General features: G+C 70.4%; 34 protein-coding genes (1 of these 34 running past the window's edge). 15 read left to right on the forward strand and 19 right to left on the reverse strand.

The window, feature by feature from the left end:
- The 3 genes from F8M74_RS12295 to F8M74_RS12305 all read right to left on the reverse strand — a co-directional run.
- Positions 1–5,479 (reverse strand): non-ribosomal peptide synthetase (locus tag F8M74_RS12295; RefSeq protein WP_163884404.1); only part of this gene is annotated, 5,479 nt, incomplete at its 3' end.
- Positions 5,476–16,812 (reverse strand): non-ribosomal peptide synthetase/type I polyketide synthase, encoded by an 11,337-nt coding sequence (locus F8M74_RS12300; RefSeq protein ID WP_141254337.1) that lies wholly within the window; start codon positions 16,810–16,812, stop codon positions 5,476–5,478. The genes F8M74_RS12300 and F8M74_RS12295, both read right to left, overlap by 4 nt.
- A gap of 10 nt (positions 16,813–16,822) precedes the next feature.
- Positions 16,823–22,159, reverse strand: coding sequence for a non-ribosomal peptide synthetase (locus tag F8M74_RS12305; RefSeq protein WP_141254336.1), 5,337 nt, complete (start codon positions 22,157–22,159; stop codon positions 16,823–16,825).
- 256 nt (positions 22,160–22,415) lie between these two features.
- On the opposite strand from F8M74_RS12305, the gene F8M74_RS12310 reads away from it, so the two are divergent.
- Entirely contained in the window at positions 22,416–23,396 is a 981-nt protein-coding gene (locus F8M74_RS12310) for an aldo/keto reductase (RefSeq protein WP_141254335.1), read from the forward strand.
- Positions 23,397–23,418: 22 nt separating this feature from the next.
- Here F8M74_RS12310 and F8M74_RS12315 read toward each other — a convergent pair whose 3' ends face one another.
- From F8M74_RS12315 to F8M74_RS12325, 3 genes are all read right to left on the reverse strand, one after another.
- Positions 23,419–24,669, reverse strand: a complete 1,251-nt coding sequence (locus F8M74_RS12315) for a DUF4130 domain-containing protein (RefSeq protein ID WP_141254334.1) — start codon at positions 24,667–24,669, stop codon at positions 23,419–23,421.
- A 70-nt stretch (positions 24,670–24,739) separates the two neighbouring features.
- Positions 24,740–25,708, reverse strand: coding sequence for an FHA domain-containing protein (locus tag F8M74_RS12320; RefSeq protein ID WP_141254333.1), 969 nt, complete (start codon positions 25,706–25,708; stop codon positions 24,740–24,742).
- A complete protein-coding gene (locus tag F8M74_RS12325) occupies positions 25,696–27,018 on the reverse strand; it encodes a S1C family serine protease (protein WP_141254332.1) in 1,323 nt (440 codons plus the stop codon). Before F8M74_RS12325 ends, F8M74_RS12320 begins: the two co-directional genes overlap by 13 nt.
- 173 nt (positions 27,019–27,191) lie before the next feature.
- Here F8M74_RS12325 and F8M74_RS12330 point away from each other — a divergent pair, with 173 nt between their 5' ends.
- Positions 27,192–28,592 carry a DUF3943 domain-containing protein gene (locus F8M74_RS12330; protein WP_141254331.1) on the forward strand — a complete coding sequence of 467 codons (1,401 nt, stop codon included), beginning with the start codon at positions 27,192–27,194 and terminating at the stop codon, positions 28,590–28,592.
- A gap of 56 nt (positions 28,593–28,648) precedes the next feature.
- On the opposite strand, the gene F8M74_RS12335 is transcribed toward F8M74_RS12330, so the two are convergent.
- Entirely contained in the window at positions 28,649–29,326 is a 678-nt protein-coding gene (locus F8M74_RS12335; RefSeq protein WP_141254330.1) for a hypothetical protein, read from the reverse strand.
- A gap of 444 nt (positions 29,327–29,770) precedes the next feature.
- Entirely contained in the window at positions 29,771–29,980 is a 210-nt protein-coding gene (locus F8M74_RS12340; protein ID WP_141341480.1) for a hypothetical protein, read from the reverse strand.
- 481 nt (positions 29,981–30,461) lie between these two features.
- Between F8M74_RS12340 and F8M74_RS12345 the strand changes: the two genes are divergently transcribed.
- Positions 30,462–30,986 carry a GNAT family N-acetyltransferase gene (locus F8M74_RS12345; protein WP_163884406.1) on the forward strand — a complete coding sequence of 175 codons (525 nt, stop codon included), beginning with the start codon at positions 30,462–30,464 and terminating at the stop codon, positions 30,984–30,986.
- A 107-nt stretch (positions 30,987–31,093) separates the two neighbouring features.
- Here F8M74_RS12345 and F8M74_RS12350 read toward each other — a convergent pair whose 3' ends face one another.
- From F8M74_RS12350 to F8M74_RS12360, 3 genes are read right to left on the reverse strand one after another with little or no spacing between them, the layout of a single operon-like run.
- Complete coding sequence (locus F8M74_RS12350) at positions 31,094–31,696, reverse strand: hypothetical protein (protein WP_171410391.1); 603 nt, start codon at positions 31,694–31,696, stop codon at positions 31,094–31,096.
- Between the two features lie 40 nt (positions 31,697–31,736).
- Complete coding sequence (locus F8M74_RS12355) at positions 31,737–32,078, reverse strand: protealysin inhibitor emfourin (protein WP_141254324.1); 342 nt, start codon at positions 32,076–32,078, stop codon at positions 31,737–31,739.
- A 19-nt stretch (positions 32,079–32,097) separates the two neighbouring features.
- Entirely contained in the window at positions 32,098–33,252 is a 1,155-nt protein-coding gene (locus tag F8M74_RS12360) for a M4 family metallopeptidase (RefSeq protein WP_141254322.1), read from the reverse strand.
- Between the two features lie 270 nt (positions 33,253–33,522).
- On the opposite strand from F8M74_RS12360, the gene F8M74_RS12365 reads away from it, so the two are divergent.
- Entirely contained in the window at positions 33,523–34,842 is a 1,320-nt protein-coding gene (locus tag F8M74_RS12365) for a sialidase family protein (protein WP_228559377.1), read from the forward strand.
- An 18-nt stretch (positions 34,843–34,860) separates the two neighbouring features.
- Here the strand turns inward: F8M74_RS12365 and F8M74_RS12370 are convergent, their stop codons facing one another.
- Positions 34,861–36,576, reverse strand: coding sequence for a phosphatidylinositol-specific phospholipase C domain-containing protein (locus F8M74_RS12370; protein ID WP_228559379.1), 1,716 nt, complete (start codon positions 36,574–36,576; stop codon positions 34,861–34,863).
- 275 nt (positions 36,577–36,851) lie between these two features.
- Here F8M74_RS12370 and F8M74_RS12375 point away from each other — a divergent pair, with 275 nt between their 5' ends.
- The 7 genes from F8M74_RS12375 (at position 36,852) to F8M74_RS12405 (ending at position 45,647) form a co-directional block, all read left to right on the forward strand.
- Positions 36,852–37,334, forward strand: a complete 483-nt coding sequence (locus F8M74_RS12375) for a tetratricopeptide repeat protein (protein WP_141254319.1) — start codon at positions 36,852–36,854, stop codon at positions 37,332–37,334.
- A 152-nt stretch (positions 37,335–37,486) separates the two neighbouring features.
- Positions 37,487–38,572, forward strand: a complete 1,086-nt coding sequence (locus F8M74_RS12380) for a 6-phosphofructokinase (RefSeq protein ID WP_171410392.1) — start codon at positions 37,487–37,489, stop codon at positions 38,570–38,572.
- An 18-nt stretch (positions 38,573–38,590) separates the two neighbouring features.
- Complete coding sequence (locus F8M74_RS12385; RefSeq protein ID WP_141254315.1) at positions 38,591–40,522, forward strand: serine/threonine-protein kinase; 1,932 nt, start codon at positions 38,591–38,593, stop codon at positions 40,520–40,522.
- Complete coding sequence (locus tag F8M74_RS12390) at positions 40,519–41,526, forward strand: hypothetical protein (protein ID WP_141254313.1); 1,008 nt, start codon at positions 40,519–40,521, stop codon at positions 41,524–41,526. The genes F8M74_RS12385 and F8M74_RS12390 overlap by 4 nt, the downstream gene beginning before the upstream one ends.
- A gap of 28 nt (positions 41,527–41,554) precedes the next feature.
- A complete protein-coding gene (locus F8M74_RS12395) occupies positions 41,555–43,447 on the forward strand; it encodes a sigma 54-interacting transcriptional regulator (RefSeq protein ID WP_141254311.1) in 1,893 nt (630 codons plus the stop codon).
- A 17-nt stretch (positions 43,448–43,464) separates the two neighbouring features.
- On the forward strand, positions 43,465–44,037 hold the full coding sequence (locus F8M74_RS12400) for a hypothetical protein (protein ID WP_141254309.1): 573 nt from the start codon (positions 43,465–43,467) through the stop codon (positions 44,035–44,037).
- Entirely contained in the window at positions 44,034–45,647 is a 1,614-nt protein-coding gene (locus F8M74_RS12405) for a carboxypeptidase regulatory-like domain-containing protein (protein ID WP_228559381.1), read from the forward strand. Before F8M74_RS12400 ends, F8M74_RS12405 begins: the two co-directional genes overlap by 4 nt.
- A 1-nt stretch (position 45,648) precedes the next feature.
- Here the strand turns inward: F8M74_RS12405 and F8M74_RS12410 are convergent, their stop codons facing one another.
- The 5 genes from F8M74_RS12410 to mutL all read right to left on the reverse strand — a co-directional run bounded on the left by F8M74_RS12410 (position 45,649) and on the right by mutL (position 50,195).
- Positions 45,649–46,161, reverse strand: coding sequence for a hypothetical protein (locus F8M74_RS12410; protein WP_171410393.1), 513 nt, complete (start codon positions 46,159–46,161; stop codon positions 45,649–45,651).
- 91 nt (positions 46,162–46,252) lie between these two features.
- The gene (locus F8M74_RS12415; protein WP_141254303.1) at positions 46,253–47,239 is read right to left on the reverse strand and encodes a tol-pal system YbgF family protein; all 987 of its coding nucleotides are present in this window, start codon (positions 47,237–47,239) and stop codon (positions 46,253–46,255) included.
- A 117-nt stretch (positions 47,240–47,356) separates the two neighbouring features.
- Positions 47,357–48,079: a hypothetical protein gene (locus tag F8M74_RS12420; protein WP_171410394.1), complete on the reverse strand. Its 723-nt coding sequence runs from the start codon at positions 48,077–48,079 to the stop codon at positions 47,357–47,359.
- 17 nt (positions 48,080–48,096) lie between these two features.
- Positions 48,097–48,252: a hypothetical protein gene (locus F8M74_RS12425; RefSeq protein WP_163884409.1), complete on the reverse strand. Its 156-nt coding sequence runs from the start codon at positions 48,250–48,252 to the stop codon at positions 48,097–48,099.
- A gap of 95 nt (positions 48,253–48,347) precedes the next feature.
- On the reverse strand, positions 48,348–50,195 hold the full coding sequence (gene mutL, locus F8M74_RS12430) for a DNA mismatch repair endonuclease MutL (protein ID WP_141254299.1): 1,848 nt from the start codon (positions 50,193–50,195) through the stop codon (positions 48,348–48,350).
- A 102-nt stretch (positions 50,196–50,297) separates the two neighbouring features.
- Here mutL and F8M74_RS12435 point away from each other — a divergent pair, with 102 nt between their 5' ends.
- Positions 50,298–51,260 (forward strand): SDR family oxidoreductase, encoded by a 963-nt coding sequence (locus F8M74_RS12435; protein WP_141254297.1) that lies wholly within the window; start codon positions 50,298–50,300, stop codon positions 51,258–51,260.
- A 2-nt stretch (positions 51,261–51,262) separates the two neighbouring features.
- The gene (locus F8M74_RS12440; protein ID WP_141254295.1) at positions 51,263–53,227 is read left to right on the forward strand and encodes a lysophospholipid acyltransferase family protein; all 1,965 of its coding nucleotides are present in this window, start codon (positions 51,263–51,265) and stop codon (positions 53,225–53,227) included.
- A 39-nt stretch (positions 53,228–53,266) separates the two neighbouring features.
- On the opposite strand, the gene F8M74_RS12445 is transcribed toward F8M74_RS12440, so the two are convergent.
- Positions 53,267–54,142, reverse strand: a complete 876-nt coding sequence (locus tag F8M74_RS12445) for a GGDEF domain-containing protein (RefSeq protein WP_141254293.1) — start codon at positions 54,140–54,142, stop codon at positions 53,267–53,269.
- A 92-nt stretch (positions 54,143–54,234) separates the two neighbouring features.
- The gene (locus F8M74_RS12450; protein WP_141254291.1) at positions 54,235–56,844 is read right to left on the reverse strand and encodes a carboxypeptidase-like regulatory domain-containing protein; all 2,610 of its coding nucleotides are present in this window, start codon (positions 56,842–56,844) and stop codon (positions 54,235–54,237) included.
- A gap of 179 nt (positions 56,845–57,023) precedes the next feature.
- Between F8M74_RS12450 and F8M74_RS12455 the strand changes: the two genes are divergently transcribed.
- A complete protein-coding gene (locus F8M74_RS12455; RefSeq protein WP_141254289.1) occupies positions 57,024–57,329 on the forward strand; it encodes a DUF721 domain-containing protein in 306 nt (101 codons plus the stop codon).
- A protein-coding gene (locus F8M74_RS12460) for a CAP domain-containing protein (RefSeq protein ID WP_141254287.1) crosses the window boundary here: on the forward strand, positions 57,326–57,671 show its beginning. Its footprint extends 1,169 nt past the window's final position; only the first 346 of its 1,515 coding nucleotides appear in the window; its start codon is at positions 57,326–57,328; its stop codon lies off the right edge, out of view. Before F8M74_RS12455 ends, F8M74_RS12460 begins: the two co-directional genes overlap by 4 nt.

Here is a 57,671-nt window from a genome sequence, read left to right on the forward strand (position 1 = left end):
AGATGTGTATAAGATACAGCCCCACCGACAGCACGTCTCCTCCCGCCAACACCTGCCTCACTCCACCCAGCGCCTCCGGCTGGTACGCCTGCATCTGCTCGAAGAGCGCCGCCGTCAGCCACAACGACGTCACCCCCGCCTCCTTCAGCCTCCGCCCCAGTGCCTCCAACTCCAGCGGCCCCTCCGGGTACACCACCAGCTTCCCCCCGTGCAGCAGCGCGCCCCATACCTCCAGCGTCGACGCGTCGAAGCCCGTCGGCGCCATTTGCAGCCACACCTCCTCCGGCCCGAAGTCCGCCACACCCCCTCCCAACACCAGCCGCGTCACCGCTCGCTGCGGCACCGCCACCCCCTTCGGCTTCCCCGTGCTTCCCGACGTAAACATCACGTACGCCAGGTTGCCTCCTCCTACTCGCGACACCGGGTTTATCTCCGGCTGCGTGGCAATCTGCGTGTCCCACTCCGTGTCCACGCACACCACCAACTCGCCACCCGACGCCACCTCGTCAGCCAGCCGCTCCTGCGCCACCAGCAGCGCCACCCCCGCCTCTCGCTTCATCCACCCCAGCCGCTCCAGCGGGTAGCTCGCGTCCAGCGGCACGTACACGCCCCCCGCTTTCAGAATCCCCAGCGCGCTCACCACCCACTCCAACGAGCGCTCCACGCACAAACCCACTCGTACCTCGGCGCCCACTCCCATCCCCCTCAGGTGGTGCGCCAACTGGTTTGCTCGGCGATTCAACACCTCGTAACTCACCTGCTGCCCTGCCCACTCCACTGCCACTGCGCCCGGTGTCCTCTCCACCTGCGCTTCAAACAGCTCCGCCAGCGAAGCGTCCCTCGGGTACTCCTCTCGCCGCCCGCTCCACTCCTCCACCAGGACGCGTCGCTCCTCGCCCGACATCAACGACAGCTCCGACAAGGTCCGGCGCTCCGAACGACACAGCTCGCGCAGGAGCTGGCGGGCCTGCTCGACCATCCGCTTCGCCGCCGACGCATCAAAGCGCCTGGCGTCGTAGGTCAGGCGCAGCTGCCATTCACGCCCCGGGACGGCCATCATCGTCACCGGATGGGAGTCCACCTCGACGATGTACGGGTCGCGAACCACCAGCTCGTCCGACATCGTGGTGAGGCCCGCATCCCGGGGGTAGTTCTCGAAGACGACCAGGCTCTCGAACAACGCGGGGCCAGGAGGAACCTCGCTCCAGCGGCGCACCTCCACTAAGGGCGACGTCTCGTACTGCCTCGCCTCCTGGAGCCAGGCTTGCAGCCCCTTCAGCCAGGGCCCCGCGGGGCTCGACGCGGGCAGGCGCACTCGCACGGGGATGGCGTTGATGAACAAGCCCACCATCGCCTCGATGCCAGCAAGCTCCGGGGGCCTGCCGGAGACGGTCAACCCGAACAAGACGTCGTCCTCTCCGGTATAGCGCCACAGCAACAGCGCCCAGGCCGCTTGCAACAGCGTGCCTCCCGTGACGCCCTGCTGGCGCGAGAAGGCCTCCAGTGCCGCCGTCTCCTCCGCGCTCATCCGGAGCAGCACTTCCCCCAGGAGCGTCACATCACGCGGCGCCCCTCCGAGTTCCAAGCGGGTGGGCTCCGTGAAGCCCGCCAGCGCGGCGCGCCAGAAGTCCCGCGCGGCGCCCAGGTCTTGACGCCCCAGCCACGCGATGTAGTCGCGGTACGGCCGCACGGCGCTTCGTGCCAGCGTCACGCCTCGCCGCAGCGCCTCATACCGCATGAGGACCTCCCGCAGCACCACCTGTGTGGACCACCCGTCCAGCAACAGGTGCGTCAGGCTGAACACCACGCGCCACACACGAGCTCCCGTGCGAAGCATCGTCAGCCGGAAGCCGGGCGCGCGGGTGAGCACCAGCCCCCTTCGGCGATCTTCCTCGAAGAACGCGGCCAGTCGGGCCTTCTGGTCGGCCTCGGACAGGTGGCGCAAATCCTCGACGTCGACGGGAGGCTGCACCTCACGCATCACCACCTGGAGCGGCGTGTCCAGTCCCTCCCAGAAGAACGCGGTCCGGAGGATGGCGTACTGCTCGGCGGCCTGCCGCCACGCTTCCACGAAGGCGCGCTCATCCAGTGGGCCTTCGAGCTCGAAGGAGATCTGATTGAAGTACGGCTGGGTCTCGCTCTCCTGGAGATGGGAGATCAAGATTCCATGCTGGAGCGGTGACAGCGGATAAAGGTCCTCGATGTCCTCCAGGTGGTAACCGTGCGCGGCCAGCCTCTTGGAGAACGCCTCCAAGCCCTCCGGGGAGAGGCCCGACAACGGAAAGCCGGAAACGGGCCCGGACGGAGGCTCCTCCATGAGCTGGGGATCGACCGTGGGGGCATCCCCCGCCACCGCCGCCAGCCCCGCCACGGTCGGGTGGTCGAAGAGCTGCTTCATCCGGAGGTGCAGCCCCGCCTGCTCGGCTCGCGAGACGACCTGGATGGCGATGATGGAGTCGCCACCCAGCTCGAAGAAGTTCTCGTGGATGTCCACCCGCGGCCGGTCGAGCACCTGCGCCCAGATGGCCGTGAGTGTCTCTTCCTTCGCGTTGCGCGGCCCCTCGAAGACTCGCGCTGCTTCTTCGGGCAGCGCTGGCGGCGGCAGCGCGCGCCAGTCCACCTTGCCATTGGGTGTCAGCGGCAGGGCGTCCAGCACCACCAGCGCCGACGGCACCATGTGCCCAGGAAGCCGCTGCTGGAGGAACGCGCGCAGCGCCGCCGTGTCAGGCACTGGCTGCGAGGCGGGCGTGGCATACGCCACCAGTCGCTTGTTTCCGGGCACGTCTTCGCGCGCCACCACTACCGCGTCCCGAACCTCGGGATGCCCTCTGAGCACCGTCGCCACTTCCCCAGGCTCCACCCGGAAGCCTCGCACCTTCACCTGGAAGTCGACCCGGCCGATGAACTCCAAACGCCCGTCCGCCAGCCACCGCACCTTGTCTCCCGTGCGGTACATCCTCGCTCCAGGCTCCCCGCCGTACGGGTCCGGCACGTACCGCTCCGCCGTCAGCTCCGGATGCCCCAGGTATCCTCGCGTCACCTGGGCGCCTCCCGCGTACAGCTCCCCCGCCACTCCCACCGGCACGGGACGCAGGCTCCCATCCAGCACGTACACCCGCGTGTTGCCCATCGGCCGCCCCAGCGGCACCACCGCCGGCGACGTCGGCCGACGCGGCAGCTCCACGCGCCCCGCCAACACGCCCACCGTCGCCTCCGTCGGGCCGTAGTGGTTGTACACCTCGCACCCGGGCGCCAGCGCATGCACCTGCTCCAGCAGGCTCCACGACGCCGCCTCCCCGCCCACCACCAGCCGCTTCCTCGGCAGCACCTGCCTCGGCTCCGCACCGCTCATCAGTGCCGCGAGGTGCGAGGGCACCAGCTTCACGCAGTCCACCCCATGCCGGGCGAAGTACTCCGCCACGCCCGTCGGACTGCTCGCTCGCTCCTGCGTCAACACATGCAGCAGCCCCCCGGTGCACAGCGCCGGGAACAGCACCGTGTTTCCCAGGTCCGCCGCCACCGTCGACACCAGCGCGAAACTGGCGCAGTCGGCCAACCCCAACTTCTCAATGGCCGCTTGCACATAATTCGCCAGCTGCCCGTGTGTGACCGCCACTCCCTTGGGCCGCCCGGTACTGCCTGACGTGAACAGCACGTACGCCAGCTGCTCCGGGTGCACCGCCACGAGCGGCGGTGCCGCTGAAGGCCACCGCTCCAGCAGCGCGGCGTCTCCATCCACCACCACCCGGCGCGCGCGAGTCCCTTCGAAGATCGCGGCGTATCGCGCCTGCGTCACCACCGGCGCGCCGACTTCTTCCACCAGCATCCGCAGCCGGGACTCTGGCTGCGAGGGGTCCAGCGGCACGTAGGCGCCCCCTGCCATCAGGATGCCGAGCATCCCCACCACCCACTCCACACCTCGCTCCAGGCACAGCGCCACGGGCACGTCCGCCCCCACGCCCTGCTCTCTCAGCTGGAGTGCGAGCTGATGGGCCCGCGCTTCCAGCGCCCCGTACGTCACCTCCATCTCCTCGCACCGGACCGCTGGCGCATCCGCGTTGCGCGCGACCTGCGCCAGGAAGCGCTCCTGCACGCTGGCCCAGGCCGCGAAGCCGGTGCGCGTGTCGTTCCACGCCACGAGCACCTGGTGACGCTCGGGCTCGGAGAGCAGAGACAGCGTCCCCAGAGCGCCGTCCGGCCTTGCCGCCATCGACTCCAGCACGAGGCGAATTCGTTCGAGCTGTACATCCGCGAAGGCCGCGGAGAAGCGCGCCCGGTCGTACCGCAAGCACAGCGGAAGCCGAGAGCCGTTCGTCGAGATGAGCGTCAGTGGGAAGTGGTCCGCCTCGACCGCGCGAATATCCCGCACCGCCAAGGCCCTGGCGGAGGACGTGAGCTCGGCATCCAGCGGATAGTTCTCGAAGACGACCAGCGTCTCGAAGAGCGAGGTGCCAGCGGGCACGCCGCTCCAGCGCTGGACCTTCACCAGCGGCGCGTGCTCGTGCTGCCGCGCCTCCACCTGCATCTCCTGGATTTGCCGCAGCCAGGGCCCGAACGATGCCCCCGGAGGCAGCCGCACTCGCACGGGCTGGGTGTTGATGAACAGCCCGACCATGTCCTCCACGCCCGCAAGTCCCGGGGGACGTCCGGAGACAGTGGTGCCGAAGACGACATCTTCCGCCCCGCACAGGTGCCCAAGCACCAAGGCCCAGGCCCCCTGCACCAGGGTGTGCAACGTGAGCCCCTGCCTCCGCGCGAAGCGGCTCAACTCCGACGTGAGCGCCTCCGACAGGAACAGCTCCCGCGAGGCCTTGCCCTTCCCTTCCCCGCCACCGGGCTCGACGCGAGGACTCGTGGGCGCGTCGAAGCCTTCGAGCGCCTGCCGCCAGAACGACTCGGACACCGCCAAGTCCTGCTCACCCAACCACCCGATGTAGTCCCGATACGGCCGAGGCGCCGCGATGCGAGGCTGCTTCCCCGCACACGAGCCCTCGTACAGGGCGAGGACGTCGCGGATCACCAGCGGCACGGACCAGCCGTCCAGCAACAGGTGGGAATGGCTGAAGACGAAGCGATGCGCGTCTTCGCCGACGCGCAGCAGCGCCAGGCGCACCAACGGCGCCCAGGACAGGTCGAAGCCCTCGCGACGGTCCTGTGCCAGCAAGGCTTCCAGCCGGGACTCGCGTGCTTCGGGCGACAGGTCGCGCCAGTCCTCGATGCGGACCGGCAGGTCCACCTCACGCAGAACGACCTGCATCGGCTCGTCCACGTCATCCCAGACGAACGCCGTGCGCAGCACCGGGTGCGCCGCGACGACCGTGTTCCACGCCTGGGTGAAGAGCTCCACGTCCAGGTGGCCGCGCAGCTCGCAGACGAGCTGGTTGAAGTACAGCCCCCGGCCGGGCTCCGCGATGGCATGGAACAGCATGCCGCCCTGCAACGGCGACAGGGGGTACAGGTCCTCGATGTTGTCGCTCATCGCGTCTTCTTTCCAAACCGTGCGGCCAGCTTGTCGAGCTGCGCCTGTTTCACCTTCGCGAGCGGAAAGTCAGAGGGCGAGTGCCCTCCCGCATCCGGCGCGCGCGATGCGTGCACCAGCGCCTGGAGGCGCGCGAGGAAGTCCTCGGCGACACGCATCACCGTCTCACGGCGGTGCACCGCCTCGCTGAACGTCCAGAGGACCACCAGCCGCCCGTCACGCACCATGCCCGTCACATCGAGCAGGTATGGCCGCCGCGCGCTCGGGGCTCGCTGCCGCAGGGCCGCCGCCTCGGGTGCGAGCACGAAGGGAGCCCCCTCGCCCACGACGCCGTCGAGCTGCCCCAGGTGGTTGAAGCCCACCTCCGCCAACGGCAAGGCCGCCAGCGCCGCGTCCCTCGACACGTAGCGGAGCAGCCCCCACCCCATGCCTCGTGACGGCACGGCGCGCAGCCCCTCCTTCACGGCGCGAAGTGCCTCGCCCGGCCCCGTCGTCCCCCGCAGGTCGAGCAGCGCGGGAAACACCCGGGTGAACCAGCCCACCGTGCGAGAGACATCCACGCCCGGAAGCACCTCTTCCCGTCCGTGTCCCTCCACGTCCACCAGCGCGACGGCCCCTCCCGCCCACGCGGTCAGTGCCTGCGCCAGCGCCGTCAGCAGGGGATCCTGAGGCTGCGTGTGCCAGGCCTTCGGGACATCCTGCAGCAGCGTGCGCGTCTGCTCTGGCTCCAGCGTCACCTGCACCGTGCTCGCGGTGGCCTCCGTGTTGAGGCCCCCCGTGAAGTCCACGGGCAGGCGGGAGGCTTCGCGCCAGGGCCGCTCCAGCCACCAGGCCCGCTCCGCCGTCAGCGCCTGCGAGCGCGCCAGCGCCTCCAGGCCACGGGCCCACGCCTGGAACGACGTCGTCTTCGGAGGCAGCACCACGGCGTCCCCCGCCGCGAGCCGCGTGTACGCCGTCGCCAGGTCCTCCAGGAGGATGCGCCATGACACCGCGTCCACCACGAGGTGATGCACCGCCAGCATCAGCCGCGTGGGGTGGCCCGCGCCCCACTCCAGCAACACCGCCTGGACGAGTGGCCCTTCCAGCCGCAGCGCGCGTTGCGCCGCCTCCGCGTGCCGCGACAGCGCCGAGGGGCGCTCCGCCTCCGGCACGGCGGACAGGTCCACGCGCGCCACCGTGACGCGCGCTCCTGGCTCGCAGATGGCCTGGTGCCAGCCGTCCTCCCCGCCCGCGAAGCCCAGCCGGAGCGCGTCATGATGCGCCAGCAGGTGCGTCAGCGCGCGCTCCAGCAAGGCGGCGTCCAGGGAGGCTCTCGCCTCCAGCAGCAGGGACATGTTCCAGTGGTGTGGCGCCTCCAGTCCCAGTTCGAAGAACCAGTGCTGGATGGGCGTCAGCGCCACCGGCCCCACGACGGGGCCTTGCTCGGCCTGCACCGCCAGGCGCGTTCCCGCGACCGAGGCGAGCCGCGCCACCGTCGGGTTCTGGAAGAGCTGTTTCGGGGACAGCTCTATGCCCTGCGCGCGCGCGCGGGTGACGATCTGCAGTCCCAGGATGGAGTCGCCCCCCAGCTCGAAGAAGTCGTCGTGGATGCCCACGCGTTCGACGCCCAGCACCTCCCGCCAGAGCGACACCAGCGTGGCTTCCACCTCTGAATGAGGCGCGGCCGGCTCCGCCGCGGAGGCCGGGTCCGGCGTGGGCAACGCCCGGCGATCCACCTTGCCGTGCCGAGTACGCGGCAGCGCGTCCATTGCGACGAAGGCCGCGGGAACCATGTACGGCGGCAGGCGCGAACGCACCCACTCCTTCAGGGCCTGTGCGTCTGGTTTCTCACCCGGCCCCTCCGTCGCGAGCACCCCGTAGGCGACCAGGCGCTTGGGCCCCTTCCCATCCTCACGCGCGACGACGACGGCCTCCTTCACCGCCGGATGCGCGAGCAACGCGGCTTCGACCTCACCCGGCTCGATGCGGAAGCCCCGCACCTTCACCTGATGGTCCACGCGGCCGATGAACTCCAGCGTCCCGTCCGCCCGCCAGCGCGCCACGTCGCCCGTGCGGTACATGCGCGCGCCCAAGCGGCCGTCGAAGGGGTCCGTCACGAAGCGCTCGGACGTGAGCCCAGGCTGGCCCAGATAGCCTCGCGCCACGCCCGCGCCGCCCACGTACAGCTCGCCCGGTGCGCCCCGCGGCACCAGCCTGCGGTGCGCGTCCAGCAGGTACACGCGGGCCCCAGGCACCGCGCGCCCGATAGGCACGCGCCCCTCTTCGTCCACGCGAACCCGGTGCACCGTGCTCCAGATGGTGGCTTCCGTGGGGCCGTACTCGTTGAACAGGGACACTGCGGGCAGCGCGTCATGATGCGCCTGCGTCAACTCCACGGGACACGGCTCGCCTCCCACACTCACCGCGCGCAGGCCCCTCAGCCCTCCCACCGGCGCCGCCGCCAGGATCTGCCCGTAGAGCGAGGGCACGGAGACGAGGTGCGTAACGTGAGAGCGCGCGATCCGCTCGGCGAGCCGGCGCGGGTCCCCATGTTCCTCGGCGTCCGGGTAGCGCAGCGTGCCGCCTCCGAGCACGGACCACAGCAGCCCCGCGAGCGAGGCGTCGAAGGTGAAAGGTGCCAGGGACATCACCACCCCCGGCTCGCCGTACACGTCGGCGCGGGCCTGGGTCGCGGCCACCAGGTGCCGGTGCTCCAGCACCACGCCACGCGGCCGACCGGTGGACCCGGAGGTATAGACGACACACGCCGCATCCGTTCCCTCCGGAAGGCCGCGCATGTCCTCGGGCGCCTCGGGCAGGGAATCCAGGGCGATGACCGTCAGCCCCTCGCGCGAGGGAACCCGGGCACGGCACGACTCGGAGGCGACCAGCGCCTGGGCCCGTGTGTCCGCGAGGATGTCGGCCAGACGCTCCGTCGGGTGGTCCACGTCGAGCACCACCACGGCCGCCCCCGCCCGGGTCACGCCCATCAGCCCCACGACCACGTCCGCCGGCTGCGACACCGCGAGCGCGACGATGTCTCCCCGCTTCACGCCTCGCGACACGAGGTGCCGGGCCAGCCGCCCCGACAGCACCTCCACCTCGCGATACGTGAGTGTCCGGACACCATCCTCCACCGCCACCCGGTCCGGCGTCCGTGACACCTGGGCCAGAAACCGCGAAGGCAACGTGTCCGCCGGGAGGTGCCCTGCCTTGGGCGCGGGATTCCACTCCACGAGCAACCGGTTTCGATCCGCGCGGTCCAGCAGATCGAGCTGGGACAGCCGGACTTCCGGTCTGCCGGCAGCGGCCTCCAGCAACCGGAGGAGCGAGCCCGACAGCCGGGCAATGGTCTCCGCGTCGAAGAGCCCGGTGTTGTACTCGATGCTGCCTCGCAGCCCCTCGGGCGTCTCGGTGACTTCCAGCGCCAAGTCCAGCTTGGTCGCCCCCGCATGCACGGGACGGCTGCGGAGCTGGAGCCCGACGAGCGACAACGCCGCGGCGGGCGTGTTGTGCAGAATCAGCATCGTCTGGAAGACGGGCGTATGGCTGAGGTCGCGCGGCGCGTGCAGCACCTCCAGCAGCTTCTCGAAGGGCACCTCCTGGTGCGCGAACGCGTCCAGCGCCGTTCTTCGCACCCGCCCCAGGACCTCCGCGAACGAGGGGTCGCCGGACAGGTCGGCGCGCAGGGCCATGGAGTTGATGAAGCAGCCAATCAGCGGTTCGACTTCGGGCCGGTCGCGGCCCGCCACCGGCGTGCCCACCGCGAAGTCATCCTGCCCGGTGTACGCATGCAGCAGGACCTGCCACGCGGCCATCAGCACCATGAAGGGGGTGGCGCCCTCCTTCCGCCCCACCGCCACCAGGGCGTCGGTGAGGGACTTCGGAACGGCGAAGGGCAGTTGCTCGCCCTCGTGCGTCTGCAACGGAGGACGCGGACGGTCCACGGGCAGTTGGAGCACGGGGACATCCGTCAGCACGTCGCGCCACCACGCCTGTTCGGCCTTCAGGGCGGAGCCTCGCATCTGCTCCAGTTGCCAGAGCGCGTAGTCCGCGTACTGCACCGGCAGGGCGGGCAAGGAGGCAGGCCGGCCCGTCAGCTCGGCCTCGTACAGCCGAGCCATCTCGTGCACCATCACGCCCGCGGACCAGCCATCCGAGATGATGTGGTGCAGCGTGATCAGCAGGACGTGCTCGGTGCTTCCCAACCGCAGCAAGGTCGCGCGGAGCAGCGGTCCCCGCTCCAGGTCGAAGGGACGGCGCGCCTCTTCACGTGTCCAGCGGGCGACGTCCGCTGCACTGGCGCCCTCCGCCGCCGCTAGAGAGATGGAGACCTCCAGAGCCGGCGCGATGGTCTGCACCGCCTCGGTGCCCTCCATGGAGAACGTGGTCCGCAGGGCCTCATGCCGGCGCACCACCGCGTTCAACGCTCGCTCCAGGGCCGCGGCATCCAGGGCACCGCTCACGGTGAACGCGACGGCGTTGTTGTAGGCGACGTTGCCCGGCTCCAGCCGGTCCAGATACCAGATCCGCTGCTGCGCGAACGACAGCGGGAGCGGACGGCCCCGGGGGACCCGGGTGATGGGCGCGGGTGCCTCGGGCTTCTTCGCCACGCCATCCCGAGCGCTCATCACATTCGGTGGTGTCGGCCTACCCTCCGGGACAGGCAGGGCGGGCAACAGCTCCAGCGAGCCATCCCGCTTGCGCCGCGCACGCCGGCCCGTGGCCATCCGCCTCGCGGCATCCGTGCTTCCAGCGAGGATGCGCACCGGGGTGGAGTCCGGCGCGTTCCAGAGCCCGCGAGGCACGCCCGCGCCCTTCACCACCAGCTCACCGATGACGCCCACCGGCACGGGCTGGCCGCGCCCATCCACGACATCCCAGCGCGAGGCATCTCCCGGCACGGAGGCGAGCGCCCAGGCCCCCAGGCCCAGGCCCAGGTCCGGCTGCCGGTGCGCGACACGCCAGGGCATGGCGCGCGCCAGGGATGCCGCCGATTCTTCGGACGCGCCTTCAAGCCAGACGTGGCGGACGGGCCGGAGCGCCTCCGCCGCGTCGGGGAGCGCCAGCATCGAGCGCGCCAGCGCCGCGGTGCAGTGCAGGTGGGTGATGCCCGCCTCGCGCACGAGCGCCAGCAGAGCCTCCGCCGCACCCGGGCCTTCCCGCAGCGACGGCATGGGAACCGCGAGTCCGGGCTCCAGGGAATGGCGACCGCGCAAGGCGTCGAGGTGCCGCAACCCCTCCAGGGTCGCCTCCACCTCCACGCCGAAGTCCACCAAGCAGGCGATTTCATCCACGTCGAGCCGCTGGACACGCTCCACCATGGGACCGCAGGAATCCGGCGTACCGAAGAGGCCACCGCTCTCCACGTACCGCTCCACGCCGTGCGCCAGCAGCACATCCATGTCCGCGGGCGTCAGCGAACGGGGGTCCATGTCGAGCCCCATGCCGGCCATGAAGCCCGCGGCGATGTCCACGGAGCTGCGGAAGTAGTCGAGCAGCGGCTGGCGCGCCCTCCGCCGGACCTCGGCCGGGTCGTCGCCGAGATACGCATGCAGCATCAAGCTCACGTGTCCCCGTCCCGCATGGCCATGTTGCCGCCAGGCGTCGCGGTACAGCGCCACCTTCCCCTCCAGATCCTCCAGGTGCTGGCCCATCAGGTTGGTGAGCACGTAGGCCCCCAGCTCGCCTGCCAGCCGGAAGGTCTCCGGGTTTCCGGCAGCGGTGAGCCAGATGGGCAGCGTCTGCTGCACCGGGCGTGGCCGCAGTGAGAGCGTCACTTCGGCGCCCGCGCCGTTGCGCCGGCGCACCGTCCCGCCTCGCCACAGGGTGCGCACCTCCTCGATGCCTCGGTGCATGACCTCCTTCCGGCGCGCGTATCGGTCCGGCGCGAACACGAAGTCATTCGCGTGCCAACCCGAAGCGAAGGACACGCCCACGCGGCCATCGGACAGGTTATCCAGCACGGCCCACTCCTCCGCGACGAGGATGGGGTCGTGCAACGGCAGCACCACGCTCCCCGCGCGGATGCCCAGGCGCTGCGTCACCGTGGCCACCCCCGCGCCCACCACCGCCGGCCTCGGGTACAGGCCGCCGAACGCATGGAAATGCCGCTCCGGCGTCCACACCGCGGAGAAGCCATTCGCATCCGCGAACTTCGCGGCGTCCAGCAGCAGGCGGTATTTGCGGCCGCCCAGCGAGTCCTCGTCGTTGGCGAAGAACGACAGGCTGAAGTCCAGGCGCCGTCGAGCAGGCTCCGCGCCAGCCCCCACCGGCGTGAAGCGCGCGCGCTCCGCCGGCAACACCACCCGCAGCCCGCGTGTCAGGGCCCAGAGGACCTCCAGCCCGGTGCCTGGAACCTGCGGCTCCTCCGCCGCGAGCCAGACGCCTCCCTCCGTGGTCGCATCCGCGTCCAGACGGCCGAACAACTCCGCGACGGTGCGGTGGGTGTGGATGGCCCGGAGCTGCTCCCCCCGAGGCCCTGTCCACGGCTCGAGGCAAACCATCTCCGAGGCGGAAGCCCGCCGTAGCACCCCTGAGGTGGCTTGGACTGAATCTCCTGCCTGCGCGAGCACCGTCTCCACATGGAGGACGCGCGCGGCATCCAGGGACACGCCCGTGCGGACCTTCGCGTGGGTCAACAACAGCGGAGGCGGCGCGCCTGGAGGCGCGAGGTCCGGCAGCTCCATCAACCGAGGCACAGTCAGCAGGACGTAGGCCGCGCCCGTCTCCTGGACCGCCCACTGCGCAACCACGCGCTCCACCGACGGCTCCAGGCACACCGCCACCAGCGCCTCGGGCCCTACGCCGCGGTCCGACAGCACGGCGGCCAGACGCCCCACGGCCCCTTGCAACTCGCCCCACGTCACGCCCCGCCCGTCTGGCGCCGTCATCGCCACCTGGGACGCGTCCGTCATGGCGCGAGCCCGAAGCAGCGCCGCGATCGGCGTCACCGCCGATGCGGATGCCTCAAGCTCCGAGGCCAGCGCCTGACCGGCCTGTGCGTGCTCCAGTGGCAGCGCGGAGAGGGCCAGGCCGGGCTCCGCCACCGCCGCTTCGAGCAGTGCGGTCCAGTGCGCCACCATCCGCTCCACGGTGTCCCGCTCGAAGCGCTCCTCCGCGTAATCGACGGTACCGGAGAAGCCGTGCTCGTGCTCACCCAGGCCCACGGACAGGTCCGACAGGACGGTGCCGAACTCGGGTGGACCGTTCTCGAGCTCCGCCAGGCTCATGCGCAGACCCGGCAGCTCCAGGTTCAGATTGAACCGGCTGTGCAGCACGAACATCGAGTCGAAGACCCGGCCGCGGCCGGTGTCCTTCGCGGGCTCGATTTCCCGCACCAGCGACTCATACGGCACGTCGGGGTGCGCGTAGGCCTCCAGCATCACCTCGCGCACGCGCGCCACCAGCTCCTTGAAGGGTGGGTCCCCGGACAGGTCCGTCCGCAACGGGACGGAGTGCGCCACGTAGCCGATCAACGGCTCCAGCTCCGGCCGGCTCCGGTTGCCAATGGGCGTCCCCACCACGACGTCATCCCGGCCCGTCCAGCGCGACAGCAGCGCCTTCCAGGATGCCAACAGCACCATGAACGGCGTGACACCCTCTCGCTGCGCGAACGCCTGGACCGAGGCCGAGAGCGCGCGCGAGAAGCCCACGCGCAAGCACTGGCCACGGAGCGCGGGCCCGTCCCCCTTCGGCCGGTCCACCGGCAGCTCGAGCGGACGCGGGAACGCCGCCAGACGCCCGCGCCAGGCCGCGACCTGGGAAGCGAACGCGCCGTTCTTCAGCGCCTGCTGCTGCCAGGCCGCGTAGTCCACGTACTGCACGGGCAAGGAGGACAGCGCCACCGGCCGCCCCTGCATGAAGGCGGTGTAGTGGTCCCCCAGCTCCTTCGCGAGCACGACCAGCGACCAGGTGTCACACACCACGTGGTGCACGGTGACGGCCAGCAGATGCTCCTCCGGCGCCAGCCGCCAGAGCCGGGCGCGGGCGACCGGCCCGTTCTCCAGGTCGAACGGCCGGGCCACTTCGTCGTGCACGCGCGGCTGCCACGCCGCGGGGTCCAGCGGTTCGGCGGAGAGCGGCAACTTCAGCTCCGGGGCGATGCGGACGCTCGGAGCGCTTTCGCCGCGCGGATAGGACGTGCGCAGCGCCTCGTGGCGCAGTGCCACCGCCTCCAGTCCCCGCTCCAGCAGCGCCACGTCCAATGCGCCATGAAGCCGCAGCACCACATACATGTTTAGGGCCGGATTGCCGGGGAGCGCCTGCTCCAGCGCGCAGATGCGCTCCTGCACCACGGACAGCGGCAACGCTCCGCCACGCGGGATGTGGACCAGTGGCGGCAGGACCGGCTCCGTGGACGCCGTCCCCGGCGTGCCCAGCCGCGCCTGGATGCGGGCCGAAATGCCCGCCACCGTGGGGGCGTCGAAGACATCACTCAAGGGGAGTGAGACAGGGAATGCCTCCCGCAGGCGGGTCAACAACTGCGCCGCCATCAGCGAGTTGCCACCCAGCTCCAGGAAGTCGTCGTGGATGCCGAAGTCGGTCCGGCCCAGCCGCTCGCGCCAGATGGCCAGCACCTTGCGCTCCACGTCCGTGTGGGCCCCGGCCTGCTCCGCAGGCGCCTCCAGGTGGGGCGCGCTTCCGGCTTCCGCGGGGCGCTCCGCCACCGCCGTGAACGCCTCCGGCCGGGCCACCACCGAGGTGGGCAGCGGGGTCCGGAAGGTCTTCCGCTGGAAGGGATAGGTGGGCAGCGCCACCTTCTGGCGTGACTCGTGCGCGTAGACGCGCTGCCAGTCAATGGCGAGCCCCTGCGCCCAGACCGTTCCGAGCGCCTCCATCAACGCGGCGTGTGCATCCAGGGCCGAGCCCGCCCGAGGCAGCGAGGCCACGGCACGTCCTCGGTGCCCTCGCAGCCCCAGCCTCGCCAGGGCGGTCAGCGCCTGGTCCGGGCCGACTTCGAGGAACACGTCGCACCCGTCCGCCTTCAGCGTCTCCAGCCCGTCCCCGAAGCGCACCGGCGCCCGCATCTGGCGCAGCCAGTAATCCGGGTCCGTCGCCTCCTCCGGGCGAATCCACGTCCCGGTGACACTGGAGATGTACGGACGCTGGGGCGCGGACAGGCGCAGGCCCGCGACCACGCGCCGCAGATCCTCCATCACCGGCTCCACCGCCGCCGAGTGGAACGCATGTCGCGCGGGCAGCCGCAGCACGCCCACGCCCCGCGCGCTCAGCTCGCGCTCCAACGCCTCCACGTCCCCCGAGGGCCCGGACACCACGCACCGGTCCGGCCCATTCACGGCGGCCAGCGACAATGCCCCCGTCAGCAGCGGGCGCACCTCCTCTTCCGCGCAAGCCACCGCCGTCATTTTTCCGGGCGGCATCCGCGCCATCAGACGGCCTCGCGCAGACACCAGCGCCAGCGCATCCTCCAGCGGCAGGACCTCCGCGAGGCAGGCCGCCACGTATTCGCCGAAGCTGTGCCCCAGCAGCGCGCGCGGGCGCACGCCCCAGGCTTCCCACTGACGCGCCAGCGCGTACTCCACGGCGAACAGGGCGGGCAACGCGATGCCCGGGTCGGCCAACGTCTGCTCCGCGGCGGCCTCGGCTCCAGGCGAGGGAAACAGCACGTCGCGCACCGCCGCCCCCAGCCCCTCCAGGCAGGCCTCCAGGGCCTCACGGTAGACGGGCTCCGCTGCGTGAAGCGCGCGTCCCATGCCCACCGTCTGCGCGCCCTGGCCCGGGAACAGGAAGGCCACGCCCTGCTCGCGTGCCGCCACGACGTTCTCCACGACCTGGGGCTTCCCCGGGCCGCGCAGCTTCGCCATCAGCTCCGCGCGGTCCTTCGCCACGAAGGCCCGCCGGTGCTCGAAGGCGCGGCGGCCCACGTTGCGCGTGAAGGCCACGTCCTCCAGCGCCACGTCGGTTGGCGCGGCCTCCAGCCAGGTGGCCAGGTCCCGCACGGCGGCGTCCAGGGCCTCCGCTGAGCGCCCCGACAGCGTCACCAGTTGGGTGGGCCGGACACTGGGCGAGGCAGGCTCCGGAAGCGGCGCTTCCTCAAGCACCGCGTGCGCGTTCGTCCCTCCGATTCCGAACGAGCTGACGCCCGCGCGGCGAGGCACCGGGCCCCGAGGCCAGGGCCGCAGGCGGTCGACGACGAAGAACGGGCTGTTCGCGAAGTCGATGGCGGGATTCGGCCGCTCGAAATGGAGCGTGGGCGGCAGCTCCTCATGCGCCAGGGCCAGCGAGGCCTTGATGAGCCCCGCCAGACCGGCGGCCGTGTCCAGGTGGCCGACGTTCGGCTTCACCGACCCCAGCGCGCAGTACCCCTTCCGGTCCGTGTGCCGCCGGTACGCCCGCGTGAGCGCCGCGACCTCGATGGGGTCTCCCAACGAGGTGCCCGTGCCGTGCGCTTCCACGTAGCCAATGTCGCCCGCGTCCAGGCCCGCGAAGGCCAGCGCCTCGCCGATGACGTCCGCCTGCCCCTCCACGCTGGGCGCCGTGTAGCCGACCTTCAGGCCGCCGTCGTTGTTGATGGAGGAGCCGCGGATGACCGCGTACACGCGATCACCATCCCTGCGTGCGTCCTCCAACGGCTTGAGCACCACCACCGCCGCGCCGTTGCCCGGCACCGTTCCCGCCGCGCGCGCGTCGAACGCGCGGCAGTGCCCGTCCGGCGACAGGATCATCCCCTCCTGGTACAAGTAGCCCGAGCGCTGCGGCATCGCCAGGCGCACCGCGCCCGCCAGCGCCACGTCCGACTGGCGCATCAGCAGGCTCTGGCAGGCCATGTGGACGGCCACCAGTCCCGTGGAGCAGGCGGTGTAGAGGGACAGGCTTTCGCCCCGCAGGCCCAGCTTGAAGGACGCCCGCGTCGCCAGGTTCTCCGCGGAGGTGCTCATCAGCTCGTAGAACGAGGCCGGGTCCAGGTTCCCCTGCCCCAACATCGCCAGGCCGTGCAGGGATGCGCTCGCGCCCGCGTAGAGCGAGATTTTTCCCGTGAAGCGCTCCGGGTCGAGCGCCGCGTCCTCCAGCGCCGTCCAGGCACACTCCAGGAACACGCGCTGCTGCGGATCCATCCACTCCGCCTCGCGCGGGGCCATGCCGAAGAAGGCCGCGTCGAAGCGGTCGCCGCCTTCCAGCTCCGCCGCCACCGGCACGAAGTCCGGATGATGGCGCACCGCCTCGGACATCAGCGGAGAAGGCTCCAGCGCCTCGGCGGGCACGCGGGAAATGGACTCCACGCCTTCGCGGAGGTTGCGCCAGAAGGCCCGCGCGTCCGCGCTCCCGGGGAAGCGGCTGGCGATGCCGATGATGGCGATGTCGCTACCCGCGCTGCCGTTGTTCTCGCTCATGGTGTCGTGCTCAGTCCTGGCCCCGGGGGGTCCTTCCGCGCCGCTGGAGCGCCTGCCGGCGGGCCTCCGCGCGCGACTGGTGCTTCACGTCAGAGGTGGGCTCGGGGCGTGCCTCGGCCTGCAGCCTGCGGGCGAGTTCGTGGATGGTGGGATGTTCGAAGAAGTGGGTGATGGGGACGTCCTGGCCCAGCGCCTCGCCCAGCCGCGAGCACGCGCGCACCGCGGACAGCGAGCTGCCGCCCAGGTCGTCGAAGAAGTGGGCATGCACGTCCACGGCGGGCAGCCCCAGGGCCTCAGCCCAGGCGCGCGCCACTGTCTCTTCCAGGGGCGTGCGAGGCTTGCCCGCTGGTGACACGGCGAGCGACGGCCGCGGCAGCGCCCGCACGTCCACCTTGCCCGTGGCCAGCAGCGGGAGCTCCGCCACCGGGACGATGTCGACCGGAATCATGTGCTCGGGGAGCTGCTCGCGCAGCCGCGCCCGGAGCTCTCCCGGTGGCAGGATGTCTCCCGGCGGTGGCACGACGTACGCGACCAGCCGCGGCTCGCCGTCCACGGAAGGACGCCACGCGGTGACATGGGCCTGGCGCATGCCGGTCAGCTCGCGCAGCGCCGTCTCCACCTCGCCCGGCTCGATGCGGAAGCCACGAATCTTCAGCTGCGCGTCCGCGCGCCCCTGGAAGTCCAGCCTTCCATCCGCGCGGCGGCGGGCCATGTCGCCCGTGCGGTAGAGCCGGGCCCCAGGCTCGCCGCCGTGGGGGTCGGGGATGAAGCGCTCGGCCGTGAGGTCCGGCCGGTCCAGATAGCCACGGGCCACCGACGGCCCGCCGACGTACAGCTCGCCCGCGACTCCCACCGGAACTGGCTGGAGCGCCTCGTCGAGCACATAGGTGTCCACATGGGGCATGGAACGCCCGATGTTGGGCGGCCCCACTTCATCCGGAGCGATGACGCCCCAGGTCGCGCCCACCGTCACCTCGGTCGGGCCATAGCCGTTGTAGAAGGCGCGGCCCTCGGCGAAACGGGCCACGAGGCTCGCCGGACACGCCTCCGCGGCCACCATGAACATCGACAGGTCCGGCAACGGCCCATCCGGAAGGAGCGCTGCGACAGGGGGAGGCAACGTCACCGAGGTGATGCGCTGCTCGCGCAACATCCGGTACAGCGCGTCACCCGCGGGGGGACCACCGGGCGACAGGTGCAGCGCGCCTCCCGAGGCCAGCGCCAGGAAGTAGTCCCACGCCGACATGTCGAACGCGGGCGAAGCGAACTGCAACACCCTCGAGCCGGGCCCGACAGGCAGGTCCGACACCATCGACTCGCACAGGTGTGCGGTGCCGCGGTACGGCACCATCACGCCCTTGGGCTTGCCCGTGCTCCCGGACGTATAGGTGATGTAGGCCACGCAGTCCGGAGGTGGATCGCCGGCCTCCCACAGGGACATGTCCGGCATGTCGTCGCCTTCGCCGTGCGCCTCCCATGGCAGCAGCGTCACCCCCTCGGGCAACGCCAGGCGCTGCGCGTAGCGCTCCTGGGCCAGCAGCACGCGCGCGCCGCAGTCCGCCAGCGTCCACGCCACGCGCGCCGGGGGATACGAAGGCTCCTGGGGAACCACCGTGCCCCCGGCCTTCAAGATCGCGAGGAAGGCGACGACCTGCTCGGGGCTGCCGCGCTCCAGCAGCGTGCCGACGCGGACCTCCGGCCCGACACCATGGCGTCGCAGGCGCGCGGCGAGCCGGGCCACCCATGCCGCCAACTCACGATAGGACCAGCTCGACGCTCCCGCGACGAGCGCAGGCGCCTCCGGCGTCTTCGCGGCCCAGTCCTCGATTCGGTGAACGATGCCGGGCACGAGCGCGCCCCGCGTTTCCTGTGTCCTCCGCCCCAGCGCCAGCAGGGTGCGGCGCTCATCGGGAGCGAACAGGGGCAGGTCGCCCAGCGGCACCTCCGGCTGCGCCACGGCGGCATCCAGCAGCGCCCCCAGGTGGCGCGCCATCTGCTCGGCGGTCGTGGCGTCGAAGAGGTCGGCGCAGTACTCCAGTCTCGCCACGAAGGCCCCTTCCAGCTCCGCCACCATCAGCGCGAGATCGAAGGCGGCGCCGGGATGGCTCAGGGGGACGGACTCGACTGTCAGGTCATCGCCCAGCCGGGCGCTCGCGCCCGAAGCCCCGACGGCGAACGCGCCCAGGAGCTCGTTCTCGGGACGGGGGGACTGCAGGGCGAACATCGTCTGGAAGATGGGCGCGCGCGACGGGTCACGCCGCGGCTGAAGCTGCTCGACGAGCCGCGTGAAGGGCAGTTCCTGGTGCTCCAGGGCCTCCAGCACGGTGGTTCGAACCCGCGCCACCAGACCAGAGAAGGACAGCGTGCGCGGCACCCGGGCGCGCAGGGCCACGGGGTTGATGAAGTAGCCCACCTGTCGCGACAGGTCCGCTCGCGGTCGGCCCGTGGTCGGCGTACCGACGATGAGGTCTTCCTGCCCCGAGTAGCGCCGCAGGAACGCCAGGTAGCCGGCCAGCAGCACCATGAACGGCGTGGCGCCGTGCGTCCGCGCCAGGGCCTTGAGCCGCGTGGACGTCTCGCGAGGCAGACGGAAGGCCACCTGCGCCCCTCGGAACGACTGGAGCCTGGGTCGAGGGAACGACGTGGGCAGCTCCAACACGGGCAGCTCGCCCCCCAGGCGCTCACGCCACCAGGCCAGGAGCGCTTCGCCCTGCGCTCCCGTGGACCGCCGCGCCAACGACAGGAGGATGGGAGCCACGGGTGGCGGCGGCGGCGACAGACCGGACGGCGTGCCTCGGACCTCCGCTGTGTAGAGCGCGCCCAGTTCCCCCGCGATCACCTCCAATGACCAGAAGTCCGTGACCAGGTGGTGCATGGCGAGCAACAACACGTCCCCGCGTGGCGCACCGGTGTAGAGCCGGGCGCGCACCAGCGGGCCCCGCTCCAGGTCGAAGGCCTCCCGCGCATCCGCCTCGAGCCGCTCACGCAGCGCTTCATCCGTCCAGGTGGACGCCTCCACCCGCGCCAGCTCCGGCGGCGCGACACAGGTTCTCCTCGCTGGCGCCCCCTGCACCTCGGGGAACGCGGACGACAACGCGGGGTGACGGACAACGAGCGCGGAGAACGCGCGAGCAAGCGCTCCGGCGTCCACTGGCGTGACGAAGCGCACCGCTTGGGACACGTGGTAGGCCTTGCTGCCCGGAGCCATGCGCTGGAGGAACCACAATGCCTGCTGGCCATCGGAAACGAAGGCCGCGGAGTCGCCGGGCATGACGGCCGGAGCCTCGGGTCGCGCCTCGGCGCCCTCGGTCCGGGCCCGCTCGACCCACCGCGCCAGCTCGCGGAGGCTCTGCCCCTGGAGCACCGCCGTGATGGGTGGAGACACGCCCCATGCCTCGTCCACGGCGTGCAACACCTCCAACGCTCTCAGTGAGTCGAGCCCTTGGTGCATCAGGGGCACATCCACGCTCAGCGCCGGTCCATTCGCGCCAAGCAGTGACGCCAGCCGGGACCGGAGCACCGCGAGCACGTCCGCCGCTTCGAGTGTCGCGTCAGGCCCGATGACCAGGGACGCCGCCGCGGCGTCCTCCTTCCATCCGTGCACTTCGTCCAGCGTCCCCGCCAGGAAAGCCTCACGCGTGGCGCGCCGCTGCACCTTGCCGCTCGACGTCTTCGGCAATGTCCCGGCGGCGATGAGCACCACGGCATGGACGGCCAGGCCATGCGCTTCGCCCAGCGCCGCGCGGATGCTCGCGACGACCTCGGCCGCCGCTTCCGGCGTGGCGACCTTCGCGGCGACCTCCTGCACGATGACCAGCCGCTCTTCGTCGCCGGCGTCCACCGCGAACGCGGCACCGCACCCGGGACGCACGCCGGGATGGCAGCGATCCGCGGCGTGCTCCAGGTCCTGCGGGTAGTAGTTGAGGCCGCGCAGCACCAGCACGTCTTTCAAGCGGCCGGTGATGAAGACCTCGCCGCCGTCGATGACCGCCAGGTCTCCGGTACGCAGGTACGGGCCCTCCCCCGAGCCCGCCAGCCGGCCATGGAACGTGCGCTCCGTTTCGTCGGGGCGCTGCCAGTACCCAGCCGCCACGCTCGGACCGCGCACCCAGAGCTCGCCCACGCGGCCCGGCGCACATGGACGGCCGGTTTCCGGGTCCACCACCCGCACGTCCTGGCCGCCCAGCGCCTGCCCGCATCCCACCAGCGCTGTCGCTGGAGCGTCCACCTCGGGGGCCCGCGCCTCGCCGCGCAGCAGGCCGTCACGAGAGAACCGCCGCACCACCGGCACCGCCGAGCGCGTCCCTCCCGAGACGACCAGCGTCCCCTCCGCCAGCCCGTAGCAGGGATAGAAGGCCTCGCGCCGGAAGCCCGCCGGGGCGAACGCCTCCACGAACCGATCCAACGTGTCCGCGCGTACGGGCTCCGCGCCGCTGAACGCCACCTCCAGCCGGCTCAGGTCCAGCGCCGCGCGCTGTTCGGGCGTGGTCTTGCGCACGCACAAGTCGAACGCGAAGTTGGGCGCGCCGCAGACCGTCGCACCGAAACGCGACATCGCCTCCAGCCACCGCAGCGGGCGCTGGAGGAAGGTCATGGGGGGCAGCAGCACCGACGGGATGTCGCGGTACAGCGCCTGGATGAGCCCTCCAATCAGCCCCATGTCGTGATACGGCGGCAGCCAGAGGGCGGCCACCGGCTGGGGGCGGGTGTCGAAGCCCCGGGCAATCAACCACGAGTTGTGCAGCAGATGACGGTGCCGCAGCACCACGCCTCGTGGCGTCCCCGTCGAGCCCGACGTGTATTGCAGGAACGCCACCGAGTCGCCCCGCAGGACTGGCGCGCGCCAGGCCTCCGCTTCGTGCGGGGACACGGAGTCCGTGGCCAGCCAGCGCAACGCCCGCAAATCGGGCGCCCCCTCCGTGAGGGGCTCCACCATGTCCGCGATGCCGGAAGTCGTCAGCGCCACCCGGGCGCCACAGTCCGCCACCAGCGCCTGGAGCCTGGGCAAGGTGCGGCCCAGCCGCATCGGGTCCGGTGGATATGCGGGCACCGCCACCACACCCGCGTAGAGACACGCCAGGAAGCCCAACGTGTAGTCGCGGCCCGGCGGGTACAGCAGCAACGCGCGCTCACCGGGCGCCAGGTGTCGTTGTAGCAGCGCCGCCACCGCGCGAGCGCTCGCGTCCAACTCCGCGTAGGAGAGGGCATGCTCCCCCGCCTCGTCGAGAAACGTATAAATCCAGTCGTCTGGCTGCGCGCCGGCGCGAGCCCGACACATATCCACGAGGGTGACATCCTCTGGGCAGACGAATTCGGAGGCGGGGTCGGCGCGGGTCGGAAGGTGCATGTCGAGAGTCCCGAAGCACTGCCTGGAGGCACCGCCCGGAACGCCGCGTCACATCCCCTGCTGGAAGCACGAGGGGCACGCTCCGCATCGCTCCGAACAGCGCCCCTTGGAATCCGGTTCTATCTACCGGATTCCAAGTAACCAGAAAAGGCCTGGTACGCGCGCGACCCCGTCTTCCACGGTATGAGCCATGACACGCCTGGTGACACAACGAGGCGCGCCGCCATCCACGCTGAATGAATGAGGAACCAACGGAATGAAATACACCAACCTCGGACGCACGGGTCTTCGTGTGTCTCGTCTCGGCCTGGGCTGCATGAGCTACGGCACGCCCAAGTGGCGCCCCTGGGTGCTGGATGAAGAAGCCGCGCAGCCGTTCTTCCGCCGGGCGGTGGAGCTGGGCATCAACTTCTTCGACACCGCGGACATGTATTCACTGGGCGCGAGCGAGGAAATCACGGGTCGTGCCCTTCGCCGTTACGCGCGCATGGACGAGGTGGTGCTGGCCACCAAGGTCTACTTCCCCATGGGGGACGGGCAGAACATGCGGGGCCTGTCGCGCAAGCACATCGTCCAGGGCTGCGAGGCCAGCCTGAAGCGGCTGGGCGTGGAGGCCATCGACCTCTATCAGATTCACCGGATGGACCCGAACACGCCGCTGGAGGAGACGCTGGCCGCCCTGGACCAGCTCGTGCGCCAGGGCAAGGTGCGCTACCTGGGCGCGTCCTCCGCGTATGCGTGGCAGTTCGCGCGGGCGCTGGGGGTCGCGGACCTGCGCGGCTGGACGCGCTTCGTGTCCATGCAGGGCCACTACAACCTCGTCTACCGCGAGGAGGAGCGGGAGATGCTGCCCCTGTGCGAAGCCGAGGGCATTGGTGTCATCCCCTGGTCGCCGCTGGCCCGCGGCCTGCTCGCGGGCTCTCGCAAGTCGCTGAAGGACCGGGACGCCACCACGCGGGCGAAGTCGGACACGCTGTCACCCATGCTCTATGACCAGGCCAGTGACTGGGACGTGGCGGAAGCGAACCGGAGCGTCGCGGAGAAGCGCAACGTGCCTCCCGCGCAGACGGCCCTGGCCTGGCTCCTCTCGCGCCCCGCGGTGACGGCGCCCATCATCGGCGCCACGAAGCTGGAGCACCTGGAGGATGCGGTGCGCGCGGTGGACCTCAAGCTGACCTCCGACGAAGTGAAGGCCTTGGAGGCCCCCTACCAGCCTCACGCCGTGCGTGGACTCTGAGCATGCACCCGGGCCCGCGGCGTCATGGACCCTCCACGCGCCGGGCCCGCGCTTCACCCGTGAGCCGCTGCCGCAGCCACGCCGCCGCCGACCGGAGATCCGCTTCGAAGTGGATGCGCGCCTCCGCCCGCGCCCGGCCTTCTGGAAGCCGAAGCACTGCTTCGGGGTCAAACGTGGCCATCCAGCCCTCCGCCCACCGCGTGTCCAACAGCTGCCCCCGGCTCAGGTGCATGCGAAACCCCACCCCCAAGAAGGCCTGCGCCGCCACGGGCCCCAGCGCGATGATCATCCGAGGGCGGACCTCCGCCACCACGCCCTCCAGCCCATGACGGCAGGTGCGCCCTTCCCCCCGCGCTGTCGGAGGGAGCACCCCGTGCCGCGAGCGGCATCCGTCCCCGCACGGCCGCACCACCCGGCGACTGGAACGCGTGAGCCCCGCGCGGCCCAACACGACCTCCAGGAGCGCTCCCGCGGAACCCGCGAAAGGCGGCTCCGCGATGTCCACGGGTGAAGCCCCCACCAGCAGCAAGGACGCGCGCTCCGCGTCCGCCCGTGGGGGCGAATGGGACGCCGCCAGCCCTACCCGGGCGCGTGCCCACTCCGGCAGCGCCCCGCCTTCCTCGAAGGTCAACCGCTCCCGGTCCCAATGCGCCCAGGCGTCTGGCGTGAACAGGCTCCAGGAGAAGGCCGGGAAGCGGCGCACGAGGAACGGCGCCACGTCCCGGACGATGAGGTGTTCGGGCCGGTACCACGCGACATGGTGTTCGCGCCCGTCCCGCCACACCCGGCGGAAGCGCAAGGCCGCCATCAGCGCCTGCGTGTCCCGCCGCACCGCCTGCTCCAGCCACCGCAGTCGCCGCACGTCCGCGTCGTCGTGACACTCCAGCAGCGACGGCTCTCCATGGGTCAGCCGCCACAGCACGCGGTACAGCAGCGCCCAGCGCGCCGGCTCGCGGTGGCACACCACCTTCTGCGCCAGCCCCACGAAGTCCCGAGGCACCCCGGACGCGGCGCGCCCCCAGGCCTCCCAACGCGCGGCCTCCAGCCACATGCCCTGGCGGCCACGCGTTTCCTCGAAGTGCACCCGCTCTGGAGGTTCGCCCCGCGCCAGCAGCCCCCGCGCCACCACCCGGAAGGACGCCAGGTCCGGCGCCACGAAGACCCGCGTCAGCCCACCGTCCCGGTGTCTGGCCGCGAGCCGTTCCCCCTGCGCGCCCCGGACCTGCGACCACCGGGCACCGATGACAGGCCTCAACTCCTGATGGACGTCCATCCGGGCATTCCTACCTGCCCGGTCTGACATCCGCCGTCCCGCCCGTGACGTCCTTCCGGCCCCTGGCGGCTCACGGGTCGCGCGCCAGCGCGTCCACCTGTTCCTGGACCTTCACGGCGTCGGAGAAGAAGTCATCCATGGGCTCGGTGCCCACCAGCCGGAAGGCCGGCGGCAGGAGCGACCGGCGGAAGCCCAGCTCCGTGCTGAAGGACTCGTTGCCCAGCCATTCATCCGCCCGCGACAGCGCGCCAAACGACAGCGTGACGACGGCGATGACCCGTATGAGCCGCCCCGGCTCCCAGCGCGTCACGTAGCGCAGGTGCCAGTAGAGCCCCCAGGCCATCAGCGACAGGAAGGCGACGTGGTGGGCCCAGGCCAGGTTGCCACTCACCCCCAAGCTGAAGCCTACCAACGTGAGCAGCGGCTGGATGACGACGGAGCCCAGCAGCACCAGCGCGGCCACGGTGGCATGCGTGCGGTAGTGGAACTGGCGCCGGGCGATGCGGCTCGCCACCGACCAGCCCCCCGCCCACAGGAAGGTGATGCCCAGCGGCACCACCAGCGCCACCGTCAGCTCCCCCCAGTCCGTGCGCCCGTAGTTGGCCAGGTAGCCTTCCAGCAGGCTGGCGCCCAGGAGGGCCTGCAGGGCCAGGGAGAAGTAGCGGGGCTGCTCGAACACGCGCGGCCTCGGCGCGGTGGGCGCCGCCGCCACGACAGTCTTTTCCACCGGGTGACCGCGCGCGCGGAAGCGCAGCACCGTGTCCCCCACTGACACGCGGGTATCCGTGACCAGCTCCAGCTCGGCCAGCTGCGCCCAGGGCTCCACGCGGTAGGTGCCGTTCTGGCTGCCCACGTCGCGCAGCACCAGCGTGCCGTCCTCGCGGCGTTCGATGCGCAGGTGCTCGGCGGAGACCTTCGGGTCATCCAGGATGACGTCGTTGCCGTAACCCCGGCCGACGTTGACGGGGAAGCGCTCCAGGCGATGACGGGCCTGGACGGAGTCCCCTTCCAACACCTCCAGGAAGATCACTTCGTCCACGACAGCCCCTCCAGGTAGCGGCGCGCCAGCTTGCGGCCATTGTCCGCGGTGAAGCCAGCCAGCGTGAGCGACGTGTCCACGCCGCTGGTGCTGGCATTGAGCGTGGCCGCGCGCAGCACCAGGTCATAAAGGCCGGGGAACTTCCGGTAGGCACGCATGCACAGCGCGGCACGGACGGGCAGGCCCGCCACGTCCACGAACTCCGACTGGCAGCGGTAGTTGGTGACATCCTGCCGCGTGGCCTCCACCGCGTCCGGGTCCTGTGAGAAGAGCGCGCTGTAGAGCGCGGAGAAGCGCAGCGCCCCCAGCTTCTGGCTGGTGGCGTGTTGATGAAGGAAGGCCACCACGCCCGTCCGGTGGCGCGAGGACACGAAGATGTCCTCCTCCGACGAGCACTGGTAGTTCGTCACCGTGTACGGCACCTCGGGGTCATGCGGCGTGTCCCCCCAGCACTTGAGGAACGTGCCCCAGCGCCCCGGCACGCGGTAGCTGCCCAGCGTCTGCTGCGGCACGGGCGCGCCCAGCAGCCTTTCGGTGACGCGCTGCTGGTTGTCCAGGAGCTGCGCGCGCACGGTGGCCAGCAGCGCCTGCGCGCCGGAGTCCTTGGCTTCCAGCGCGCGGACCAGCAGCGCGCGCGCGTGTTTCACCGGCACCAGGAAGCCCACCTGGTTGCCCATGGTCGCCACGTTGACGCCCACCACGAGGCCCTCGCCCGTGAGCGTGGGGCCGCCGCTCATGCCCGGATTGATGGCCCCGCTGAAGTGCAGCCGCTCATAGAGCGCGTCGTGGATGAAGCCGTTGTACGTCCCCTCCACGATGGTGGTGCCCAGGTCGCGCGGATTGCCCATGGCGAACAGGCGCGCGCCCTGCGGCGGCTCGCGGTCGTCCAGGTCGAAGAAGCTCTGCACCGGGGTGGCCGTCTGGATGATGGCCAGGTCGTGCACCACGTCCACGTCCACCAGGCGCACCGGCACGGGCTCTGCGCCGCCCTTCAGGACCAGCTCCGCCGTGTAGTCCTCCGGGTGGATGACCACGTCGGAAATCACGTGGTAGTTCGTCACCGCGTGCCCGGCGGCCGACACGAAGAAGGCCGAGCCGATGGACGAGCGCGTTCCAGAGCGCCGCTCGATGATGCGCACCTGCGCGACCTGTCCCTCGATGCGCTGGAACAGCTCGTGCGTGGCGGGTGGCAGCGTGCTCAAGGGCACGGCGGGCGCTGCTTTGGGGGTGCCAGGTGCGGGAGGCGGGCTCGGCTCCGCCGGAGCCACCGGCGACTGCGTGAGCACCGCTGCGAGGATGAAAGCGAACATGGATGCGGCGCACCCTACTCCACCGCGCCCGCCGACGGACGTGCAGCCTCATGTCCCGCGCCAGGCAGGCGACCGGGCGGTCCGTCCACCCATCGACGCAGGCCTGCGCCGCCGGTCCATGGTCGCACCGCGCGCGGGGTCCCCATCTTCGCCCTTCGGGTGGGGGAGCCGGCATGCGTCACAGCCAGTGGTGCGGCCGGCGCGGACCCGCGGCGCGATGGCGGAAGGTGGCGCTGCTGTTGTCCCTGCTGCCCTCGCTCGCCCAGGCGGCGGAGCTGCCCGCGGATGCGCCACGCGCCGGGGACGAGGAGGACGCCGCCCCACCTCCCCGGCCCCGCCAGTTCTGGTGGGCCCTGGGTGAAGTGACGGCCATCAACCTCACGGTGTGGGGCTTCAACCGATACATCATGAACAAGGACTTCGCCCGGGTCGGCCTGGACGCATGGCGAACGAACCTCGAAACGGGGTTCGTCTGGGACACGGACGATTTCAGTACCAATCAGTTCGCGCACCCCTACCACGGCAGCATGTACTTCAACGCCGCCCGGGACCACGGCTTCAACTACTGGGGCGCCATGGGCTTCACCCTGGTGGGCAGCCTCCAGTGGGAGTTGTTCGCCGAGAACCATCTGCCCTCCTTCAACGACCTCATCAACACCACGATGGGTGGGTGGGCCCATGGAGAGGTCATCTACCGGCTGTCCTCCATGCTGCTGGACCAGCGCGCCACGGGAACCCGGCGCGTCGCCCGCGAGGTGAGCGCCGGGTTGCTCAATCCCGTCCGTGGCTTCAACCGCGTGGTGCGCGGAGATGCCTGGCGCAACGCGCCCACCCCGGAGGACTGGCAGCCACCCGTGTTCGCCGTGCTGACGCGCACCGGCTACCTGAACATCGACGCGGGCACGACGCTGAACCAGTTCTTCGCGGAGCTGGACCTGCGCTACGGCGATGCCCTGCGCTTCCCGGTGGATGCGCCCTTCGACGCCTTCAACATGGGCGTGCAGTTCACCACCGGCGAAAACCGACTCATCAGCCGCGCCGAGGTGAAGGGCGCGCTGGCGATGCTCCCGCTGGAGAACGGAGGGAACGAGCGCGTGCTGCTCGGCGCCTTCCAGCACTTCGACTACAACGACACGCAGGCCTACGAGCTGGGCGGTCAGTCGATCGGCGCGGGGCTCGTGTACCGGTACCTGACGCAGGAGGGCCGTGAGCTGCGCCTGGCGCTTCATCTGCGAGGCGTGGTGCTCGCGGGCATCACCTCCGAGTACGCGGACAAGGTGGGCCGCGACTACGACTACGGCCCGGGCCTGGGCTTCCACCTCGAGGCGTCCTATGGGCGCTGGCCCTGGGAGTACCTCAAGCTGCACGCGGGCACCACGTGGCTGCACACGCTCAACGGCGCGGACGGCAACCACCTGGTGCATGAGGGCACCTTGCTGCTGGACGTGCCGTTGTTCGCCAACCTGGGCCTGGGCGCCAGCTTCACCTTCTTCGAGCGAAACAGCTTCTTCCGCGACTTCGATACCGTCTCACGCGGAATCCCGCAGGCCCGGGTGTTCCTCTCCGTGCACTGACCGTCCACGCGGGGCACATGCCAGAGCCCACGTAGGGCTGCTTCGGTCGCGCACGGCTACGACGTGAGGTTGCCCGCCGCGTGGCGCAGCCGCCGCCGGCGCCACGCCGTGTACGAGACGACCAGCGCTCCGGCCAGGGTTCCCGCCAGCGCGCCCAGCACCCGGCGTGGGACGGGACCACCCGCGCTCGGCGGTTCGTGGCGGAAGGTCTCCAGCGAGGCGCGCACTTGCGGCTCCAGCGCCTGCCACCGCACCGCGGGCGCGCTGACCATCACCACGGCGTGCTCGCCCTCCGAGGCCAGGCCCGCGACGAGCACCGTGCGGACCTGCCCCGCCTCGCGCAGCGTCCCCAGCACCTCCACACGCGGTGTCACCCCGCCCAGGCGCTCCACGCGTTCCGCGGCAAGCGGGAGCCCCAGCTCGCGCTGGTAGTGCTGCATCACCGCGGACGCGAACTCTTCCCGGTCGGAGGGGCTCGCGCTGAAGCCGCGCCCCACCACGGACACGAGCAGCGTGGCTGCGTCCGGGCCCTCACCGTCGGTGAGGGCCGCCGACAAGGCGCGCGGCGCGTCCGGGTCCAACGCCACCGCGCCCACGCGCGAGCCGGCGTACTGCTCCCACCGCACCATGTAGAAGCCTTCCGGTGGGCGAAACGAATAGCCATCCCGGCGCAGCTCCGTTCCGAGCGCGCCCGGCAGCGTCAGCAGTCCGACGGCCAGGAAGATGGCGTGCACCGGGGCATCATAGTCGCCCACCCACGCCCGCGCCCGCCCTCCCGGAAGCCGGGTGACCTCGCGACCTCAACGCACGGCGTGTGTGCACTGCGGGGCTGGGCTGACGATGGAGGCTGGCCCGGAGTGATGAATCGGGCTGTCCGAAAGCGCTCGCTCACAAGGACATTCGTGCGATTCGCATTTCGAGCTCGGGAGGCAATGGCGGAAGCGGAGGCCGTCCCCGCTCGTGCAATCGCGACGGGCTGCCGGGAGGGGAAGGCGGAGGCTTTGGCCAGCCCGGAGAACCCGCGGGCGCGTGTGGTGGACTCGGTGCGTCGACCGGCGGCGCCGCCGGTGCCGCGATCAAACGCCAGGGGCACGCGGTGAACGTGCCGGATGGCCGCTACGACACCGGCGGGGGCCGCATTCGCGGCCCCGTCATGCCTTGAGGTGCTGGCACCGCCGCTACTGGCAGGTCACCGGGTCCTTGCAAGAGTACGTCAGCTGAAAGAGCGCGTGGTGGTCGCCATACGGCGTCTGCTCGCAGCGCAACTCCTGCTCCACTGCGTTGCAGTATCCCGCGGGGCATGCGGCCGAGGCCGCCGCATAGGCCTGCTCCCGAGCGGTCTCCATGGCACGGTGGCAGCGGAGCGGATGATTGACACCTCGGGTCACGACGTACCTCTCACCGCCGCAAATACAGGGTGCGGCACAATAGGTGTAGCCCTGACCACAAAACACCCAACCTCCGTTGCTGTCCCCCGAGAGACACAGGCCGTCGGTGGCACCACAGGACACTGGGGCGGCTCCCGGGCATTGACGGGTCACCGTGCAGGTCAGGTCCTGCTCCGTCTCTCCGAGCCGGATTTCATCCTCACCCGGTTCCCCCACATTGCACGCAGCCAGAGCTACGACAGCCAACACGACACCGCAGCGCCAGAGTCCTTCGAAGTGGGTATGCATCGCCGGGACGCTAGTGGCGGCCGCGCCAAGGCATCCATCGTGGGAACCCGCATCGCGCTGGCGCATCGGAATGAAGAGAGGTATCCACGCCCTGGATGCAGCAGCGATTCTCGGCGCCCTGTTCGCGGGCCGCCCGGCCATCGCGGCGCCACCGACGCTCGCGGCCGGTTAACCACAACGCACCTTGCCAGCCATGCTCCAGCCTTTTCAGTGCACGACCACGGACCGCCTGCTGCTTCGCGCCGTGCGCGACAGCGATTTGGACGCCGTGTTCGCCCTGCATGCGGATCCAGAGGCGAACCGGTTCAGCGTCTCCGGTCCCATGCGCTCACAGGAGGAGGCGCGTCGGCGGCTGACACTGTGGCTGGACGACTGGTCCCGACACGGCGTGGGCTACTGGGCGGTGGAGCGGCGCGAAGCCCCTGGTGACGTCGTGGGCTTCGGTGGCGTGCGCCACAAGGTGCTCGAAGGACGCCCGGTCCTGAACCTCGCCTATCGCTTCACCCCCCGGACCTGGGGCACCGGGTACGCGACGGAGATGGCCCGCACGGCCCTGGCGCTGGTCCAGCGTCACCTGCCCGACGTGCCCCTGGTCGCCATCATCCACCCGGAGAACGGGGCCTCCCTCCGCGTCGCGGAGCGCAGCGGAATGCGGTTCGAGCGCGTCATCGACTACGAGGGCACGCCCAGCCGGCTCTACGTGCCCGCACCGCCGTAACGCCCTGCCCCTCGACCCCAGCCCGAGCAGTTCACCGCCGAGGGCGACAAGAGGAGCTGCTCGAAAAGCTGGCGCTGGAGTTCACGCGCTGAGCATGCGCGTTGGGCTCACTCAAGCGCCGCGATCCGGTACTCCCCCTCTTCGAGCACCAGTCTGACGGCGCGTTCGTCGCCCAGTGGGAACACGGCTTCACCCGCGCCGATGCGGACATGGGTATTGAGCGCGAGCCGGGCGCGGCGGAGGCGTTCCCTGGCCAGGGGGTCGCGCTCGAAGTCCTCGCGAAGGCGCTCCGGGGTGTAACGCGCGCGCAGGGGCCCGGCGAGCTGGCTCCAGGCGGCGTTCCAGTCACGGGCCTCCACGCTGTCGATGAATTGGCGAAGGGCCGCCCGAGGCACATCCGCGGGCCGGGCCTCGACGACACGCCAGCCCTGAGGGGACTGCGCGACCGTCAGGGAGGGCGCTCGCGCCTCGAGGAGCGACGCGCCAGCGCGGACGTCCGCGGCCCTGGTGCTGCGAGCCCCCGCATCCGAATAACGCTCCAGGAACGCCGCCTCCTCCTCGGGCCCGCCGATGGTCAGCGCGAACGCGTCCTCGACACGCCCTTCCTCGAGGGCGCGGGCATACGCCTCCGCGACGGAGGCAGGCTCTCTCGGCGTGGTCGCACAGGCTGTCAGCAGGAGACAGAAGACCAGGGAACGGTTCATGCGCATCGCGGGGAGAATACCTTCCCGGGCACGCCGGCCAAGCGTCTCACCCTGGCGTGCCTGGCCGGGCGCCGCGGCGCTGCGCCCGCTCCGCCTTCGTCACCTGCTCCAGCAGGTCATGGAGCCGTGGCTCCTCCACGGGCTCGATGAACTGGACGGTATGCCGCCGCCCCTCCTCCTCCACGGTCAGGGTGAAACGGCGGGCATCCGCGGCGCCTGGAGCCGGGGTACCCACAACGGGAGGCAGTTCGAAGAAGCGGGCAGCCTGGACGCTGTGCCGCAGCGCCTCCGCCTGCTCTGGGGGCAGGCTTGTCAGGTCCACCGCCCTGGGCCGAGCCAGCCCAGGGAAGTAGGCCGGCCCGCCTTCACGCTTGATTTCGATGCGCATGGCAGCCGCAGCGCAGACCTTACGCCCTGGGGGCGCGCCCCGCCTGTGTCGAAGGCCGGGTGACGGCGCCGACGAATGACGGAATGCCGATGCCAGGCTTGGGGACGCGGATGCCCACCTGCTCCCAGGCATCCCGGACCGCGTCCGCCTCTTCCCCGGCGCCATACAGGCGCATCGCGGACATCATGGTGATGCGCGCGAAGTCGAGGAAGCCCATGTCGGGCTTGATGTGTGAGTCGCGAATGGCGTCGTACCAGATGCGCCCCGCCCGCTCCCAGGCATAGCCGCCCAGTTGCGACGCGACCAGGTAGAACGCCCGGTTGGGGATTCCGGAGTTGATGTGCACGCCTCCGTTGTCCTCCCATGTACGGACGTAGTCCTTCATGTGCCCGGGCTGCGGGTCCTTGCCCAGCACGTCATCATCGAAGGCCGTCCCCGGATTCTTCATGGAGCGCAGCGCGACCCCCTCCACGTTGCCAGTGAAGAGCCCCTTGCCGATGAGCCAGTCCGCCGCATCCGCCTTCTGCTGGAGCTTCATCTGCCGCACCAGCGAGCCGAAGACGTCGGACATGGACTCGTTGAGCGCACCCGCCTGGCGGAAGTACCAGAGCGGCCCTTCGTCCTCGGTGACACCGTGCGCGAGTTCGTGCGCGATGATGTCCGGGCAGATGGTGAAGCGGTTGAAGAGGTCGCCGTCCCCATCCCCGAACACCATGCGCCGCCCATCCCAGAAGGCGTTGTCGTAGTTCTTCCCGTAGTGGACAAAGGCCTGCAGCGGCATCCCATCTCCATCGATGGAATTGCGCCCGAAAATCTCCCAGAAGAAATTGAAGGTGTCTCCCAGGCCGTCATAGGCCTCGGTGACCGCGATGTCCTCCGTCGCCGCCTGCCCCTCGAAGCGAACGGGCGTACCTGGAAACGCTTCACTGTTCCTCAGGTCGTAGATGGTCCGATGCAGCGCTGATTCCACCATCATGGCCCTGGGGCGGGTGACGAGCGTCGATGGGGTCGTTCTGCTCCCCGCGAGCCGGAGCGCACGGAACGTCGAATCCGTGGAAAGCGTCCGCAAGGCCCGCTCACGTTGCTCGCTGGAGCCGTTCTGCGCGATGGAGCGCGCCAGGTAAGGCGGCAGGATGCAGTGAATGGAGTGTCGGTGTCGTGTTGGGTGGAACATGACGAATCCCTCTGCTGAATGGGCTCAGCCAAGAGGGTAGGAACGCCGGACCTCCCTTCGGGCGACTCGGCCGCGCACGGGCTCCGCCGTCCTGAAGGAGCACAGGCACGCTCGGCATCCCATGGCGAACTCGCCCCCTCGTTTTCCAGGGCGTCTCCCTGTTCGCCATTCCCATGCGAACAGCGCCCCCGAGCAGTGACACCGCACGCGGCCAGCGTCTATTCCTCCGCGACGTCATTGGTGAAGGGGACGGGGAACATGGCGAGCACGATGAGCCGATGTCTCAGGGGCGTGCTGTTCGGAACCGTGCTGCTCTCCAGGAGTGCGGCGGCTCAGGACGTTCCGGCACGACTCCAGGAGTCCTTCGGTCCGGTGCTGAACTTGAGCGGGACGCCCACCTTCAACTTCGAATTCCAGACAGCCGTCGCCGACAGCAACGTCTACATCGTGTGGAGTGATACATCGTCCCTGGACGTCACCCACGTATACCTGCGCAGGAGCTCGGACCAGGGAAAGAGCTTCGAGCCTCCCCTGAGGCTGAGCAACAACACCGGGTCCGCCTACCTCCCCACCGTGGTCGCGGAGGGAAAGAAGGTCTACGTCGCCTGGCACGAACAGGGCATCCAGTTCCGCGTGAGCCACGACAACGGAAGGAACTTCGACCCCGCGGTGACCCTGGCCGCGCACGGACTTTCGCCCCGGCTCGCTGCCGAGAACAGCGATGTGTACGTGACATGGACCGAGCCCACGGGCGCGCGGTCCGCGACCCAGCGCTTCCGGGCGAGTCACGACAAGGGACTGACCTTCGGCCCCACACTGGCGCTGGATGACCGTCATGGCACCGGGGTGACGGAGATGACCGCGTCCAACAATCGCGTCTACATGGTGGGCGACGACATCGACGCGGATGACCGGCCCGACGTGTACATGAGGACCAGCCCCGACGAGGGAAAGGCCTTCGCACCGCGTCTCAACCTCAGTGCCGGCGAGGGCCCGGGGCAGCCGTCACTGCTCGCCCGCATCGCCGTCAAGGACCAGAAGGTCCACGTGGTCTGGGAGGAATGCAACGACCTCTTCCCGGACACCTGCGCCATCCTCTACCGCCGCAGCACCGACCGGGGGACGAGCTTTGGACCCACCCAAGCCATGGGTGGGGGCCAAGGCTTCGCGCTCGCTCCGGACCTCGAAATCTCGGGTCAGCACGTCTTCGTGGCGTGGCAGGACGACAGCCCCGGCAACTTCGACATCCTCCTGCGCGCCAGCAACGACCACGGGGCCACGTTCTCCGCGCCACGCAACCTGAGCCTCACCCCGGGATACTCCGGCTCCGTCAGCCTCTCCGCGGCCCAGTCGCATCTGCGCGTCGCGTGGGAAGACACCACCACCGGCTCGGTCGACATCTTCTACCGGGCCAGCGGTGACCTGGGCGCGTCGTTCGCGCCCGTGACGAACCTGAGCAACACGCCGACGCGCTCTTCCGCGCCACGTGTCTTCGCCTCCAGCGGCGGAGCGCATGGCTACGTGGCCTGGCTGGAAGACCTGGCCAACGAAAACACCGACGTGTTCTTCCGCCGCACCGAGGCGAAATAGCCCGGGCCCTGCCTGCGCCTATCGCAGGCCCGTCTGGGTCATCGACACAGAGGACACCTTGTCGTGCCACGAGCCCCCGGGCATCGCGTTGACGTCACTCACGTTCTGGGACGTGGTGAAGCAGCGGCCCGCCAGGTTCGCATGCTCGCACAGCGTCGCCTGGTACGGCCCCAGCACGGTGACGGAGCTCAGCACGTCGTTGAACCCCACGCTGCGCAGATCGCCCACGCTGCAGCCGAGCCAGACGAGGTTGCCCTCGAAGTTCGAGTGCTCGTAGAGGTAGACGCCTTCCGAGGCGGAGTGGCCCTGGACCGCGTACGTGTAGTCACCCGACGAGAGGTGCGCGCCCCTGCCGTAGTCCGAGTACGCCCAGTTGCTCAGCCCACCCGGAGACTGCTTCACCAGCACGGACCAGCTCTGGAATGGGAACCGGGAGCTCAGGCGGCCATGCAGCGCGAGCGCCCTTGCCGCCGCGTTCCCTGACAGGCCTCCGAGCTGCCCTCTCACGTAGTTGGACAGGAAGTCCCTGCCCACCACGCTCGTCACCGAGCGCGTCAGATAGGCGATGTGGGTGTAATCATCGATGGCGTCGGACTGGTAGAAGTTCCCCTGGTGGCTGATCCACCCGCCCCAGGACTTCTTCAGCGCGGCGATATGCCAGTTGCGCCCGGGCACGGCGTTGTGGACGAAGTTCCGAATGCCGTGCCACCGCTCCTCCGCGTTGCCACCCATGGTGTGCGCGGTGTTCCTGAAGATGACGTTGAAGTCATCCGGCAGCCACGTCGTCGAGGACAGGAGACGGAAGTTGAGGGCCAGGATGGCGTCAATCAAGCCCGCTCCCGGGAAGTCCATCATCAGGATGCCCGCGCGCTGGACGTGCCCCGCCACCAGGTGGTCGATGGCGAAGTCATTCACACCGCGAATGGCCATCCCGTCTCCGCCGGCCACCGTGAAGGGATGCGCGAGCGCGGAGGCGCCACTCAGGAAGTTGACGAACAGCGTGGACGGCGAGCCCGTGTTGGTGCGCCCCAGGTGCGCGCGGACCTTGTTCCACTTGTCGTCGATGTCGAAGATCGTGGACACCGTCCAATCGTCCTGGAGGTCCAGCCCTCCCCAGGGGATGCCGTAGGCACCACCGCCAAAGCCATCCAGGATGACAATCTTTCCGCGGACCTCGCCCAAGGCAGGCACGTGGCTCCCGGTCCAGATGTAGGGCCTGTAGGCGGGGTTGTTCCGGTACGCCTCGTACGTCGCGGCGAAGCTGCGCGTGACGTTCTCCTCGGTGTGCTCCTTCTTCACGCGCATCACCAGCGTCTCGCTGGGGTTCGCGTTCAGGAACTGGATGGCGGTCTGAAGCACGTTGTCGAAGTTGACGTGCAGGTAGACGACGCCGTGGTGGATGGTGAAGCTGTCCGCGATGTGCCGGCAGCGGATGTCCAGCGCGCGGATGCCCGCGTCGAGCTGACGGCGCAGGTCCAGGGACTGCGTCTGCGTCAGGGAGCCGCCGTAGGACTGATACGCCATCGTGTCATGTGTCCCCGGCAAGGACAGGGCGGCGAGGCTCGTCGAGTCGGGAACCCAGTTCATCCAGTTGGGATGATGCGTCTCGATGCTGCCCGAATCGTTGTAGTAGCGACCTCGCGCGGAAGCGGGGGAAGAGCTGGCAACAAGCCCCACGGCGAGCATCGCCACCGCGTGGCGGAGGCGGATGAAGGGATACGACGTGTCTGACATGGATGGCGTCCGGGAATGAGTCGCGACAGCATCGAGGCACGCCCAAGACTAGACGCCAAAATGGAATATTTGGAAAAGCAGGGTAGCCACGGCGCACCCTGCCCAGCATCCCGCCGCGCACCGGAGTGCCCTCGCAGCCACTGAGGTCCATCCCGCGAAGGGAGACGCTGATCAGATGACAGCCCGGCGGCCTCCCGGAGTCCGAGCCGTGTCGCGGCGTCTCCCTGCGTGTTCGTTGTGACATCCCCGCGCGGCGCGGGTAACCTGCCCGGGAGATGAACCCCGCCGCCAGGGCCGACATGGAGTCACGTGCCGATCGCGCCCTGCGCCGCGGCGAACTCACCGAAGCGCTCGGCCTGTACGAGTCGCTCGTGCGGGCCTTCCCGGCCGACGCGGGGCTCGCCCTCAAGCTCGCCAACGCGCGCGAGCTGCTCCAACCCGCGGAGTTGGAGGTGCTCGAAGCCGCCCGGGCCGAGGCCAGCATCCCCCTCCCTGTGGGCCCTTCCTCCCCCGTCCAGGAAGGCGAGCGCCTCTTCGCGCTGGGCGACTATGCGGGCGCCGCTGCGTGCTACCGGCGCGCGGTCCAGGAACGCCCGGACAGCGAGCTGCTCAAGGAGCGGCTGATCGAGCTCTATGGCCTCGCGAAGGCCATGCCCCTACAGTCACCGACAGATAGGGCACTCCCCGACAAGCCGGAGCCTCGGCTCCAGGCCCTGCTGGACCGGGTGGCCTCGCGCCGCCGCCTGAAGCGGGACTGAGGAAAAGGCCCGTTTCCACTCACGAATCTGCCCTGGCCGGTGATTCGTGCGTTGCACCCCCGGGGCCCCCCCCCTACAATCAGGTCCGACGTTTCTGTCATGGTGAAGCACCCTCCCTCTGACACCCGCGTCCGACCTGTATGCCCCGTCCCATGAGACTTGGAGTCCTGACCGGCGGTGGCGACTGCCCCGGCCTCAACGCACTCATTCGCGGCCTCGTGAAGCGGGGCACGCACGAATTCGGCTACGAGTTCGTGGGCATCGAGAACGGCTACATGGGGCTGGTGGAGCCAGGGCTCGCCCACCCGCTCACCGAGGAGGACACCCGCGGCATCCTCCCCAAGGGCGGCACCATCCTGGGCACGTCCAACAAGGCCAACCCCTTCAGCTACGCGACCCGTGAGGATGGGCACTGGGTGGAGCGGGACGTGTCCGATCAGGTCCTGCTCCGCTGCGAGGAGCTGGGCCTGGACGGGCTCATCGCCGTGGGCGGCGACGGGACGCTGTCCATCGCCCACCGGCTCGTGGAGAAGGGGCTCAAGGTGGTCGGCTGTCCGAAGACCATCGACAACGACCTGTCCGGGACGGATCAGACATTCGGGTTCGACACCGCGCGGCTCATCGTCACCGAGGCGCTCGACCGCCTGCACTCCACCGCCGAGGCCCATGACCGGGTGATGGTCGTGGAGATCATGGGCCGCCACGCCGGCTTCCTCACCCTGGAGAGCGGCATCGCCGGGGGCGCGGACGTCATCCTGATTCCGGAGATTCCGTACAGCGTGGAGTCCGTGGTGGAGAAGATCCGCCGCCGCTCCACCCGCCGTCGCAGCTTCTCCATCATCGCCATCTCCGAAGGCGCGTTCCCCCAGGGCGGCGAGCTGGCCGTGCTGGACACGGCGGAGGCCATTCCCGGCCGGGGCGTGGTGCGGCTCGGCGGCTCGGCGAAGGTGCTGGCGGACCTGCTGGCCCGGCACATCGAGGCGGAGATTCGCGTGACGGTGCTGGGCCACCTCCAGCGCGGGGGCAGCCCCAGCGCGGCGGACCGGGTACTGGCCACTCGCTACGGCTGCAAGGTGCTGGACCTGGTGAGCGCGGGCCAGTGGGACCACATGGTGGCCCTGCGCGCGGGCGAAATCATAGCGGTACCCTTGAGCGAGTCGCGCAAGGAGCGCCGGGTGGATCCGGCGGGTGAGCTGGTGCGCTTCACCAAGAGCATGGGCATCAGCTTCGGGGACTGAGGGGACCGCCAACACGCCATGACGACGCTCGTCGGCCGCCATATCGGTCGCTACCGCATCCTTGAGCAATTGGGCTCGGGGGGCATGAGCGTCGTGTACAAAGGGCTCGACACCGCCCTGGACCGCGAAGTCGCGGTGAAGGTGCTGCACCCGCACCTGGCCGGCAAGGACGAGTCACGCCGGCGGCTGGCCCGCGAGGCCCGCGCGGTGGCCAAGCTGCACCACCCCAACATCCTGGAGGTCTTCGACTTCTCCGCCGCGGACGCCCAGGACGCGTTCATCGTCACCGAGTACATCCGCGGCCAGACGCTGAAGGCGTTCATGGACGAGGGGCCCATGGACCCGCCGGAGCTGGCGGCCATGGTCATCCACGAGCTGGCCGCGGCGCTGGCGCACGCGCACGAGTCCGGCGTCATCCACCGCGACCTCAAGCCGGAGAACGTCATGGTGCGCGAGGACGGCGTCCTCAAGCTCATGGACTTCGGCATCGCGCGGCTGATGGACATCGAGGAGCGGATGACCGTCACCGGCACGCTGGTGGGCTCGCCGGCCCACATGGCCCCGGAGATCATCGAAGGCCTGGAGGCGGGCCCCACGGCGGACGTCTTCAGCGTGGGCATCATGTTCTACGCGGCGATGACGGGACGGCTGCCCTTCAGCGCGCCCAACACCACCGCCACGCTCAAGCGCATCCTGGACGGGGACTACGAGGACGCACGCCGGCGCGTGCCCGCGCTGTCGGACGAGCTGGCGGACATCTGCGCCATCTGCCTGCAACGCGACCCGGAGCGGCGCTACCCCGACGCGGCCCGGCTGCGGGACGCCCTGGCGGACTACCTGGCCGGCCTGGGCTTCGCCCGCGTGGGCGAGGAGCTGGTGTCGTACTTCGCGGACCCGCCGTCGTACCGGAAGCTGGCCCGGCAGCGCATCGTCGCCACCCTGCTGGAGCGCAGCGAGCGGCAGCTCGCGGAGAAGCGCACCCCGCGCGCCCTGGCCAGTCTCAACCAGGTGCTGGCGCTGGACACCACCAACGCGCGGGCGCTGGCGCTCCTCAAGGGCATCCAGCGCGCCCAGCGCATCAAGACGTGGCGCCGCCGGGGGCTGCGTCTGGGCGTGGGCGTGGCCGCCGCCGGACTGCTGGGACTGGGCGGCTGGAAGGCCCGCCACGCGAACGACGCCGAAGCCACCACCCCGCCCGACGCCACCACGCCCGGACAGGTCGCGGCCACGCTGCCTCCGGCCCCGCCTTCCGAGCCGCTCGCCACCGTCGCGCCTCCCGACACCACCCCGGCCCCGAAGGAGAGCGCCGGGCGTCCCGGCCCTGGCACGTCGCAGCCGCCCCGCCCGGCTTCGCGCGCGGTCAAGGGCACGACGGCACCGGGAGGCCTGACGCCGCGGACGGATGGCACGCCGGCCGTGGGCGGTGCCGTTCGCGCCATGGGCACACGCCCCGCGGCCGAGGACGAGGAAGCACCGCGCAAGCCGCTGGTGCGCAAGCTGCCTGTGTCCATCCTGGTGCGCCCCTATGGCAGCATCCGCGTGGATGACGGCGCGGCCAGCGCCCAGCCGCTCCAGAAGCATGACGTGGAGGTGACGCCGGGCCGGCACACCGTCACCATCTCCTGCGACTACTGCGAGGACGTGGTGGACACCATCGACGTGCAGCCGGACGGCGACAACGTCTTCCACCTGCGCGCCCAGCCCAAGGCGTCCCGCCTGTCGGTCGACTTCGAGCCCGCGGGCGCGCTGGTACGCGTGGGCGACGAGTTCCGCTCCGCGGAGGACAGCGTGAAGACGCCCTTCGAGGTCCGCTCCCCGCGAGGCCCCGCGGGCTTCCAGCACACCGTGGTGGTGGAAGTCTCCCACCCGGGATACGTGCCGGAGCGTCGGGTGGTGCATCTGCGGCCGGGCGAACCCACCACCCTGCGCGGGAGCCTCCGCCCAGAATGAGCCGCTGCCTCCCGCTCTTGCTCACGGCGCTGATGCTGCTCGCTCCGGGCACCGCGCTCGCCCAGGACGCCGGTGACCCGGAGGTCGCCGCGCTGCGCGCCAGCTTCGAGTACGGCAAGTACGCGGAGGTGATGGACCGCGCGGCCTCGCGCATCGACCGGGGCAGCCTGGACGAGGACGACCTGGCGGAGCTGCACAAGCTCGCGGGCCTGGCGGCCTTCAACCTGGGCCGTACCGACGACGCCCGCCGTCACCTGCGCGCGCTGCTCCGGTTGGATCCAGACTTCAGCCTGGACCCCTTCGTCGTCCCGCCGCCCGCGGTGGCCTTCTTCGACACGCTCAAGGAGGACATGGACACGGAGCTGGACTTCCTGCGCCAGGAGCGGCGGCTGCGTCAGGAGCGCGAGAAGGCGGAGGCCGAGCGCCGCGAGCGCGAGCGCCTGGAAGCCGAGGTGCAGCGCCGCCGCGCCGAGGAGCTGGCGTCCCAGGTGACGGTGCGCACGGTGGAGAAGCGCAACTTCCTGGTCAACTTCGTCCCCTTCGGCGCCGGCCAGTTCCAGCAGGGCCGCACCAGTCTGGGCATCGTCTTCGCCGCCACCGAAGGTGTGCTGGCGGTGACGAGCATCATCTCCTTCTTCGCCTACGAAGGGCTCTTCGAAGAGCGCACCATCGACTTGGACAACGTGCTGGACCCGGACGGCCGGGCCTCCGTCACCGTGCGCTACATCCCCACCAGCCGGGCCCGGCAGCGCGACGCGTGGCAGTTGCTCAAGCTGTCGTCGGCCGCGGGCTTCTACGCCATCTACGCCGTGGGCGTGGTGGACGCGCTGTTCCACCACGAGGACCAGGTGGTCCGCAGCACGGTGGAGCCTCGCGCCGAACAAGCCGCGGAGCCGCCCCCCCGCTCCACTTCCGCCCGCGCGACGGCACCGAAGACGTACACGCGCGTGGGCCTCTACCCGACCCGCGGCGGACTCGGCGCCGGTCTCACCCTCTCCTTCTGACGGAGACTCCCTCCAGGTACGTGAAGCCATGGCCAGCCTCACCGTCCGCACCCCCGATGGCAAGATCCGCGCAGTCTCCCTGCACAAGCGCCTCACCAGCATTGGCCGGGGCCCGGACAACGACATCCCGCTGGAGGACACCTCCGTGCCCGCCAGCGCCCTGCACGTCACCTTCGACGGCACGCGCTACGAGGTGGGCAGCCTGGGCGCCACCTTCCACGTCAACGGCAAGAAGCGCGACGCCCATGCGCTCTCCACCGGCGACGTGGTCCGCGTGGGCCACACCGAGCTGATCTTCGCCCGGGACGACGCTCCCCGTGCTCCGCCTCTACCCGCGTTCCCTCCGCGCGAGCTGGTGCACACGTCCAATCCCGACTCGCACACCTCGGAGCTGCCCGGCGTCCCCGGCCGCGAGCTGCTGCTGCTGCGCCGGCTCACCGCGTTCAGCGAGCGGCTGCTGGGGCTCTATGACTTGGAGCGTCTCCTGGAGGGCCTGATGGACGAGGCCATCGAGGTGACGCGCGCCGACAAGGGCTTCCTCATCCTGATGGAGAACGGGGATCCGCGCGTGAAGGTGGCGCGCAACGTGTCCCGGGAGAACATCGAGGACGCGGTGGAGAAGGACAAAATCTCCGACTCCATCATCGCCAAGGTGGTGAAGGAGCAGAAGGCGCTCATCGTCGCGGACGCGCTGGACTCGCCGGAGTTCAACAAGAGCGAGTCGGTGGTGAACCTGCGCGTCCACTCCGTCATGTGCGTGCCGCTGATGCAGAAGGGCGACCTCTTCGGTGTCCTCTACGTGGGCAATGACCGGCTGGTGAACCGGTTCGAGCCCAAGAGCGCGGACATGCTCACCATCTTCGCGGCGCAGGCGTCGCTCATCCTTCAGAACGCGATGCTGGTGAGCGACCTCAAGCTCGACAACACCGAGCTGCGCCGCAAGCTGGAGGACCAGCGCTATGGCGACATCGTCGGCGCGTGCCAGGGCATGCGGGACGTGTACAAGCGCATCGACAAGATCGCGCCCACGGACATCTCCGTGCTCATCACCGGTGAGACGGGCACCGGCAAGGAGCTCATCGCGCGGGAAATCCACCGCCGCTCGACGCGCGCGAAGGGCCCCTTCATCACCATCAACTGCGGCGCGATTCCGGAGAACCTGCTGGAGAGCGAGCTGTTCGGCCACGTGAAGGGCTCCTTCACCGGCGCGGTGGCCACCAAGGCCGGCAAGTTCCAGGCGGCCATTGGCGGCACGCTCTTCCTGGACGAAATCGGGGAGATGCCGCTGCAGCTCCAGGTGAAGCTCTTGCGCGCGCTCCAGGAGAAGGTCGTCTACAAGGTCGGCGACAACCGCGGCGAGCCGGTGGACATCCGCGTGGTGGCGGCCACCAACAAGGTGCTCGAGGACGAGGTGAAGAAGAACACCTTCCGCGAGGACCTCTACTACCGTCTCAACGTCGTCACGCTGAAGCTGCCGCCCCTGCGCGAGCGCGGCGAGGACGTGGTGGTGCTGGGTCGCTTCTTCCTCCAGAAGTACGCCCGCGAGTTCAGCTCCAAGGCCCGCGGCTTCACCCCCTCCGCCACCGTGTCCATGCGCAAGTACGGCTGGCCGGGCAACATCCGCGAGTTGGAGAACCGGCTCAAGAAGGCGGTGGTGCTCGCGGACAAGCCGCTCCTGGGGCCGGATGACCTGGACCTGAAGCCGGAGAACCTGGAGCCCATCATGCCGCTGCTCCAGGCCAAGGAAGAGTTCCAGAAGCGTTACATCAACGAGGTGCTCGCCCGGAACAACGGGAACCGCACCAAGACGGCCAAGGACCTGGGAGTAGACCCGCGCACCATCTTCCGGCATCTGGAGAAGCTGGAAGCGGAGAAGTCAGGGCGGCCCCTGCCGCCCGAGGAGGGAGACGAGCTGCTCTAGGGGAGCAGCCCGTCCGGATGATGGAAGCGACGACGCGGCGATACTCCTGGAGACGAGAGCTGTGGCTGCTGATGGCCGCGGGCTGCGCCGCGTCCGGCTGCCTCATCCCCCAGGACGACACGCTGCTGGACGCCGTGCCGGACTTCATGAACCGGCCGCCGCGCATCATCGACAGCCTGGTGGCCCCCCAGCAGCGCTTCATCTCGGACTTCGGCGCGGACGGCTGCGACCTCACCTTCGAGGTGGCCGTCGAGGACCCGGACGTGGACGACCGCATCGTCGTGCACTGGTACGTGGACTACAACCCGCAGGATCCGCGCGGCCCCTACCGCCAGTATGAGTTGGCCAGCACCCGCGAACCCCGACGCTCGGACCGGGGCACGCTGCTCATCAGCCTCGCGTCCGCCAACAACCCGCTGAGCACGCCCGGCCCCCACCTGGTGGAGGCGCTGGTGACCGACGCGGAGCTGGTGGACCGCGTGGTGCGGCCCCGGCCGGTGCAGCTGCCGGACGGCACCACCATCGACAACCCGGGCTTCGTCGTCACCTATTCGTGGGTGGTCAACACCGTCCAGGGAGACTGCCGGTGAGGCCGCAGCGACGGGTGCGGCGACTCGCGTGGACGGTCCTGCTGTCAGGCCTGCCCAGCGCCGGCTGCGTGCTGCTGGAGGAAGCGCCCGACCCCAGCCAGTTGGTGTGCCGCGCGGACAGCGACTGTGCCATCAACGAGGTGTGCTTCCCGGACGGCTGCGGCGACCCGGGCCGGGACATCGTGGTGGAGGTGACGCCCAACCCCCATGACGGCCTGCACGCGCAGGACTTCCAGGTAAACGCCATCCGGCCGGAGCTGAACCTGGCGCTGTTCGGGCCCGCCACCGTCCAGGGCAGCACCGTGCGCGCCACGACACCCGTCGGCAGCGGCCCGCGCCCCTACAACGAGCCGCTCCACCTCACCGCCCGCGGGGAGAGCGCGCTGCTGCCGGGTGTGGCGCGCCTCTTCACGGCCGACCTGGTCCCTCTCAACGGCGCCTGGGTGCTGCCCGTGGGGACCGGGACGTACACGGTGACGTTGGAGCCGGAGGACCTGGGGCTGCCACCGGTGCGAGGCGAAGCCACCGTGTCACCCGGCGGCGCCGTGCCCCTGCAACTGGTGCTGCCCTCCCCCAACCAGGTGGTCCGGCTGGAAGGCCGGGTGGTGCGCCAGGGCGCGCAGCCCGTGGACGCCGCGCTGCAGGTCCAGGCGCTGGACGCGGACCTGACGCCCCTGTCCCAGCGCGTGCCAGTGGCGCGCGGCTCGGGCGCCTTCTCCCTGGCCTTGCCGCTGGAGGCCTCACAGCGCACCAGCCTCCTGGTGCGCGTGACGGCGACAGGCGACGTGTGGGTGCCGCAGAAGACGTTCACCGTGGATCCCCGCGAGCCACTCACCGCGCCGCTGGAGCTGGGTGACTATGGCGAACCGGTCCAGGTGTCCGGCCGCATCCTGGGACGGGACGGCCGGCCCGTGGTCCAGGCCTCCGTGTCCCTGCGCGGACCCGTGGGAGGCGGCGGCACGTACCAGGGGCCCCTGGGCACCACCGACGCGGAGGGCCGCTTCACGGTGGAGACGCTCCCGTCGGGGCCGGGCGGCAACCTGTCGCTGGTGGTGGTGCCGCCGTCAGGCTCCTCCGCGGGCCTGACGGTGCAGTCGGTGGAGGTGCCTCGCACCGGCGCGGTGCTGCCAGACGTCGTGTGTCCGGACCGGCGCATCATCCGGGGGACGATTCTCCAGACGGACAACGCCTCACCGGCGCTGGGCGTGAGGGTGCTGGCGGATCCGGTGGGACAGGTGCCCGGCTGGCCGCGTCCACCGGCGGGCAGTGAGTCCCTGGGCACCACCGACGACACGGGCGCCTTCCGCCTGGGGTTGGATCCGGGCATCTACCGTGTGGACTTCATCCCCACGGAGAACCTGCCCCGCGTCAGCCGCGTCATCACCGTGCTCCCCGGCGACGACGCGTCCGAGCAGGTGCTGGCCACCTTCCCGCTCCAGCGCGGCCGCACGGTGCGGGGCATGGTGACCGAGGCAGGAGCGCCCTCGCCGTATGCCTCCGTGCGCTTCTACCGGGTGGCGGACCTGGGAGGGCGCCCGTCTCCGGTGCTGCTGTCGCAGACGGTGTCCGACCACCTGGGCCGCTACACCGCCCTGCTGCCGGTGCGCTGACTCAGGGCAGCCGGCCGGCGCCGGGGTTGCGGCCCGCGGTGTTCAGGGCGTCATGCAGCGCATCCACCGCGCCGCCCACCTCTCCCGCGTACTGCACCGCATGGATGGCGTAGAGGTCCTGCACGCGCACCAGGAGGCGGAACACCTCGCGCAGGGGGGCCCGCTCACGCGAGTCGAGCGCGCACTCGGACTCACGCACGCGGAGCTTCTGCAGCCACGCGGTGCGGAAGCGCATCCATTCCTGGTCGACACTCTTGGCGGGAGACACGTTCACCAGCTTCTCGCGCCCGCTCTCCAGCTCCGTCCACAAGGTGCGCGCGCCATCCAGGCACTCGCGGAACGTGAGCGCCACGGGGGCGGGAGGCAGCTTCTCCGGCGTCATGGCCAAGACAGAGCGGCCGACACTCCAGATGAGCCACAACGAGAACAGCGTGGTGACGAGGATGTAAATCCCATACGCGGCACCACGAAAGCGGCGGTAGCGGGGATCTTTCCGGGGGTCGGGAGCGGACACGGGGCCCACGTCTTATGACCGTGGACCCCGTGTGGCAACGCTTCCGTGTGGCAATGCTTCCGGTGGGTGGGGTTCCGGACCCCACGGGCGGCTACTGGCCGGGCTGGCTGGTCGCCTGGGCCGGAGCCGGGGGCACCGCACTCTCCGGGTTCATCAGGCGCTTCACCGCTGCGATGCGGCCCCGGAACTGCGACTGGTACGGGCTGTTGAGGTAGGCGCCAGCCGCGTCACGGGCGACTTCCAGCGCCTTATCGTACTGGCCGACCTCCTGGTAGGAGTGCGCCAGCATCAACATGGCGTAGTCGCGCGTCTTCGACTTGCGGTCCCCATCCACGAAGCGGGCGAGCAGCGGCACCGCCTTCTCGTGGTTGCGGGTGTTGTTGTAGGCCGTGCCCAGGAAGAAGGACGCGTCCAGCGCCTGGTCCTGCGGCGGGTTCATGGCCAGGAACCGCTCCATGTTGGAGATGACGCTGACCATCTCGTTCTTGCGGAAGGCGATCTTGCCCTGCTCGAACGCGGCGTCGCCCGTCTCCCGGCGCAGCACGGCGGCGCGGTCATTGAGGGCCTGGCGCTCCAGGTTGCTCAACCGCGACGTGTCCAGCTTCACCAGCGCGTCGATACCCTTGAGGCGCTCGTCACCGGGCAGGCTGGTCATCATCTTGTAGACCTTGTTCGCCTCCTGCTGGACCGACTGGTGCGCCGCGGTGTCCGCGCGCTGCTTCTCCAGTTGGCCGGTGAGGTCGGCGACCGTCTTCTCCAGGCGCTCCTTCTCGTTGGTGGCGCTGGTGCTGCGCGCGCTGGTGATCATCAGCGCGGCGCCCACACAGATGACCGCGAACAGCACGTAGGCCACCGCGGACGACAGCCACTGGCGCTTCTGGAAATCTTCGTGGCGTTTGCCAACCGCCTTCACCTCCGCATGGAGGTTCTTGAGCAGGTTGTCGCTCTTGATGACGAGGTTGCGTGCCTCGACAATCTCACGGCGCAGATCCGTGAGCTCCTTTTCCACATCCGTTTTCGGCTGGTCTGGCATGGACATCTTCCTAGGCCCGGAAATGAATTCGGCCGATTCACGCATCGTAAGGAGTTCTCCCGGTCATGCGTCGATATTTTCCGCAGCGGAACAGCGCTGCTTAGCCAATGCATTTCCAGAAGAAGGGCAACAGCGCTTGGCTCGCCTGCTTCCCCTCCGGATTTACAGGCCCCCAGGGAGCGGCCGTGATGGCTCTGCTGGAAAGCTGTACGTCACGCCCAGCGAGAGCCAGCTCCCGCCCAGGCTGAACGAACCGACGCGCGCCGTGGACGGCCCCACCGGACCTCGGAGGAACGCGAGCCGGTAGTCGGCGGTGATGCCCCAACGCGGCGTCAGGCGCAACGTGGCGCCCACGTTGCCCATCCACGTCTGGGTGGTGATTTCCTGGAGCTCCTCCCCCTTGCGCTCCGACGAGGCGAGCGTGGGCCCCGTCAGCAAGCCCGCGAAGGGCACGAGCCCATGGGGGCCCAGTTGCGAAATCACCGTCTGGAAGCGCAGGCCGATGAGCGCCCCGTAGCCCAGCACGTCCACCTGCCGGGCCTGCGGCGGTCCGCCGTCGACGCCCGGCTCGTTGAGGTACAGGCGACTCTGCGTGCCGAACAGGTCGATGCCCACCTCCAGCAGGTCGGAGATGGCGTAGGCAAAGGACGCCACCACCGTGGGCCCGCCCGCCACTTCCCGGGCACGCGGCAGCCCCTGGTTGGCTGAGCGCGAGTACCAGCCGTCGTAGAGCGTCTTGTTGGGGGTGATGCGCCAACCTCCCTGGATGGTGATGCGGCCCACCCCATCCAGCGAGGTGGACACGTCCTCATCGCCGTATCCGGAGTCCTGAGCGGCGGCGGGAGCGGAAAGCAGCAGTGCGAGCGGAAGAAGGCGACGGAGCATCAATGGCGGCTTTGGCGTCAGGGGCGCTTGGGGCTCAGCGCGATTTCCAGGAAGGTGGTCCGCCGGCGGCGAAGTGATGCGACGAAACAGCGCACCACGCACCCGGCGCCGAACTCGCGCAGCACCACGCCGAGATTCGCCACCACGTCCCGCAGGGTGATCACACCGTGCATGTGCCCGCTCCTGTGCGCTGCGGAGGTTGGCCTGGGTGCTACAAGCGTGTGGCGCACGGTAACAGGGGGTCCCCCCCCGTCAATTTTCGGGGCACTCAGCGGGCGCGCCGCTCCAGCTCCAGCAAGGGCATCTCCAGCACCACCACCGTGCCGTGGCTGCACGTGGGGTGGAAGTCGGCCCGGTCCAACTCCCCGAGCAGCGCGCGGAACTGCGCGTCGGAGAGCGGTACGGCGCCGGCCTGCTTCGCGGCGTGGCACGCCATCACCCGCACCGCCTCCGCCAGCGACACCGTGTCCAGCGTCGCGCTCTTCGGTGGAAGCGCCCGCGCCAGGGCCTCCAGCAGCGAACGCGCGTCCGCCCCTTCCAGCCCCGGCGGCACCGTCTTCAACGCCACCGTGGTGCCACCGAACGGCTCCACGTCGAAGCCCAGGCGGGACAGGGCTTCCCTGCCCTCCACCAGGGCCTTGGCCGCCGCGACGGGCAACTCCAGCGTGGTGCCGAAGAGCGTGGGTGCCGGAGGCGGCTTGCCGGACTCCAACGCGCGCAGGTAGCCCGTCAGGCGCGCGCGCTCCAGCGCCGCGTGCGGATCCATCACCACCAGCGTGCCACCCGGTCCCTCACAGACATGGAAGCGGCCCCCCAGCATGCCCAGGGGCCGCAGCGCGCCGAAGTAGCCCGGCGGAGGTGCCTCGTTGAGTTGCGGCTGCGCCTGACCGAAGGCGGGGGCCTGCCCCACCGCGGCGGCGAAGGGCAGCGCTCCCGGCCCCAGCGGCCCCAGGGACGGCGCCCCTGGACCGGGGCCCGGCGCGTCCATGGCGGTGGGCAACGGGCCGCCCCATGCGGCTTCCTGGGCGCGGGTGAGGAAGCGCTCCACGGCGTGCGCGTAGTGCGCGGCGTCCATGGGCTGGCCGGCCTGGGGCGCGGCGCCCTCCACGCCCGAGCCCAGCCACGGCGCGGCGCGCAGCATGCGGCTGAGCGCGGCCGTCAACGCCTCCTGGACACCCCGGGCGTCGGCGAAGCGGACCTCCTGCTTCTGCGGGTGCACGTTGACGTCCACCGCGCGCGGGTCCACGTCGATGTGCAGCACCACCACGGGCTGGCGCCCGGCGGCGAGGAAGTCCTGGTACGCGCGCTGGATGGTGCCAATGAGGCCGCGGTCCCGGATGTAGCGGCGGTTGACGAAGGTGTAGAGGCCGCGCGCGTTGTTGAAGGTGAACTCGGGCGAGGCGGCGTACCCCGTGACGGCCACGCCCAGCCGGCGCTCCTCCACGGGGAACAGGTGCGGATGCGCCGTGGAACCCAGCGCCGCGGCGATGCGCTCGCGCGGGTCATCCGGGCAGGCCGCGCTGGAGAAGAGCGTGCCGCCCTCGTGCGAGGCGAAGAAGCCCACCTCCGGGTACGCCAGGGCCAGGCGCACCACGGCCTCCTCCGCGTGCTTCAGCTCCGTGTCGCCCCGGCGCAGGAACTTGCGGCGCGCGGGCACGTTGAAGAACAGGTCCTCCACGGTCATGACCGTGCCCGTCCGCGGCGGCGCGTCCTCCACCAGCGGTGGCCCACCGCCCTCCACCGACACCCGCGTGCCCACCTCGGAGTTCGCGGCCGCGGAGTGAAGTGTGAACCGGGAAACGGATGCGATGGCGGGAATGGCCTCGCCCCGGAACCCCATGGAGTCGATGTGGAACAGGTCGTCCAGCTCGCGCAGCTTGCTGGTGGCGTGGCGCTCCAGGCAGGCCACGGCGTCCGTGCGCCCCATGCCGTGCCCATCATCCGACACGATGATGCGGTCCACGCCTCCGCCGTCCAGCTCGACGCGGACCGTGCTGGCACCGGCGTCGATGGCGTTTTCCACCAGCTCCTTCACGACGGAGGCGGGGCGCTCCACCACTTCGCCGGCGGCAATCTTGTTGATGAGGACGTCGCTGAGACGGGCAATCCGGGACATGGCGGCCGGACACCCTCCGCCACCCAGGCGACGTTGTCCAGCAACACAACATGGGTGGCGGCTGACAATCCCAGGCGGCTGGGCTAACACACGACACCGCGTATGGACGTGTCACGACCAGGCAAGGGACGGCTGCGCATCGCGGTCACGGGCGCGAGCGGCGACTATGGACGGCTCCTGCTGTCTCGGCTGGACCAGGATCCCGACGTGGAGAGCATCCTCGTGCTCGACGTCGTCCGGCCGGAGGGCGACAAGGTGGAGTTCCACCGTGTGGACCTCACCCGGTACGATGCCGAGAGCGAGCTCACCGACGCGCTCACCGAGCGCCCCGTGGACGCGCTCTATCACCTGGCGTTCCTGTTCGGTCCCATCCGCAACGGCTCCCTGGCGCACGAGCTGGAAGTCATCGGCACCATGAACGTGCTGACGGCGGCGGGCCGCTCGCGGCTGCCCCGGCTGGTGGTGCCCTCCCTGACGGCCGTCTACGGCGCGCGCGGAAACAACCCCGCGATGCTGCGCGAGGACTCGGCGCTCCAGGGTTGCCCGCACAGTCGCTTCGTCACCGACAAGGTGGAGGTGGAAGGCCAGGTGCGCGCATTCCGAGAGCGGCATCCGGACATGCGCGTGCTGGTGCTGCGCTTCGCGCCGGTACTCGGGCCCTCGGTGGACAACCCGGCCACGCGCTTCTTGAAGAATCCCGTGGTGCCCACGCTGATGGGCTTCGATCCGCTCTGGCAGGGGCTGCACGAAGAAGACGCCGCGCGTGCCTTGCACCTGGCCCTGCGCGCGGACGCGTCCGGTGAGTTCAACATCGTGGGCCGCGGGGTGATGCCGATCTCCGGCCTCATTCAGCAGGCGGGCGCGCGGCCGCTCCCTCTGCCTGGGCCCTTGTTTCGGGCCGGCCTGCATACGTTGGACGCCGTGGGCGCGGGCACGTTGCCCGTGGCCCTGCTCGACTACATCCATTACTCATGGGTCGCGGATGGCGAGCGCGCCGAGTCCGCACTCGGTTTCATCCCCCTCCACCATGTCAAAGACGCCGCTGCGGCGCTGAAGAGGAGCTAGTCATGGCCAAGGGTGTCCTTGGGAACGATCCCTTCAAGCGCGGCGCCGCGTCGCGCCCCACCGAAGCCTCCACGCCGGGTGGCGAGGAAAAGGCCGCCGCCGCGGAGTCGGTGACGAAGAAGAAGCCGGGGCCTGGCGGGACGGCGTCCGCGAAGGCCGGTGGCAAGGCGGCTGCCGCGAAGTCGCGCAAGCACGAGGGCAAGAAGACGTCCGGGAAGGCCAAGGGAGGCAAGGCGGTCGAAGGCAAGAAGGGCGCCGCCGCGGCTGCCCGGCCTCCGGCGCAGGCATCGGGGACGCGGCCCCCCGCGCCGCAAGCCGACAGGACTGAGGCAGCGGACGCCGCGCTTTCGCCGCGCGAACCCACCCCGTCCCAGCAGGCGCGGGCGCCGCTGGTCCCCCAGACTTCCGCCCACGATGCGGACGACGCCGTGCTTCCCCTGCGCGAGCCCGCGGCGTCCACGCCGCTCACGCTGGATTCACAAGCCCCCGGCCCGGTGAACGATGCCGGTGCCCCCACGTCGAAGCAGCGCGACGTGGACCTTGCCTTGGCGGAAGCCCTGGCCGCCGACGTGGCCGAAGCCACCGCCACCGCCGTGGTGGACGCGGCGCTGGGCGCGGAGGCCGGTCCCGACGCCGAGGTCGAGCGGCTCATGGCCACGGAGTTTGCGACCGAGCTGGCCGAAGCCGCCGTGGAGGAAGCGCTGGAGCGGGGCGCTCATGCCCAGTCTCTGGAACAAGAGCAGGAGCTCGCCGCCGCCGTGGCCGCGCAGGTCGCGGACAGCGCCGCACGGGCCGCCATCGACAAGGTGCGCGCCCGCCACGCCACACCGGATGCTCCGGCCGTCACCCGGTGGGAGCGGGAGACGTCGGTCCGCGTCGTGTTGACGGAAGAAGCGGACACGTCCGCGGTGGAGCCGGAAGTCGAGCTTCCGGATGCCACACGCGACGAGTTCCCTCCCGGCCGCAGGGGCCCGCTGTCGCTGGTGCCTCCGCCCGCCACGAACGCGGGTGAGTCGTCCTATCGGGAGTCCTTCCCTCCGGAGTCCGGACGGGGTGAGCCCGAGGGCATCCGTCCCCTGGCGGAGCGCGCCGTGGCGGCCCTGTCCCTGGCGCGTGACATCGCTGGGCAGGCCCTGGCGAGCGAGAGTCTGGCCCGGGCGATGCTCGCGATGGGCGGTCTGAAGGACATGCTCCGCGCCGGCCTGGGCACTGGCGGTGGCGCGAACCTGGACGAGTACGGCAAGGACCCATCGCTCGTCGAGCGACTGGAGCCCGTGCTCGAGTTCCTCTATTCGCAGTACTGGCGCGTGTCCGTGCAGGGCGTGGACCACGTGCCGCCGGGCGCGGCCATCCTGGTGGCCAACCATTCGGGCGCCCTGCCCTACGACGGGCTCGTCATGTCCATGGCCCTCACGCGTGAACGCCCGGACCTGCGCGAGCCCCGCTGGCTGGTGGAGGATCAGGTCTTCCACGCACCGATGGTGGGCACCCTCTTCAACCGGCTCGGCGCCGTGCGGGCCTGCCCGGAAAACGCGCTGCGGCTCCTGGACGAGCATCGTCCGCTGGTCGTCTTCCCCGAAGGCTACCAGGCCCTCAGCAAGCCCTTCGGTGAGCGTTACCGGCTGAAGCGCTTCGGCCGCGGCGGCTTCGTGAAGCTGGCGCTGCGCACGGGCGCGCCCATCGTCCCGGTGGCCATCGTCGGCGCGGAGGAGACGTCGCCGCTGCTGGGCCGCATCCCCGCCTCCTTCCTGGGACTGCCCTACGTGCCCCTCACGCCGCTGGGCCCCCTGCCCCTTCCGGCCAAGTGGAGCATCCGTTTCGGCGAACCCATTGGCGTCGAGGACCTCGCGCCCGAGGCCGCGGACGACCTGGGCGAGGTCCAGCGCCTCACCGAGCGCACCCGTGAGGCCATCCAGAGCATGCTCCAGTCGCTGCTGCGCGAGCGCCGCTCCGTCTTCGCGGGCTGAAGCGGAAGCGCCTGGACAGGCACGGGGTGGGCTGGAGACTCAGCCCACCACGCGGTTGCGGCCGGACGTCTTCGCATCGAAGAGCTTCTCGTCGGCGTCGCGCACCAGCTCACCCGGCTCGCGGTGGTGCGGCTCCAGCACCGCGAGGCCCACGGACACCGTGACGGGAATCACCTGCCGGTCGAACTCGAAGCGCTGCTTCTCCACCAGCCGGCGCACCTTCTCCGCGAGCTGACGCGTGCCGGACAGCGACACCTCCGGCAGCAGGATGGCGAACTCCTCGCCGCCGTAACGCGCGAACACGTCCTCACGGCGGATCTTCGTGCGCACCGTGGATGCGAGCTGCTTGAGCACCGAGTCCCCCGCCAGGTGCCCGTACTTGTCGTTCACGGCCTTGAAGTGGTCGATGTCCAGCAGCACCAGCGACAGCATCCGCTCGTAGCGGCGGCTCCGCGAAATCTCCCGGTCCAGCTGCTCGTCGAAGTAGCGCCGGTTGTAGATCTGCGTGAGGCCGTCCATCGTGGTCAGCCGGTAGATTTCGTCGTGGTACGCAGCCTCGATGTTGCCGCCGGCGATGTACTTGAAGATGGTGCGGCCAATCTTCACGAGGTCGCCGTTGCGCAGCTCGCGCATCCCCTCCGCCAGTTCGTCGTTGATGAACGTGCCGTTGGTGGAGCCCAGGTCGCGGATGCGCACGCCCTCGCGCGAATTGGTGATGCTCGCGTGGTTGCGGCTGACCGACTCCTGGTCGATCTGGATGTCCGCCTTGGACGAGCGCCCGATGAGCGTCTCCTCGGACGTGAGGTCGAACTTGCGCCCCAGGTCCAAGCCGTAGATCACCACCAGCGCCGCGTCGAGGTTGACCGGCCGGTCGGAGATCTTCGAGATGACCGTGACGACCGTCTCCTTCTGCACCTTGCCTCCCGGGGCGACAACGCTACCACCCGGCAAATCAGGAAAGCGAGTCAGCGTACGGAAACCCGGGTGGGTGTTCCCGCACTCGGGCCTCAGGGAATGTCGACCTGCCGGGTCGCGGTGACGAGCGGACGCAGGGGGTCACCCTCCAGGTCCACCAGGGTGGCCACCAGCGACATGCCCAGCCCCGAGCACGTCGCCGGGAGCTGCAGCTCCACCTCGCCGCGTCCCGGTGCAATCGGGGCGGAGGCGAACAGCACCTGGTCCTTGCAACCCGAGCCGCCCCGCAGGCTGACGCGCACCTGGCCTTCGCCGCCTGAACCCGTGCCCAGCCGGAAGCCGGAGACGCTCACCCGAACCGCGCTTCCTCGGGCCAGCCGCTGCCCGTCCGCCTCCGGATGGCGCCACGCCACCTCCGGCCGGCCCAGGCTCAGCGTGGCGACGGCATCCGTCAGGTCCGCGAGCCGCTCCGCGCCCAGGCCCTCCGTGGCCACCAGGCGGGACGGGCCCTGCCCCACACGCCGGTCCAGGCCCCGCACGCGCAGCGCCTCCACCTGGAGCTTCGCCCGCGTTTCCTTCAACAAGCCGTCGAAGGTGCGGTCCTCGAACCCCGGCGGCGGCCGGGGAACGACGATGCCGTCTTCCGTATCGTCCGGGTCCATCAACACCGTCCAGCGGCGGCCGGCGCGGTTGGTGAACTCGGCGCGCACCACGCTGGTTCGTCCGTCCACCTGGGCCTGGAACTCGCGGCCGACGAGCTCGCCGCGGGCGTCCCCGTCGAAGTTGTAGCGAACGGACTCCGGTAGGGAGAGGAAGCTCAGCCCCGCATCCACGGGCTTCACGCCGTCCGGGTCGAACTCCGGCCTGGGCAGGTTCGCCACGAGCGTGCTGGTCGCCACCGTGCCGTCCTCGGCCCGGTCACCTGACGTGGCAGACACCACCAGCCGGTACGGCAGTCCCTCCAGGCCCCGGTGCGTGGGCGCCATGCGCACGGGCACCAGCCCGGGCCGGCCCAGCCGCGCATCGGCGTCCGTGTTCGGATCGGCCGGCGCCACGTTCGCCGCGGCGCCCAGCCCCAGCGGAACCATGCCCCGGCCGGGGACCGCCACGGTGGCCAGCACGTAGGCGCGGTCCAGGTGCGCGCCCCGGTACTGGGGCAGCGGCGGCACACGCACGGCGAAGGGGAACGACAGCCGCACGCCCTGCGTTTCCCGCTCGAAAGGCAGCGCCTGCGCATACTCCGCCGCACGGGTGTCCGGCTCGCCGGTGAGGATGCCGGGCGTGGGCGCCAGGGTGAAGCGGGCGTCACGTGACAGCGCCGAGAAGAAGCGCGTCGAGCCGGGCAACAGCTGCCCCAGTTGCAGCAGCGGATCCGTCCCCGGCGCCATGAGGTTGAGGGGGAGTTCCTTCAGGGGGAGCGCGCCCGTCAGCGCCCAGGCCGTCCGCGTCCCACAAGCGCCCGTGCGAATGGCCAGCTCCGCATCCAGTACACCCGGTAGCGAGCCATCACACACACCCGCCACGCCCGGGGCCGCGACGTCTGGCGCGGTGCTGCCCGTCAACCACAGTGCGCTGCCCGACGGCAGCGACAGACGGTCCTGGCCCGTGCCCAAGGGGAGCGCCACCTCGTGCTCCGGGCCCAGGAAGGACTCGGGGGCCAGGTCGGAGGGGAGCCCCGGCACGGACAACCCCAGCAGCCCCACGCGCAGCGAAACCGCCGTCGAGAAGGTCTCCGTCAACGTGGGGAATGGGCCCTTCACGCCGCCGAAGCGGTCCAAGGGGTTGCGGCGCAGCGCCATCCGCACGTCGCGGAACTGGCTCGCATCGTGGCGCGCCAGCGTCAGGTAGCCGTAGTCGGGGTGGAAGGCGGAGAGCGCCACCTCACCGTCCGCGGGCACCCAGGCGGCTCCGTCGGCGTTCGTCACCATGGTCGCTCCCAGGGTGCCGTCATCGGCGGACACCGCGACGACGGCCAGCGGCACCGGGCGCCCGGTCAGCGCATCCACCACCAGCACGCGCACCCCACCTGGGGCCACTTCGGCGGGCAGCACGGTGACGCGCGCATGGCAGGAGACGTTGCCCACTCGGACCGCCAGCGCCAGGTGCTCCGAGGCGGGCTCGCCCAGCACGACAGAGGCCTGGTGGCCGTCCCCGCCTCCGACCACGGCGGGAGACAGCACCTCCCATGCCACGCCGTCACGCAACACCAACGGAGCGCCCGTCGATTCGCGCACCCACACGCGGAAGTCCACCGTCATGCCCGGGGTGCCCACGACGACGTCCGGCGTCACCTCGCACGCGACCGCGCGGGATTCGGACGGCGGCGAGCCACACGCACCGTCTCGGCACACCGTGCCTGAGTCACAGTCCGTGTCGGCGGCACAGACAACGGGCACGCACCGGTTCATGTCGCATTGGCAGCCGGCGCCGCCGACCTCGTCACACGCGGCCAGTGCATGAGAGCCCCGCCGCGCCACGCCGCAATCCTCGCGCGTCAGGCAGGCGGGCTCGCAACGCGAGGTGGCCGAGTCACAGAAGAAGAGCGAGGGGTCCGGGCAGTCTTGATCGACGGAGCAGTAAGTCCCCTGTGGAAACGGACCCACGGGGCTGTCTGGCCCCATGTCCATGTCGCCGCAGCCGCTCAGGTATAGCAGGACACAGGCCAGGCAAGCCAGGACGAGGGGACGGGGGGGGTGACTCATACGGATGCGGCTCCGGGGGGACCGTCCGCGACCATACAGGCAGGACGCGCGCTGCGCGACGGTACACGGCGCCGGCCGCCGCCCTTCGAGCCCCATCATAGCCCGTCCGCACGCGGTGCGCCCCTCCTCCGCACGTGAAGGTTGGCTTTCGGGGTTAACAGATCGATGATCGCCCCCTGATGGCTCGTAGTGAACCCAAGTCCCTGGAAAGTCTCCTTCCCCGCGTCCTGGCACGGCTGGCGGGAGAGTCCGGCAAGGGCCACGCGCTGGCACCCGTGTGGGCGGCGGTGGTCGGTCCACACCTCGCGCGCCACACCACCCCCCAGGCCCTGCACGGAACCACCCTGGTGGTGGCGGTGACGGGCGCCCAGTGGGCCCAGTCGCTGGAGTCCGAAGCGGCCTCGCTCTGCGAGCAGCTCAACGCGCGGCTCGGCCCGGACACGGTGAAGTCCCTCTCCTTCACGTTCCAGGTGGCGCGCCGATGATGGCCTTGTTGGCGCTCACCGCCTTCCTGGCCGCCGCACCGCCGACGTCGGCCGGAATGGAACGCCGCGCCACGCAGCACGTCAGCCGCGAATTCGAGCGTGTGGGACGGCGCGTCCCGGTGGAAGACCCGAAGCTGACCACCGCCGCGCGGCGGCTGGCACACGAGGCCCTCACCGAATACACCACCGGCGCGCCGGGCCTCTTCACCCTCACCTCCGCCGTCAGTGACGCGGGCGCGGCGGATCCCTCGCCGCGCGCGCTGGTCATCCGGGCGTGGGTGCCACGGCACGCCATCGAGACCTTCCTCGACCGCGACGACTTCAACAGCGAGCGCGCCTCGC

The sequence above is a fragment of the Myxococcus sp. CA023 genome, from assembly GCF_010998615.1.
Taxonomy (GTDB): domain Bacteria; phylum Myxococcota; class Myxococcia; order Myxococcales; family Myxococcaceae; genus Myxococcus.

What these genes read in the sequence shown, in the direction of transcription:
- F8M74_RS12360 (WP_141254322.1), bottom strand. Translation starts at nt 33,252, where the DNA reads ATGTTCCACCCAACACGACACCGACACTCCATTCACTGCATCCTGCCG.
- F8M74_RS12415 (WP_141254303.1), bottom strand. Translation starts at nt 47,239, where the DNA reads ATGCGTGAATCGGCCGAATTCATTTCCGGGCCTAGGAAGATGTCCATG.
- F8M74_RS12400 (WP_141254309.1), top strand. Translation starts at nt 43,465, where the DNA reads ATGATGGAAGCGACGACGCGGCGATACTCCTGGAGACGAGAGCTGTGG.
- F8M74_RS12440 (WP_141254295.1), top strand. Translation starts at nt 51,263, where the DNA reads ATGGCCAAGGGTGTCCTTGGGAACGATCCCTTCAAGCGCGGCGCCGCG.
- F8M74_RS12300 (WP_141254337.1), bottom strand. Translation starts at nt 16,812, where the DNA reads ATGAGCGAGAACAACGGCAGCGCGGGTAGCGACATCGCCATCATCGGC.
- F8M74_RS12350 (WP_171410391.1), bottom strand. Translation starts at nt 31,696, where the DNA reads ATGCGCATGAACCGTTCCCTGGTCTTCTGTCTCCTGCTGACAGCCTGT.
- F8M74_RS12370 (WP_228559379.1), bottom strand. Translation starts at nt 36,576, where the DNA reads ATGTCAGACACGTCGTATCCCTTCATCCGCCTCCGCCACGCGGTGGCG.
- mutL (WP_141254299.1), bottom strand. Translation starts at nt 50,195, where the DNA reads ATGTCCCGGATTGCCCGTCTCAGCGACGTCCTCATCAACAAGATTGCC.
- F8M74_RS12390 (WP_141254313.1), top strand. Translation starts at nt 40,519, where the DNA reads ATGAGCCGCTGCCTCCCGCTCTTGCTCACGGCGCTGATGCTGCTCGCT.
- F8M74_RS12355 (WP_141254324.1), bottom strand. Translation starts at nt 32,078, where the DNA reads ATGCGCATCGAAATCAAGCGTGAAGGCGGGCCGGCCTACTTCCCTGGG.
- F8M74_RS12365 (WP_228559377.1), top strand. Translation starts at nt 33,523, where the DNA reads ATGAGCCGATGTCTCAGGGGCGTGCTGTTCGGAACCGTGCTGCTCTCC.
- F8M74_RS12380 (WP_171410392.1), top strand. Translation starts at nt 37,487, where the DNA reads ATGAGACTTGGAGTCCTGACCGGCGGTGGCGACTGCCCCGGCCTCAAC.
- F8M74_RS12315 (WP_141254334.1), bottom strand. Translation starts at nt 24,669, where the DNA reads ATGGACGTCCATCAGGAGTTGAGGCCTGTCATCGGTGCCCGGTGGTCG.
- F8M74_RS12310 (WP_141254335.1), top strand. Translation starts at nt 22,416, where the DNA reads ATGAAATACACCAACCTCGGACGCACGGGTCTTCGTGTGTCTCGTCTC.
- F8M74_RS12345 (WP_163884406.1), top strand. Translation starts at nt 30,462, where the DNA reads ATGCTCCAGCCTTTTCAGTGCACGACCACGGACCGCCTGCTGCTTCGC.
- F8M74_RS12375 (WP_141254319.1), top strand. Translation starts at nt 36,852, where the DNA reads ATGAACCCCGCCGCCAGGGCCGACATGGAGTCACGTGCCGATCGCGCC.
- F8M74_RS12325 (WP_141254332.1), bottom strand. Translation starts at nt 27,018, where the DNA reads ATGTTCGCTTTCATCCTCGCAGCGGTGCTCACGCAGTCGCCGGTGGCT.
- F8M74_RS12385 (WP_141254315.1), top strand. Translation starts at nt 38,591, where the DNA reads ATGACGACGCTCGTCGGCCGCCATATCGGTCGCTACCGCATCCTTGAG.
- F8M74_RS12435 (WP_141254297.1), top strand. Translation starts at nt 50,298, where the DNA reads ATGGACGTGTCACGACCAGGCAAGGGACGGCTGCGCATCGCGGTCACG.
- F8M74_RS12305 (WP_141254336.1), bottom strand. Translation starts at nt 22,159, where the DNA reads ATGCACCTTCCGACCCGCGCCGACCCCGCCTCCGAATTCGTCTGCCCA.
- F8M74_RS12395 (WP_141254311.1), top strand. Translation starts at nt 41,555, where the DNA reads ATGGCCAGCCTCACCGTCCGCACCCCCGATGGCAAGATCCGCGCAGTC.
- F8M74_RS12455 (WP_141254289.1), top strand. Translation starts at nt 57,024, where the DNA reads ATGGCTCGTAGTGAACCCAAGTCCCTGGAAAGTCTCCTTCCCCGCGTC.
- F8M74_RS12450 (WP_141254291.1), bottom strand. Translation starts at nt 56,844, where the DNA reads ATGAGTCACCCCCCCCGTCCCCTCGTCCTGGCTTGCCTGGCCTGTGTC.
- F8M74_RS12330 (WP_141254331.1), top strand. Translation starts at nt 27,192, where the DNA reads ATGCGTCACAGCCAGTGGTGCGGCCGGCGCGGACCCGCGGCGCGATGG.
- F8M74_RS12425 (WP_163884409.1), bottom strand. Translation starts at nt 48,252, where the DNA reads ATGCACGGTGTGATCACCCTGCGGGACGTGGTGGCGAATCTCGGCGTG.
- F8M74_RS12420 (WP_171410394.1), bottom strand. Translation starts at nt 48,079, where the DNA reads ATGCTCCGTCGCCTTCTTCCGCTCGCACTGCTGCTTTCCGCTCCCGCC.